This window comes from Winogradskyella ludwigii (assembly GCF_013403985.1).
GTDB lineage: Bacteria > Bacteroidota > Bacteroidia > Flavobacteriales > Flavobacteriaceae > Winogradskyella > Winogradskyella ludwigii.
In genome coordinates this window covers 1-57,671 of sequence record NZ_JABFDF010000007.1, presented here as the reverse complement: position 1 = coordinate 57,671, position 57,671 = coordinate 1, and the positions used below count along the sequence as shown (strand labels likewise).

General features: G+C 33.0%; 48 protein-coding genes (1 of these 48 running past the window's edge). 26 read left to right on the top strand and 22 right to left on the bottom strand.

Annotated features, from left to right (window positions below):
* From HM981_RS15475 to HM981_RS15440, 8 genes are all read left to right on the top strand, one after another.
* Nucleotides 1-35: the 3' end of a hotdog fold thioesterase gene (locus tag HM981_RS15475; RefSeq protein ID WP_179339714.1), read on the top strand. The gene continues 370 nt to the left of window position 1, outside the view; 35 of the gene's 405 nt are visible here — the last part of the coding sequence; the start codon falls outside the window, past its left edge; its stop codon occupies nt 33-35.
* A 20-nt stretch (nt 36-55) separates the two neighbouring features.
* A complete protein-coding gene (gene ypfJ / locus HM981_RS15470) occupies nt 56-916 on the top strand; it encodes a KPN_02809 family neutral zinc metallopeptidase (protein WP_179339713.1) in 861 nt (286 codons plus the stop codon).
* Between the two features lie 131 nt (nt 917-1,047).
* On the top strand, nt 1,048-2,256 hold the full coding sequence (pcaF, locus tag HM981_RS15465; protein ID WP_179339712.1) for a 3-oxoadipyl-CoA thiolase: 1,209 nt from the start codon (nt 1,048-1,050) through the stop codon (nt 2,254-2,256).
* A gap of 35 nt (nt 2,257-2,291) precedes the next feature.
* Nucleotides 2,292-2,612: a GIY-YIG nuclease family protein gene (locus HM981_RS15460; protein WP_179339711.1), complete on the top strand. Its 321-nt coding sequence runs from the start codon at nt 2,292-2,294 to the stop codon at nt 2,610-2,612.
* 28 nt (nt 2,613-2,640) lie between these two features.
* Nucleotides 2,641-5,142 (top strand): phenylacetic acid degradation bifunctional protein PaaZ, encoded by a 2,502-nt coding sequence (paaZ, locus tag HM981_RS15455; RefSeq protein WP_179339710.1) that lies wholly within the window; start codon nt 2,641-2,643, stop codon nt 5,140-5,142.
* Nucleotides 5,143-5,230: 88 nt separating this feature from the next.
* Nucleotides 5,231-5,542: a GIY-YIG nuclease family protein gene (locus tag HM981_RS15450; protein ID WP_178985807.1), complete on the top strand. Its 312-nt coding sequence runs from the start codon at nt 5,231-5,233 to the stop codon at nt 5,540-5,542.
* Nucleotides 5,543-5,586: 44 nt separating this feature from the next.
* Complete coding sequence (locus HM981_RS15445) at nt 5,587-6,339, top strand: enoyl-CoA hydratase/isomerase family protein (RefSeq protein WP_179339709.1); 753 nt, start codon at nt 5,587-5,589, stop codon at nt 6,337-6,339.
* An 84-nt stretch (nt 6,340-6,423) separates the two neighbouring features.
* The gene (locus tag HM981_RS15440) at nt 6,424-7,023 is read left to right on the top strand and encodes an acyltransferase (protein ID WP_179339708.1); all 600 of its coding nucleotides are present in this window, start codon (nt 6,424-6,426) and stop codon (nt 7,021-7,023) included.
* A gap of 76 nt (nt 7,024-7,099) precedes the next feature.
* On the opposite strand, the gene HM981_RS15435 is transcribed toward HM981_RS15440, so the two are convergent.
* Nucleotides 7,100-7,576: an Lrp/AsnC family transcriptional regulator gene (locus tag HM981_RS15435; RefSeq protein ID WP_173586553.1), complete on the bottom strand. Its 477-nt coding sequence runs from the start codon at nt 7,574-7,576 to the stop codon at nt 7,100-7,102.
* Between the two features lie 201 nt (nt 7,577-7,777).
* Between HM981_RS15435 and HM981_RS15430 the strand changes: the two genes are divergently transcribed.
* The 3 genes from HM981_RS15430 to HM981_RS15420 all read left to right on the top strand — a co-directional run bounded on the left by HM981_RS15430 (nt 7,778) and on the right by HM981_RS15420 (nt 12,541).
* Entirely contained in the window at nt 7,778-9,046 is a 1,269-nt protein-coding gene (locus HM981_RS15430; protein ID WP_246286328.1) for a dihydrolipoamide acetyltransferase family protein, read from the top strand.
* Nucleotides 9,047-9,133: 87 nt separating this feature from the next.
* On the top strand, nt 9,134-10,201 hold the full coding sequence (locus tag HM981_RS15425; RefSeq protein WP_179339707.1) for a branched-chain amino acid aminotransferase: 1,068 nt from the start codon (nt 9,134-9,136) through the stop codon (nt 10,199-10,201).
* Between the two features lie 252 nt (nt 10,202-10,453).
* Complete coding sequence (locus HM981_RS15420; protein WP_179339706.1) at nt 10,454-12,541, top strand: alpha-ketoacid dehydrogenase subunit alpha/beta; 2,088 nt, start codon at nt 10,454-10,456, stop codon at nt 12,539-12,541.
* A 1-nt stretch (nt 12,542) separates the two neighbouring features.
* On the opposite strand, the gene HM981_RS15415 is transcribed toward HM981_RS15420, so the two are convergent.
* From HM981_RS15415 to HM981_RS15380, 8 genes are all read right to left on the bottom strand, one after another.
* Nucleotides 12,543-13,238: a HesA/MoeB/ThiF family protein gene (locus HM981_RS15415; protein ID WP_179339705.1), complete on the bottom strand. Its 696-nt coding sequence runs from the start codon at nt 13,236-13,238 to the stop codon at nt 12,543-12,545.
* A complete protein-coding gene (locus tag HM981_RS15410) occupies nt 13,238-15,817 on the bottom strand; it encodes a DUF4132 domain-containing protein (protein WP_179339704.1) in 2,580 nt (859 codons plus the stop codon). Before HM981_RS15410 ends, HM981_RS15415 begins: the two co-directional genes overlap by 1 nt.
* An 11-nt stretch (nt 15,818-15,828) precedes the next feature.
* A complete protein-coding gene (locus tag HM981_RS15405; protein ID WP_178985800.1) occupies nt 15,829-16,212 on the bottom strand; it encodes a hypothetical protein in 384 nt (127 codons plus the stop codon).
* A 186-nt stretch (nt 16,213-16,398) separates the two neighbouring features.
* Nucleotides 16,399-16,590 (bottom strand): cold-shock protein, encoded by a 192-nt coding sequence (locus HM981_RS15400; protein ID WP_179339703.1) that lies wholly within the window; start codon nt 16,588-16,590, stop codon nt 16,399-16,401.
* Between the two features lie 121 nt (nt 16,591-16,711).
* Nucleotides 16,712-18,613, bottom strand: a complete 1,902-nt coding sequence (locus HM981_RS15395) for a SulP family inorganic anion transporter (RefSeq protein WP_179339702.1) — start codon at nt 18,611-18,613, stop codon at nt 16,712-16,714.
* Nucleotides 18,614-18,734: 121 nt separating this feature from the next.
* Complete coding sequence (locus HM981_RS15390; protein WP_179339701.1) at nt 18,735-19,286, bottom strand: DUF4136 domain-containing protein; 552 nt, start codon at nt 19,284-19,286, stop codon at nt 18,735-18,737.
* A gap of 17 nt (nt 19,287-19,303) precedes the next feature.
* Complete coding sequence (locus tag HM981_RS15385; RefSeq protein ID WP_179339700.1) at nt 19,304-21,304, bottom strand: urocanate hydratase; 2,001 nt, start codon at nt 21,302-21,304, stop codon at nt 19,304-19,306.
* On the bottom strand, nt 21,304-21,465 hold the full coding sequence (locus tag HM981_RS15380; RefSeq protein ID WP_179339699.1) for a DUF5522 domain-containing protein: 162 nt from the start codon (nt 21,463-21,465) through the stop codon (nt 21,304-21,306). Before HM981_RS15380 ends, HM981_RS15385 begins: the two co-directional genes overlap by 1 nt.
* Before the next feature lie 212 nt (nt 21,466-21,677).
* On the opposite strand from HM981_RS15380, the gene HM981_RS15375 reads away from it, so the two are divergent.
* Genes HM981_RS15375 through hemL form a run of 4 tightly spaced genes read left to right on the top strand, consistent with a single transcriptional unit; the run spans nt 21,678 to nt 25,096 of the window.
* On the top strand, nt 21,678-22,007 hold the full coding sequence (locus HM981_RS15375) for a hypothetical protein (protein WP_179339698.1): 330 nt from the start codon (nt 21,678-21,680) through the stop codon (nt 22,005-22,007).
* 59 nt (nt 22,008-22,066) lie between these two features.
* Nucleotides 22,067-22,969 (top strand): 1-aminocyclopropane-1-carboxylate deaminase/D-cysteine desulfhydrase, encoded by a 903-nt coding sequence (locus tag HM981_RS15370; RefSeq protein ID WP_394351716.1) that lies wholly within the window; start codon nt 22,067-22,069, stop codon nt 22,967-22,969.
* Nucleotides 22,970-22,972: 3 nt separating this feature from the next.
* A complete protein-coding gene (locus HM981_RS15365) occupies nt 22,973-23,806 on the top strand; it encodes a glucosaminidase domain-containing protein (protein ID WP_179339696.1) in 834 nt (277 codons plus the stop codon).
* Between the two features lie 3 nt (nt 23,807-23,809).
* A complete protein-coding gene (hemL, locus tag HM981_RS15360) occupies nt 23,810-25,096 on the top strand; it encodes a glutamate-1-semialdehyde 2,1-aminomutase (protein ID WP_179339695.1) in 1,287 nt (428 codons plus the stop codon).
* A gap of 88 nt (nt 25,097-25,184) precedes the next feature.
* Here the strand turns inward: hemL and HM981_RS15355 are convergent, their stop codons facing one another.
* The 3 genes from HM981_RS15355 to HM981_RS15345 form a co-directional block, all read right to left on the bottom strand.
* Nucleotides 25,185-25,517 (bottom strand): hypothetical protein, encoded by a 333-nt coding sequence (locus tag HM981_RS15355; RefSeq protein WP_179339694.1) that lies wholly within the window; start codon nt 25,515-25,517, stop codon nt 25,185-25,187.
* 108 nt (nt 25,518-25,625) lie between these two features.
* A complete protein-coding gene (locus tag HM981_RS15350) occupies nt 25,626-26,084 on the bottom strand; it encodes a hypothetical protein (RefSeq protein WP_179339693.1) in 459 nt (152 codons plus the stop codon).
* Between the two features lie 91 nt (nt 26,085-26,175).
* Complete coding sequence (locus HM981_RS15345; protein ID WP_179339692.1) at nt 26,176-27,672, bottom strand: hypothetical protein; 1,497 nt, start codon at nt 27,670-27,672, stop codon at nt 26,176-26,178.
* A gap of 150 nt (nt 27,673-27,822) precedes the next feature.
* Between HM981_RS15345 and yiaA the strand changes: the two genes are divergently transcribed.
* Together yiaA and HM981_RS15335 are read left to right on the top strand one after the other, a co-directional pair.
* Nucleotides 27,823-28,314, top strand: a complete 492-nt coding sequence (gene yiaA, locus HM981_RS15340; protein WP_179339691.1) for an inner membrane protein YiaA — start codon at nt 27,823-27,825, stop codon at nt 28,312-28,314.
* 163 nt (nt 28,315-28,477) lie between these two features.
* Entirely contained in the window at nt 28,478-29,299 is an 822-nt protein-coding gene (locus HM981_RS15335; RefSeq protein ID WP_179339690.1) for an alpha/beta hydrolase, read from the top strand.
* A gap of 567 nt (nt 29,300-29,866) precedes the next feature.
* On the opposite strand, the gene HM981_RS15330 is transcribed toward HM981_RS15335, so the two are convergent.
* The 6 genes from HM981_RS15330 to HM981_RS15305 all read right to left on the bottom strand — a co-directional run bounded on the left by HM981_RS15330 (nt 29,867) and on the right by HM981_RS15305 (nt 39,150).
* Nucleotides 29,867-32,356 carry a zinc-dependent metalloprotease gene (locus HM981_RS15330; RefSeq protein ID WP_317167183.1) on the bottom strand — a complete coding sequence of 830 codons (2,490 nt, stop codon included), beginning with the start codon at nt 32,354-32,356 and terminating at the stop codon, nt 29,867-29,869.
* Nucleotides 32,357-32,451: 95 nt separating this feature from the next.
* Nucleotides 32,452-33,984, bottom strand: a complete 1,533-nt coding sequence (locus tag HM981_RS17515; RefSeq protein WP_246286312.1) for a hypothetical protein — start codon at nt 33,982-33,984, stop codon at nt 32,452-32,454.
* A gap of 107 nt (nt 33,985-34,091) precedes the next feature.
* Entirely contained in the window at nt 34,092-35,201 is a 1,110-nt protein-coding gene (locus tag HM981_RS15320) for an META domain-containing protein (protein ID WP_179339689.1), read from the bottom strand.
* 121 nt (nt 35,202-35,322) lie between these two features.
* Nucleotides 35,323-37,011, bottom strand: a complete 1,689-nt coding sequence (lysS, locus tag HM981_RS15315) for a lysine--tRNA ligase (RefSeq protein ID WP_179339688.1) — start codon at nt 37,009-37,011, stop codon at nt 35,323-35,325.
* Between the two features lie 84 nt (nt 37,012-37,095).
* A complete protein-coding gene (locus HM981_RS15310) occupies nt 37,096-37,986 on the bottom strand; it encodes a thioredoxin family protein (protein ID WP_179339687.1) in 891 nt (296 codons plus the stop codon).
* A 108-nt stretch (nt 37,987-38,094) separates the two neighbouring features.
* Nucleotides 38,095-39,150, bottom strand: a complete 1,056-nt coding sequence (locus HM981_RS15305) for a response regulator transcription factor (RefSeq protein WP_246286308.1) — start codon at nt 39,148-39,150, stop codon at nt 38,095-38,097.
* A gap of 110 nt (nt 39,151-39,260) precedes the next feature.
* Here HM981_RS15305 and HM981_RS15300 point away from each other — a divergent pair, with 110 nt between their 5' ends.
* From HM981_RS15300 to lipB, 3 genes are read left to right on the top strand one after another with little or no spacing between them, the layout of a single operon-like run.
* Nucleotides 39,261-39,419, top strand: a complete 159-nt coding sequence (locus tag HM981_RS15300; protein ID WP_179339686.1) for a YqaE/Pmp3 family membrane protein — start codon at nt 39,261-39,263, stop codon at nt 39,417-39,419.
* A 40-nt stretch (nt 39,420-39,459) separates the two neighbouring features.
* Nucleotides 39,460-40,224, top strand: coding sequence for a hypothetical protein (locus tag HM981_RS15295; protein WP_179339685.1), 765 nt, complete (start codon nt 39,460-39,462; stop codon nt 40,222-40,224).
* Between the two features lie 12 nt (nt 40,225-40,236).
* Nucleotides 40,237-40,938, top strand: a complete 702-nt coding sequence (gene lipB, locus HM981_RS15290) for a lipoyl(octanoyl) transferase LipB (RefSeq protein ID WP_179339684.1) — start codon at nt 40,237-40,239, stop codon at nt 40,936-40,938.
* A gap of 19 nt (nt 40,939-40,957) precedes the next feature.
* On the opposite strand, the gene HM981_RS15285 is transcribed toward lipB, so the two are convergent.
* From HM981_RS15285 to HM981_RS15270, 4 genes are all read right to left on the bottom strand, one after another.
* Nucleotides 40,958-41,698 (bottom strand): YoaK family protein, encoded by a 741-nt coding sequence (locus HM981_RS15285; RefSeq protein WP_179339683.1) that lies wholly within the window; start codon nt 41,696-41,698, stop codon nt 40,958-40,960.
* A 73-nt stretch (nt 41,699-41,771) separates the two neighbouring features.
* Entirely contained in the window at nt 41,772-42,821 is a 1,050-nt protein-coding gene (locus HM981_RS15280; protein WP_179339682.1) for a nucleoid-associated protein, read from the bottom strand.
* An 88-nt stretch (nt 42,822-42,909) separates the two neighbouring features.
* Nucleotides 42,910-45,270 carry a ribonuclease HII gene (locus tag HM981_RS15275; protein ID WP_179339681.1) on the bottom strand — a complete coding sequence of 787 codons (2,361 nt, stop codon included), beginning with the start codon at nt 45,268-45,270 and terminating at the stop codon, nt 42,910-42,912.
* A gap of 181 nt (nt 45,271-45,451) precedes the next feature.
* Nucleotides 45,452-46,039 carry a ribonuclease HII gene (locus tag HM981_RS15270; protein WP_179339680.1) on the bottom strand — a complete coding sequence of 196 codons (588 nt, stop codon included), beginning with the start codon at nt 46,037-46,039 and terminating at the stop codon, nt 45,452-45,454.
* Nucleotides 46,040-46,253: 214 nt separating this feature from the next.
* Here HM981_RS15270 and HM981_RS15265 point away from each other — a divergent pair, with 214 nt between their 5' ends.
* From HM981_RS15265 to HM981_RS15240, 6 genes are all read left to right on the top strand, one after another.
* A complete protein-coding gene (locus HM981_RS15265; RefSeq protein WP_179339679.1) occupies nt 46,254-49,373 on the top strand; it encodes a SusC/RagA family TonB-linked outer membrane protein in 3,120 nt (1,039 codons plus the stop codon).
* A 12-nt stretch (nt 49,374-49,385) separates the two neighbouring features.
* The gene (locus HM981_RS15260) at nt 49,386-50,810 is read left to right on the top strand and encodes a RagB/SusD family nutrient uptake outer membrane protein (protein ID WP_179339678.1); all 1,425 of its coding nucleotides are present in this window, start codon (nt 49,386-49,388) and stop codon (nt 50,808-50,810) included.
* A 20-nt stretch (nt 50,811-50,830) separates the two neighbouring features.
* On the top strand, nt 50,831-51,574 hold the full coding sequence (locus HM981_RS15255; RefSeq protein WP_179339677.1) for a hypothetical protein: 744 nt from the start codon (nt 50,831-50,833) through the stop codon (nt 51,572-51,574).
* Nucleotides 51,575-51,595: 21 nt separating this feature from the next.
* Nucleotides 51,596-52,453, top strand: coding sequence for a hypothetical protein (locus HM981_RS15250; protein ID WP_179339676.1), 858 nt, complete (start codon nt 51,596-51,598; stop codon nt 52,451-52,453).
* A gap of 176 nt (nt 52,454-52,629) precedes the next feature.
* The gene (locus tag HM981_RS15245; protein WP_179339675.1) at nt 52,630-54,900 is read left to right on the top strand and encodes a zinc-dependent metalloprotease; all 2,271 of its coding nucleotides are present in this window, start codon (nt 52,630-52,632) and stop codon (nt 54,898-54,900) included.
* Between the two features lie 371 nt (nt 54,901-55,271).
* Entirely contained in the window at nt 55,272-57,140 is a 1,869-nt protein-coding gene (locus tag HM981_RS15240) for a putative porin (protein ID WP_246286306.1), read from the top strand.
* Nucleotides 57,141-57,671: the final 531 nt, after the last annotated feature.

Here is a 57,671-nt window from a genome sequence, read left to right as displayed (position 1 = left end):
GTGTCGTTTATAGAACTCAAAAGGATTGGGAATAAAATAGTAAAAATATAAAATTATGAAATGGAAAGGTAGACGACAAAGCGGGAATCTTGAAGACCAACGCGGCATGGGAACTAAAGGTAAAGTTGCAGCTGGTGGTGGAGTTATTGCTGTAGTTGTAATTTTATTGCAACTTTTTGGAGGTGAAACTGGTCAGCAAATAGCTCCAATTATAGAGCAGGTAGCTAATAGTCAAACCACTCAGCAAGTAGAACAAAGAGATTTAACCAGTGAAGAGCTTGAAATGGGCGATTTTATGGCAACTGTTTTGGCCGACACCGAAGATGTGTGGAACCAAATATTTAGAGACTACAATCTAGGGGATTATAAAGAACCAAAAATGGTATTATTCACAGATGCGGTTTCTACAGCTTGCGGTAGTGCAACTTCAGCTTCTGGACCTTTTTACTGTCCTGGCGATCAAAAATTATATATGGATTTAGCTTTTTTTGACGAACTAAAAACACGTTTCGGAGCTAAAGGTGGCGATTTTGCAATAGCTTACGTTACAGCGCATGAAGTAGGGCATCATATCCAAACCATTCTTGGAACATCTAATAAAGTAAGACAATTACAAAGCCAAACCAACCAAACAGGAGCTAATAAATTATCGGTAGCACAAGAATTACAAGCCGATTTTTACGCAGGAGTTTGGGCACATCATAATAAAAAATATTTACAAGCAGGAGATATTGAGGAGGCTATGAGCGCTGCCAATGCTGTTGGTGACGATGCCATACAAAAAAGAAGTACTGGAAGTGTAAATTCAGATAGTTTTACACATGGTACGTCTCAACAACGTATGGAGTGGTTTATGAAAGGCTACAACACAGGAGATATTAGAAATGGAGATACATTTTCTGCACTTTTAGATTAACCAATTCCTCCTAAAACAAGACAATCTATTGTTTATAACAATTTGTCATTCCTGCGTAGGCAGGAATCCACAATAAGAGTAAAAAATATTAATTTGAAATAGAAGAATCAATTTCAATATCAATTTCAAAAATGAAAGAAGCATACATAATAGACGGCATTAGAACACCAATAGGAAACTACAAAGGAACTTTATCTGCTGTTCGTACAGACGATTTAGGAGCATTAGTAATTTCAGAAATCGTAAAACGTAATCCAAACATTCCTAAGGAAGCTTACGACGATGTTATCATGGGATGCGCCAATCAAGCAGGAGAAGACAATCGTAATGTAGCGCGTATGTCATCACTTTTAGCAGGATTACCATTCACAGTTCCTGGTGAAACCGTAAACCGTTTATGTAGCTCAGGATTATCCGCAATCATTCACGCAAACAGAGCTATAAAAGCAGGAGATGGAGACGTTTTTATTTCAGGAGGCGTCGAGAACATGACGCGAGGACCATACGTAATGGCAAAACCATCAACTGCATTTGGAGGTGATTCTAAAATGTACGATTCCACTTTCGGATGGCGTTTTATCAACCCTAAAATGCAAAAATTATACGGCACAGACGGCATGGGAATGACGGCAGAAAACTTAGTAGAAAAATATAATATCTCTCGCGAAGACCAAGATAAATTCGCACTTTGGAGTCAGCAAAAAGCAACCAAAGCACAAGGAAATGGTCGACTAGCAAAAGAAATAGTTACTGTAGAAATTCCACAACGTAAAAAAGATCCCATTCAATTTTCAAAAGATGAGTTTATAAAACCAAGCTCTTCCTTAGAAGTTTTAGGAAAACTAAGAGCAGCATTTAAAAAAGAAGGAGGAAGCGTAACCGCAGGAAATTCTTCAGGATTAAATGATGGTGCAGCAGCAACCATTATTGCGAGTGAAGATGCAGTAATAAAATACAATCTAAAGCCATTAGCAAGAATTGTAAGTTCTGCAGTGGTTGGTGTCGAGCCGCGACTAATGGGAATTGGTCCTGTGCAAGCTTCCAATAAAGCATTAGCAAAAGTAGGATTGACCATGGACGATATGGATATCATCGAGCTTAACGAAGCCTTTGCTGCACAAGCTTTGGCTTGCATTCGTGCTTGGGGATTAGCCGATAACGATCCAAGAATAAACCCAAATGGAGGCGCTATTGCTATCGGTCATCCGCTTGGCGTTACAGGAGCAAGAGTTGCGTATTCTGCAGCACTTGAATTAAATGAAACCAACAAACGTTACGCTTTGGTGACAATGTGTATAGGAGTTGGTCAAGGGTATGCAGCAATTATTGAAAGAGTCTAATTCCTGCGCAGGCAGGAATCTCATAATAAAAAAGAATGAAACATTGGTACGTCTACATAATGGCAAGTAAACCAAACGGAGTAATTTATATTGGTGTAACAGATAACATTGAAGAAAGAGTAAGAGAACATAAGAATAAGATTTATCCAAAATCTTTCACAGCAAAATATAATTGTGAAAGTCTTGTTTATTTTGAAGAGTTTGAAAACGGAGAAAATGCATCAGTTAGAGAACGGCAATTCAAGAAATGGAAAAGAGATTGGAAAATCAAATTGATTGAGGAAATGAATCCAAGTTGGTCAGATATAAGTGCTAATTGGAATTTAGATAATAGAGAGTTTAGAATTAACAAATAAAAGATACCTGCCTTCGCAGGCATTTGATATGAATAAAATCCAACATTACGTTCAAGGACAATGGACAACAGGTAAAGAAGAAGGAATACCAATCTTAGACGCTATAACTGGCGAAGCCTTTACAAGCATTGCTATCGAAGGATTAGATGTTCCTGAAATTCTTAACTACGGAAGAACAAAAGGAGGAGAGGTTCTTCGAAAAATGACATTCCAAGAACGTGGAAACATGCTAAAAAAACTAGCATTATATCTTACCAAAAGAAAAAATGCGTTTTACGAATTAAGTTACAGAACAGGAGCAACCAAAGTAGATAGTTGGATTGACATCGAAGGTGGTTTTGGTAACCTGTTTGCTAATGCTTCGTTACGTAAATTGTTTCCAAATCAGCCATATCATGTAGAAGGCGATGCTGTCGATTTATCTCGTGGCGGACGTTTTATGGCACATCATATTATGGTGCCCAAAAAAGGAGTTGCAGTGCATATTAATGCATTCAATTTCCCTGTTTGGGGAATGTTAGAAAAGTGCGCAGTAAACTGGATGGCTGGAGTGCCAGCAGTAGTTTTACCAGCACCTTCATCTTCTTATTTAGCAGAGGCTGTAGCAAGAGAAATAATAGCCTCAGGTATTTTACCAGAAGGCGCATTACAAATCATAAACGGAACGGTTAAAAATATTCTAGACACTGTAGAGTCTCAAGATGTTCTAACATTTACGGGTTCTGCAAAAGTAGGTCGCTTATTAAAAGCACATCCACAATTAATACAAGAATCTGTGCCATTTACAATGGAAGCCGATTCTTTAAACGCATCAATCTTAGGAGAAGATGCCGTTCCAGGAACACCAGAATTCGACTTGTTTATTAAAGAAGTCCGAAAAGAAATGACGGTTAAAGCAGGACAAAAATGTACTGCAATACGTAGAATTATTGTTCCGCAAAATTTAGTGGAAGATGTGCAATCTGCCTTGTCAAAAGCATTAGATAAAGTAACTATTGGAGATCCAAGACTTAAAGAAGTTAGAATGGGATCTTTAGTAAGTAATCAACAAGTGCAAGCAGTTAGAGACTCAGTAAATGATTTATCTAAAGAAGCACAAATCGTTTATGGAAGTTTAGATGAAATAAATACCATTGGAGCAGATGCTAAAAAAGGCGCTTTTATTAGCCCGATTTTATTACGTTCTGATCATCCTTTTGAAAATACAATAATTCACGAACGTGAAGCATTTGGTCCAGTAAGTACCATAATGCCTTATAAAAATTTAGATGAAGCCATTACTTTGGCACAAATGGGTAAAGGATCTTTGGTGTCTTCAATTGCCACAAATGACGATAAGATAGCAAAAGAGTATGTGATAAATGCAGCATCTCATCATGGTCGTATAATGGTGGTTAATCGTGATATGGCTAAAGAAAGTACTGGTCATGGTTCACCATTACCATATTTAGTTCATGGTGGTCCAGGACGTGCTGGAGGAGGAGAAGAAATGGGAGGCATGCGTGGTATAAAACATTATTTGCAACGTACTGCCATTCAAGGTTCGCCAACCACTATTACTGAGATTACGGGTATTTACCAGCAAAACGCGAAATATAAGGAAGCAGAACAGCATCCATTTAAATACCATTGGGAAGACATCCAACCAGGAATGTCTATGAAAACCCATAACAGAACATTTACAGATACAGACATCATAAATTTTTCAAATCTAACTTGGGATCATTTCTATGCGCATACAGATATTACATCTTTAGACGGAAGTATTTTTGAACAAAGAACTGCACATGGTTATTTTATTATTTCAGCTGCAGCAGGATTATTTGTATATCCAAATAAAGGACCAGTTTCAGCAAATTACGGATTAGAAGAATGTAGATTTTTACGTCCATTATATCACAACGATACGATTTATGTAAGACTTACATGTAAGCAAAAAGTAGATAGAGATGTCGCTTCAGCGGAACATCCAAGCGGAATTGTAAAATGGTATGCAGAAATTTTTGATGCTAATACCGATGAGAAAGTAGCATTCGCAACAGTCTTAACTATGGTTCAGAAAAAGCAAGAAGTTTTAACGGAAATGACTGAGGATAAAATCAACGAATGTCTTTATGCATTAAAAGAAGATGCAAAACCTAAATGGGGAATTATGACACCTCAGCATATGATTGAGCATTTAGAATACACTTATAAAATTGCTTCTGGAGAAATTCAAGATTTTGAAATAGCAACACCAGAAAAAATTCTAGAGAAAGTACATAATAGTTTATGGAATTATGATAAATTCCCAAAGAACTCTCAATTTCCTCAGTTAGAAAAAGACACTTTAGATACATTAAAGCATTCCGATTTAGCTACAGCTATTGAAAAGTTTAAAGCACAAAGAGAAAAGTATTTAGCGTATTTTAAAGAAAATCCTGAGGCTAAATTAAAGAATTTAGTATTCGGAGAATTGAATAAATACGAATCGTATTTGTTAGAAAGAAAACATTTAAATCATCATTTTGAACAATTTGGATTACTATAATTATTAATAGAAAGTCACTGCGCACGTGTTGCGCAGTCGCATTAATGTTAACGGAAAACTTTAATGCATTCGCTTAAATTGAAACGTAATGTCTAAAAAGTATTATACATACATTCTAACACATGAAAGAAATCACATCTTTTATGTTGGTGTAACAAATAATATGGAACGAAGAATGAGTGAACATAAGGCAGCAACTTTTGGAACTCATGTTGGACATTATAATATTAAAAAATTAGTTTATTTTGAAGAGCATTCTGATATCAGAATTGCAATTCGAAGAGAAAAGACCATTAAGAAATGGAAAAAAGAATGGAAGAAGAATCAAATAACGGAAATGAATCCTGAGTGGATTGATTTGAGTTTAGGCTGGGATCTTTCCAAATATATTAAGAACTAAAATAATACGAATGCGCAACAAGTGCGCATTGACATACTAAGAAAATGAACACACCATACGTAAAACTAGAAATCAAAAATGAAGTAGGCTACATAGAATTCTTTCATCCTGCTCACAATTCTCTTCCGGGAGATGTATTAGCAAAATTAGCAAACACAATTACTGAAGCAGGCGAAAATGATGCTATAAAGGTAATCGTCCTTAAAAGTGGAGGAGATAGAACCTTTTGTGCAGGAGCAAGCTTCGAGGAGTTAATAAATATCAACGATGCTGCAACAGGAAAAGTGTTTTTTGCTGGATTTGCAAACGTAATTAATGCGATGCGTAAATGTCCAAAATTTATTATCGGACGTATTCAAGGGAAAACTGTTGGTGGAGGCGTTGGTTTAGCAGCAGCAACCGATTATTGTATGGCAACAAAGTTCGCTTCCATTAAACTAAGTGAGTTAAATATAGGAATCGGACCTTTTGTAGTTGGACCAGCAATAGAGCGTAAAATGGGCTTAAGCGCCATGTCTCAAATTGCAATAGATGCCAACACATTTTACACACCAGAGTTTGCAAAGCAGAAAGGATTATATACGCATATTTTCGATACCACAGAAGCATTAGACGAAGCCGTAAAAACAACAGCAGAACATTTATGTACTTACAATACAGAAGCCATGTTAGAAATGAAAAAAGTATTCTGGCAAGGAACTAATGATTGGGATGTGCTTCTTGCAGAACGTGCAGCAACAAGTGGAAAACTAGTTTTGAGTGAGTTCACTAAAGAAAAATTAAAAGGATTTAAATAAAAATTTCATTGCGAGGACGAAAAACGTGGTAATCTCTTGATGTGATTCTTCGCTTCGCTCTGAATGATAAACTCGACAAAAAAGATGGCAATTTATTCATTCAAAGGTTACACACCAGTAGTACATAAATCAAGTTTCGTACATCCATTAGCAGCAGTAACAGGAAACGTCATCATTGGCAAAAACTGTTATATTGGTCCAGGAGCAGCTATTCGTGGAGATTGGGGACAAATTATTTTAGAAGATGGTGTTAACGTGCAAGAGAATTGTACGGTTCACATGTTTCCTGGGAAATCAATCACCTTAAAAGAAAGCGCACATGTTGGTCATGGTGCTATTATCCATGGGGCTAATTTGGGTAAGAATTGTTTAATAGGAATGAATACGGTTATCATGGACGATGCTGAGATTGGTGATGAATGTATTATCGGAGCCATGTCTTTTGTAAAAGCTGAAACTAAAATTCCATACCGAAGTTTAGTGGTTGGGAATCCTGCAAAAATAATAAGAGGAATTACAGACGAAATGATTGCTTGGAAAACAAAAGGCACACAATTATACCAACAATTACCTGCGGATTGTCACGAAAGTTTAAAAGAAGTTGAACCACTTCGAGAAGTGCCAGAAAACATGAAAATGCAAGAAGATGTTTATAAAACACTTCGAGAGACTTTTAAAAAGTAAAGTAAGGTAACGTCACTTCGAGTGATTCCGATTTTTTATCGGAATTGTATCGAGAAGTTTTTAATCTATTTGTTACTTACAAAATCCGACTCAAATCAATTTCATTAGTTTCTTTACTCGTAGACAAAGCAATCAAACTTTGTACATTCCCTAAATATGGAAGAAGCGTTAATTTTGAAATGATAAACGTTTCATAAGCTTCAATATCCTCTACAACTAGTTTTAATAAATAGTCAAAATTTCCACTGACGCGATGGCATTCTACAACTTCCGGAAAGTTGTTGATTTCCTTTACAAATTTTTCTAAATAACTTCGCGTATGACCTTGCAAAGTGATTCCTATAAAAACGGTCAACTTTAAACCTATTTTCTTATTGTTTAAAACAGCGACATATTTTTCAATATACCCTTCCTTTTCCAATTTTTTTATACGTTCAAATATTGGTGAAGTGCTCATACCTAGTTCTTCTGCTATACTTTTTGTTGTTCGATTGCTATTCTTTTGTAGTATAGCTAACAGTTGTGTGTCTATTTTATCGAGTGTATGTGGCATGAGAAAATTAGTTGCTTTAAAGCGGTAAATTTAATGATTAAAAGTCTAATAATCTGTAATGGTGTTTATTTTAAGAATAATATCCTTTTTAATGGTAAATTAAAAGATTTTAACAATTGTATAATTCAATATGCATTATCTTTAATTCTTATATTTCTAAACTACGATAACTTGAAGAATTTCGAATTAAAGATGCCTAAAATGGGCGAAAGTATAACCGAAGGCACCATTATCAATTGGTTAATTTCTGAAGGAGACTCTTTCGAAGAAGGAGATATTATACTAGAAGTAGCAACAGATAAAGTAGATAACGAAGTGCCAGCACCAGCAGCAGGAACTTTAATTAAAACCATGTTTCAAGCTAAAGATGTTGTTCCGGTTGGAGAAGTTATGGCTATTCTTGAAGTTTCAGAACATGCTAGGTCTTCTAAAAAAGATAATGTCTCGTCGAGCGCAGTCGAGACGTCTCAAAAGAAGGAAAAAGTACCAAAAAGACTAAAACAAGTTGAACAAGCTTCAACTTCATTTTCAGCTTCAAACGCAAACACCTTCTTTTCGCCATTAATCATCAAAATAGCAAAAGAACATCACATCAGTTTTGAAGAATTAGCACGAATTCCTGCAACAGGAAATGAAGGCAGACTTCGTAAAAGCGATGTGTTTCAATATATAGATGAAGGACGACCATATAAATTCGCACAACCAGTAGCCGAAAAAGATCCAACAGCCTATAGAATTCCACAATTAAACTTCGATAAAGGCAAAGGAAAAGTGATCGAAATGGACAGAATGCGCCAAATGATTGCAGATCACATGGTGTATTCAAAACATACATCGCCTCATGTTACTGCTTATGTAGAAGCAGACATGACGAATATGGTAAACTGGAGAAACGCAAACAAAGTTACCTTTCAAGAAAAGCATGGAGAGCGTTTAACCTTCACACCATTATTTGTAGAAGCTGTAGCGAAAGCAGTAAAAGATTTCCCGAATATTAATGCTTCTGTCGATGGTAATAACATTATTGTAAAAGAAGATATTAATATTGGTATGGCAACAGCATTACCAAGTGGAAACTTAATAGTACCTGTAGTAAAAAATGCAGATACTAAAAATTTAAAAGAGATTGCTAGTAACGTAAACGAATTAGCAGGAAAAGCTAGAGAAAACAAACTAGCAGGAGACGATATAAAAGGCAGCACCTTCACAATTTCTAACGTAGGAACTTTTGGGAGCGTTATGGGAACACCAATTATTAATCAACCAGAAGTTGCCATTTTAGCATTAGGAATAATCAAAAAACGACCAGAAGTTATCACTACTGAGAAAGGAGATGAAATAGCTATTCGTAGCATGATGTACTTATCGCTCTCTTTCGATCATCGCGTAGTAGACGGATTCTTAGGAGGAAGTTTTGTAAGAAGAGTAGCAGATTATTTCGAACAATTTGATACTAATAGAGAAATATAAATCATTTGTCATTCCTGCGAAGGCAGGAATCCACTATGAAATAATAAATTAAATAGGTTCCTGCCTACGCAGGAATGACAGCAAATTATGAGCCACAACATATCTATACAAAAAGTAACCGAATCTAAAGTCTCAAACATAGACTTCAACAACATACCATTAGGCACCACATTCACAGACCACATGTTTATTTGTGATTATAACAATGGCGTATGGGAAAATCCGCGAATAGAACCAATGGGAATGATTCCTACGCATCCAGCAGCCATGGCTTTACATTACGGACAAGCCATTTTCGAAGGTATGAAAGCCACTGTAGATGCCAATGGAAACCCAATGCTTTTCAGGCCATCAAAAAATGCAGAACGGTTAAATTTTAGTGCAGACCGAATGGGAATGCCTCATTTTCCAGAAGATTTATTTGTAGAAGGCTTAAAACAACTAGTTGCAATAGAACAAAATTGGATTCCACCAATGGACGGAAGCGCACTCTATTTAAGACCTTTCATGTATGCAGACGAAGCCTTTATTGGTATGCGAGCAGCAACACATTACAAGTTTATAATCATGGCATCACCAGCTGGTCCATTTTTCACTAAACGTATAAAATTGTGGGCAGAAAATAAATATATACGTGCAGCCTCAGGCGGAACAGGAGAAGCTAAAGCTGCTGGAAATTACGCAGCAGCCATTCGTCCAACAGAATTAGCAAAAGCCAAAGGGTACGACCAAGTATTGTGGTTAGACGCTGTAGAACACAACTATATCCAAGAAGTAGGCACCATGAATATTTTCTTTAAAGTCAACGGAAAATTCATCACACCAAAACGCGATGGTTCCATTCTAGATGGCATTACTAGAATGAGCGTTATAGATATTTTAAGAGACAAAGGTTACGAGGTTACAGAACGCGCTATAACCATTCAAGAAATCCGAGATGCTTCAATTGATGGTACACTAGAAGAAGCCTTCGGAACAGGAACAGCCGTTGGTATTGCTTACATTCAAGAAATTGCAATGGGCGAAACAATAATTCATGTATCAGATAAAAGTCCAGTAGGTTTAGAAGTTAACAATACTCTAAACGCTATCAAAATAGGTAAAATTGAAGACAAATTTAATTGGATGATTAAAATTGAAAACCAATTAGCTTAGAGTAATTTGGGCGTTACCACAAGGGTCGCGCTTTCACTACTCGCTCTTTTTGCAGAAAAAGCAGAAAGGAGCTCAAACAAACCGTTCAATCGCTAACGCAGAGATTACCGATTTGTCATTCAGAGCAAAGTGAAGAATCTCAGTGAAAATCTGAGTAATAGTTAAATTTAAGGTTTGTCATTCCTGCGAAGGCAGGAATCCAATATATTAGAGAATTTAAAATAGATTCCTGTCTACGCAGGAATGACAATTATGAAAAAAGAAACACTAAAAAAAGGATTTTCAAAACTCTGCACAGCAAAAGCAATGGCAGAATTATACGAAGCTAATTTTAAACAAGTTTCAAAATACGTACACGCAACATCTCGTGGACACGAAGCCATTCAAATTGCATTAGGTTTACAATTATTACCGCAAGATTATGCATTTCCGTACTATAGAGACGATGCTATGTTATTATCGTTTGGTTTAGAGCCTTACGATTTAATGTTGCAATTATTAGCAAAAAAAGACGATCCGTTTTCTGGAGGAAGAACCTATTATTCACATCCAAGTTTAAAGGACGACGATAAGCCAAAAATTCCACACCAATCTTCTGCAACGGGAATGCAAACCATTCCAGCAACAGGAGTTGCCATGGGAATGCAGTATAAAGAATTACAAGGTTTAGACGATTATAGTTTAGAATCTGACCCTGTCAGTTCGAGCGCAGTCGAGAACGCTCTAAAACCAATAACCGTTTGTAGTTTAGGAGACGCCTCAGTAACCGAAGGAGAAATAGCAGAAGCGTTTCAAATGGCAGCTTTAAAGCAAATGCCAATCTTATATTTAGTACAAGATAATGGTTGGGATATTAGTGCCAATGCAGCAGAAACGAGAGCGCAAAATGCTTTTGAATATGCAGCAGGATTTAAAGGTTTAGACGCGATATCAATAGATGGCGCCAACTTTACAGAAAGCTACGAAGCCTTAGAAAAAGTAATAGAAACTATTCGTACAGAACGCAGACCATTTTTAGTACACGCAAAAGTTCCGTTGTTAAATCACCATACTTCAGGTGTAAGAATGGAATGGTATCGAGACGATTTAGATGAAGCACGTTCTCGCGATCCTTATCCAGTTATAAAACAACAATTGCTAGATGCTGGATTTTCAGAACAAGACGTTTTAGACATTGAAAATTCAGCGAAAACGAAAGTACAATCCGATTTTGAAAGAGCTTTAAAAGCCGAAGATCCAAAACCTGAGGATTTATTTACTAACGACTTTGTACCTACACCAATTACGGAAGAAGAAGGAATACGTTCACCAGAAGGTGCTGAAAAAGTAGTGATGGTAGATTGTGCACTTTTCGCTGTAGAAGAATTAATGAAAAAGCATAAAGAATGTTTGCTTTACGGTCAAGATGTTGGTGGAAGACTTGGTGGTGTTTTTAGAGAAGCAGCAACATTAGCACAAAAATTTGGAGACGACCGAGTGTTTAATACACCAATACAAGAAGCCTTTATTGTCGGTTCTACAGTTGGAATGAGTGCAGTTGGATTAAAACCAATTGTTGAGGTTCAGTTTGCCGATTATATTTGGCCTGGCTTAAATCAATTATTCACAGAAGTTAGTAGAAGTTGTTATTTATCTAACGGTAAATGGCCAGTGTCTATGATTCTTAGAGTGCCAATTGGTGCTTATGGCAGTGGAGGACCTTATCATTCGTCTTCAGTTGAATCTGTAATTACAAATATTCGTGGTATTAAAATAGCGTATCCAAGTAATGGAGCCGATTTAAAAGGGTTGATGAAAGCGGCTTATTACGATCCTAATCCAGTTGTAATTTTAGAACACAAAGGGTTGTATTGGTCTAAAGTGCCAGGAACGCAAGGTGCAACATCTGTTGAGCCAAGTGAAGATTATGTATTGCCTTTTGGTAAAGCATGGGTTTTACAAGAAATCTGGAAACAAGAAAATGTAGAAACATTAACTGTTGTGACGTACGGAATGGGAGTGCATTGGGCAATGAATGCATCGGAAGAATTAGAGATGCAAGACCAAATTGAAGTCATTGATTTACGTACGTTATTTCCTTTAGACGAAGACACCATTATGAAATCGGTTAAGAAAACAGGAAAGTGTTTAGTGGTAACCGAAGAACCTTCAAATAATAGTTTCGCAAGAGCCTTATCTGGTAAAATTCAAGAAGAATGCTTTAAATATTTAGATGCACCAGTAATGACTATTGGTAGCGAGAATATGCCAGCAATACCATTAAATTCAACTTTAGAGCAAACTATGATTCCTTCAACAGTTAAAGTGAAAGCTAAAATTAAAGACTTGTTGAATTATTGATTTATTCCAACTTTAAAATTCTACTTTTATTTGAAAGTGTATTGATGCACAACAGTTGATTGTTTAAGACATTATTTTCATTACAAATAATTTTATAGCATTCTATTACTTGATGATTCGCAACGGTTTGAACTACAAATGGGAGAACACCAGAGGCTTCACAGTTTTCAACTTTTAATAATGAATTAATATTTTGGAATATATGGTGAAAGGGTCTACTGTTTTTATAGTTAAAAACACCGACTTGACCTTCGAATCCTTGGACTCCACCAAAAATCATCGGTTTATTAATAGATTCACAAGTTTTACTAATAGCGTAACGTGCTATATAATTGTCTGTGCAATCAACAATAATATCAGCACTCTTTAAAATGTTAATTCCGTTTTGAGTTGTTATATAATCTTGAATGCATGTGATGTTGAGATCATCAAATATCTCTAATAAAGCATCTTTAGCTGTTTGGACTTTTGATGCTCCAATATGAGACTTCGTAAATAGAATTTGTCGCGCAACATTAGACCGTTCTATATGGTCATTATCAGCTAGTACTAAATTTTGGATTCCTAATCGGGTTAATCCCATAGCAACAGAACAACCTAATCCACCAAGTCCTACAATAGCAATTCTAGAATTTTTTAGCTGATGCATTTTTTCTTTTCCTATACATTTTTCATGTACTTCAAAAAATAAGGTCATTAGCTTCTTTTAATTTGACTTAAAATCGTTGTGTCTGTAATTTTATTGTCTTCAGCTAGAAGAAAAGCCTTGCTTAAAACAATAGATAAACCTTTATCACCTTCAAAAGGAATAAATAATTTGTCGGTTGATTTGTTAGGTGATCTAGAAGGTACAATACATAAATATTGATCGTTAGGCTCCATCAAGATATTCCCACTACCAATATGTATTTTGTAGGTTCTTATAGTTCCTTGAACAGTTAAAAACTTGCCATCAATAGTAGCTTTGTCTTTAATTTTACTTAGCCTTGGTAGTAATCTTTCAAGAATAGATTTTCGGGTTTTTGCAATTTCTGTTAAATCCCCAAATGAATAGGATGTCCAATAATCTCTATGCGTTTGTCTATCTCCATTATTATCTTGCCATTCTGGGTCATTTCCGACACTACATACTCCAACAAACAAATCGACATCGCGCATAATTTCCGAAAAAACAATTTTTGGAACATCAATTAGATTCATGACATGGCCATCAGCATTTTTAAACTTTACTTGATCTGTGGCAACATATAGCCAAATTCCAGCATCGTTATAAGCATCGTGGTCATTGAGTTCATCAATCCAATATTCCGCAGTTATTTGGTGTTCAGGTAAATATTTTGAACACAATTCGTCATCACGCCCATCATCATAAGCTCCCATTAATGAATATTTCCAACCACGAAGTCCCGCAAGGGCATTAAATTGGTGTTGTTTTAAAATATGAGCCGCCATTCTGTTAGAATAGGTTTGCGTATTAATTTCTGCGTCTGTTAAAATATAAAGCTCACGAAAAGCTTGCTTAATAGGTTGTTTTAATTCTAAGTCTATAATTCTGTCTCGCCAAGCTACAATTTCTTTTTCAGTAGCAAATACAGGGTGCCATAGTTGCACTGTACACGTATCATCAATCCAATCAATAATTTCACCATGAGCATTTTGCCATGTATTATCTATCCATAAAACAGAAGTAGATTGGGTTTCATTTTTAATTGTCCAAATAAGTTTTGTTGCAATAGGATTGACTAAACCATGATTTAAATAATACTTTTTAAAAGAAGGAAAATCCCAACTTCTATTGAGAATAAATTGATTATCAATTCTTTGTTTTTGAGCTGAATATACCTTTTGGATTTCTTTGATTTCCTTACGTAATTCTTTAAGTTGATTGCTTAGCTTTGTAGAGTTTTTAACAGTTGATGGTACAGATTTCATACTCTTACCATCTGGTTTTATCCATTGTTGGTTGACCTTGCTTTCTGTGATAGAAATATTGAGACTATAGTCTTCAAACAAAACAGATTTAATTCCACCTTCTAATTGAAAATCGGGAACAGCCATTTCCTTAAGTTCTTCAACCGAAACGTTGTATTTTTTTGCACCTTCCACAAGATATTTGTCTATGCTCTTTTTAACGTTATTTTGTTTTAGTTTTAATTTTATTCGAGATAAAGCACCTAATCCATCTTTTCCTCTCATGTTACCCATTACGTAAATGCATGCGTTACCTATAGCTGCTGCTGCTGGACCAACTCCTGGCATTTTGGTATACGATTTTTCAAGGAGTTTACTTAATATATGTAATGTTTCTTTATCAGAAAAAGGGGACATTGTCCAGATAATGCCTTTAATGAATTGTTTGCTCGGATCACATAAATATTGCTTATACTCTCTTACTTCATTTGAATATGTATAAGTCTCTGTTTTTTCTGAAATAGGATGACTTACAGCAATGGAAAGAATCTCTTGAGCAATTTTTCGATACTTATTTTTTCCAATAGCATTTATTAACTTTTCTGTTTGTGCTTGAAATTTTTTAGAAGGTTTAGAGCTTGTAGCATCATAGGTTAAGAATAATAATTGATGAAGTTCATTTACATTTTCACCACTATGATTAACAATCGCGTTTACTTCGTTTCCAATATCATTTGTTTTTAATATAAACGGGACAAATTCTCCGTCGACTTGTACTATTTTACTCAATTTTGAAACTGATTTCTTAAGATCACTTCCCCAATAACTAGTGGTGGTATCGGTAAAACTATTCCATTCCAACATGCTTTTAATAAAGTTAGATAATTCATCCGATAGTCCTTCTTTTTTAATAGTGCGCTCAATTTGTTGAATAGCGTAGTTTGTTGGAAAATCACTTAGAGAAAAACCATAGGCGTTTCTATTTAAAGCTATAATTTTTTCATTGACTAATTCAAATAAACTTATCCATTCTTTCTCGGTATAATCAAGATTTCTGCGCATTAATCCATTTAATATTGCAAATGCAGTCAAGCGATACCTATAGATATCATTGTCTCTCTTTTTTACTGATTTTTGTTGATTTTCAAATTCTTTATTGAGGATTTCTTCAATGTAATTGACACTATCTAGAATATATTGTTTTTGGTAGGTCTTAGATTCTTTTTTTAAATTCTCATATTCGGAATTTCCAGAAAGATCATTAGAGCTGTACACATAATTTACTGTAGAATTTATTTTAGTAATAATGTCATCAACATAATTAAATTCTGATGGCGTTATTTTTTTCTTGAAGATATTAAACATGTCTGTTAGATTTATCCACCAACTAAAGGTGTTAATTTAATGAATGATACGGTTGTAGATTTATCGACAAGTACTTTTTGATTTACATTTTCTACTTGTTGGTCATCTACTATTAAAATAAAGGCATTAGTATTAAAAGCATCTAAAGCAATATATAGTTGTTTTTCAGTATCTATGGATTGGGTCTTTTTATTATTTAATTTGGATTCTAGTTTACTTGGTGTAACTAAGCCATTTTTATAGGATTCTACATTGTTCTCATACCGTGTAATCTCCAATTCTATTCTAGCTTTTATAAGTTCAGAAACTGTAATATATTCTTCATTAAATTTAAGTGTTATCTCATTTAAAATATCACCTGCAGCACTTTCATCTTGAATTGTTATTGTATTCATAAAAAGGAAATTTATTTGAGAAGTAAGTTATTAAATTTATAATAGAGGTCTATCTTTTTTAGATTAAATTTTAATAGATAGATTTTTATAATTAATTGAAGAGTTTGAATTTCAGTATTAAGCATAAAAAAGCCTATCTAAAAGACAGGCTCTGTTTTTTTCTTAAAAAGATTGAAAGGTATATAATTATATAACTTTTACGTTCACTGCGTTTAATCCTTTTTTTCCTTCTGCTAAATCGAATTCTACATTATCACCTTCTCTAATCTCATCGACTAAACCAGAAATATGTACAAAATGCTCTTTACCGTTTCCTTCTTCTGTTATGAATCCAAAACCTTTAGAGTCATTAAAAAATTTTACTGTACCAGTACTCATATTAAAATATATTAAATTAAGCCACAAATATAAGGTAATTAATTGAATTTCAATTAATTTAACGCAGTTATTTTTTTTGTCTGTAACTGTCTCTTTTATTAATATTTATAAGCTTTGGGTTTTAAACGTTGTACTCCGATAAAGGTCTTGTGAATTTTTCAGGGTTAGCTGCTAAATGGTATCGAGGGTCGTCAATAGCTTCAACAATTACATCTTTAAATTTAGGATTTGCTTTGTAGAGTAATATCTTACAATCTTCACTTAAATGTTTAAGTCTAATTGTTTTTCCTTCAGCTTGATATTTTTCAACAAGAATAAAAATCGCTTCTATAGCAGAATGATCTGAAACACGCGCTTCAACAAAATCAATTTCTACATGATCTGGATCATTTTTAATATCAAATTTCTCATTAAAAGCAGTAATACTTCCGAAGAATAATGGACCCCAAATTTCATATGTTTTTGTGCCATCGGTTTGAATGCGTTTACGTGCTCTAATTTTCTTAGCGTTTTCCCAAGCAAATGATAATGCTGAAATAATAACACCAACAAATACAGCAATCGCTAAATCGAAAATAACTGTTACAACTGATACAATAACAAGGACCACAGCATCAGACATTGGGATTTTTTTCATGATTCGTAAACTAGACCAAGCAAAAGTTTCTATAACCATCATGAACATTACACCAACTAAAGCCGCAATTGGTACTTGCTCAATATATTTATCTGCAAATAAGATAAAAGTAAGCAATGTAATTGCCATCATGACTCCAGATAAGCGACCGCGACCACCAGCATTAATATTAATTACGGTTTGACCAATCATTCCACAACCACCAGTTCCTCCAAAAATTCCACTAATCATGTTTCCAGAACCTTGAGCGATACATTCTCTGTTTCCATCTCCTCGTGAATCTGTTAATTCGTCTACAAGATTCATAGTCATTAATGTTTCTATTAGGCCTACTGAAGCAGCTAAAAATGCATAAGGCGCAATAAATTTCAATGTGTCTAAATTAAAGGGTAAATGGCTCCAAAGCTCGGCTAGGTTGAGTTTACTAGATAATTCATCAAATCCATTTAAACCAGCGCCTCCACCATCTCTAATAAAGTCTCCCACATTAATAGATTGTAGACCACCAAATATAGAAATTAAAGTCACTATTAAAATGGCTGTTAATGCAGCAGGCATTTTTTTAGTTAATTTAGGTAAACCCCAAATAATAAGCATCGTTAGTAAAACCAAGCCTATCATTACATAAAGTTTTTGACCTTCCATTATGGATTTTACAACACCACTATCTTTCACAGAGTAGAAGCCATTGTCTTGAAAATTGAAAACCACTTTTTGGGTATTTACATCGAAAACTTGATTGTTCGACATAATAAAAACTTCTTCTCCTGTATTGATATTGGTTATAGATTCTCCTTTTATTGAAAATAATTCGGTATCAGAAATTAAATCCCTGACCGTATTGTCGCTGACATTGTAAACTAATTCTTTAGATTCTGTATTACGCATGTTTTGTCCAAAGACATCCTTGTTGTTTTCCTTAAACATACCAAGTTGTGCCATGAAAATCACAATAGCTAAACCGTTTACAAATCCCATCATTACAGGGTGTGGAATTAAACGCACAAATTTACCAAGCTTTAAAATACCTGCTAATATTTGAATAATTCCCATTAATACAACAGCCGCTAATAAGTAAAAATAGCCCATGTTTTCTACAGGAGTATCAAACAACAAACCTTTAGCATGGCCTTCTTGAATCATGTGAACAAAGATTACAGCAACGGCGCCTGCAGCACCAGATATTAAACCTGGTCGTCCTCCAAAAAGTGCAGAAATAATCCCGATTATAAATGCTCCAAAAAGCGCTACAATAGGACTAATTTGTGCAACAAAGGCAAAGGCGACAACCTCTGGAATCATAGCTAAGGATACAGTTATACCTGCAAGGATGTCATTCTTAGGGTTTTTGGTGAAGCTTTTTATCGTGTTTTGCCCGAATTTCATAGTTTATACTTTTAAAAGTCGGCAAAGATAGATTATTTAGATTTAAGGAGTAATACTGCCTGCCTATAAAACAAAAAAGCACCAGTATTAACTGGTGCTTTTTTGTTTTATAAATTTTGTTTTATTTTTTGTCTGGTGGAAATAGCATCAACATTTCTGAAACAAATTCTTTAATACGAGCTTCTTTTTTATCTGCATTATTAGCATTAAGGTTTCCAGTCCCTGAACCTTGCCATATTAATTCCTTCTTTTTTGTATCAATTAGATCTATAAATAGCATGCCTTCTGTAGTTGTAGAAATTTGGTTGTTATTCCAACCAGATCTCCAACCCCAGCCACCATAACCACCCCAACCCCAAGCTCCGTTGCCCCAAGCATTGTTGTAAACATCAACACGTTGGTTGGATTTAGTGAATATACTCACTAACATATCAGGATTTTCGGATTTTGTATAGCCTTTAGCCATAAGTTCTGCTTCAATAGCTCTCAGAATTCTACGTTTATCAATATCATTGATTTCTGCTTTGTCAATACCAGGTTTAAAAAAGGCGAAGGTTTTGTAATTGTCAAAATTTGCTTCTCTATCATAATCAGCAGCAACTCTTACTGAGCTGCAAGATGCTAATCCTATTAATAGTAGAAACATTGGAGTAAATTTCAATAGCTTTTTCATAATGGCTTTTTTTTTAATTATACGTTATCTAATAAATTATCATCAACGAAATTAGGTAAGGTTATTTTTAAGTTTGGTTCAGATTCCATAGCTCGCTTTATTGCAAAAACGGCACCTTCATTTCTAGCCCAGCTTCGTCTTGAGATGCCATTGTTAACATCCCAAAATAGCATTTGTTTTAAACGTTTTGATGCTTCCTTACTACCATCAAGAACCATACCAAATCCACCATTAATCACTTCTCCCCAGCCAACGCCACCTCCGTTATGGATACTCACCCAAGTGGCTCCTCTAAAGCTGTCTCCAATAACATTTTGAATGGCCATATCTGCTGTAAATCGAGAACCATCATATATATTACTTGTTTCTCTGTATGGTGAATCTGTTCCTGATACATCATGATGATCTCTTCCTAGAATAATAGTTTCTATGTCACCATTTTTTATGGCTTGGTTAAATGCTTCGGCAATTTTCATTCGTCCTTCGGCATCTGCATATAATATTCTAGCTTGGGAGCCTACTACAAGTTTATTGTCTTGTGCTCCTTTTATCCATTGGATATTATCGGCCATTTGTTGCTGAATTTCATTTGGAGAATTTTTCTTAATCTCTTCTAAAATTTCACAAGCAATAGCATCTGTTTTTGCTAAATCTTCAGGTTTACCAGAAGCACAAACCCAGCGGAAAGGTCCAAATCCATAATCAAAACACATTGGACCCATGATATCTTGAACATAACTTGAATATCTAAAATCAATACCATTGTCTGCCATAATATCTGCACCTGCACGAGCGGCTTCTAATAAAAAAGCATTTCCATAATCGAAGAAATAGGTGCCTTTTGCGGTGTGCTTGTTTATGGCCTTGGCGTGACGACGTAAAGTTTCTTGAACTTTTTCTTTAAACATTTCAGGTTCATTAGCCATCATAATATTAGCATCTTCAAATGAAATATCTACAGGATAATAACCTCCAGCCCAAGGGTTATGGAGTGATGTTTGATCACTTCCTAAATCGATATGAATATTAGCTTCGTCAAATTTTTCCCAAACGTCTACTATGTTTCCGAGATAGGCGATGGAAATAGTTTCTTTTTCAGTTTTAGCTTTACTAACACGATTGACTAATTCGTTTAAATCTGATATTTTTTCATCTATCCAACCTTGATCTAATCTTACTTGCGTGATTTTAGGATTTACTTCAGCACAAACGGTAATACAACCTGCAATGTTTCCTGCTTTTGGTTGTGCTCCAGACATGCCACCTAATCCAGAAGTAACAAATAAATTCCCTTTAGGTTCTTTTTTGATTTTTCTAAAACCATTAAGAACAGTGATCGTGGTGCCATGAACAATACCTTGAGGTCCAATGTACATGTAGCTTCCTGCAGTCATTTGGCCATATTGAGTAACGCCTAAGGCATTAAATTTTTCCCAATCATCGGGTTTGGAGTAATTGGGAATCATCATACCATTAGTCACAACAACTCTTGGAGCTTCTTGGTGAGAAGGGAATAATCCCATTGGGTGGCCCGAATACATGACTAAGGTTTGTTCGTCATTCATTTCGGCTAAATACTTCATGGTTAATCGGTATTGAGCCCAATTTGAAAATACTCCACCATTACCACCATAAGTTATTAATTCGTGAGGATGCTGTGCCACAGCATAATCTAAATTATTCTGAATCATTAACATAATGGCAGCAGCTTGATTTGATTTTGCTGGATATTCAGAAATTGGCCTGGCGTACATTTTATAATCTGGTCTTAAACGGTGCATGTAGATTCGGCCGTAAGTATCAAGCTCGTTTTTAAACTCAGGTAACAAGGTTTTATGATCTTTTTTATCAAAATAGCGTAAGGCGTTTCTAAGCGCTAGTTTTTCTTCTTCTGTAGACAGAATAGCTTTGCGTTTTGGTGCATGATTGATTGAAACATCATAAGGCTTTGGTTCTGGTAATATATTTGGAATGCCTTCTAATATGTGTTCTTTGAATGAGAGATCTGTAGTATGCATTACTTTTTTTTTAATGTATTTTTATTGAAGCCGTAAGGACAATGTCTGCAACCGCTTTGGCAACAATAGCCACGTTTTAAATGATATTGTTCGGTAAAACAACGATAACCTTCTGGTGTGAGATAGTAGTCTCCGTCTTCAATTGGGACGTGTTTTTTCATAGTTAATACCAAATAAACTTCAAAATGATAGGTTAAATTCGTTTCTATTTCCTTTATATTTCAATTTAAAATAGAACCGTAACCAATGCTATGCTTATATTTTCAATTTAATTTAAAGAAAATATATTCCAAATTTACCTTCAATAATTTTAAAATTCATTTGGTATAACAAAGATAACGTAATTTGGTTTGATTTTTGAAACGAATAAAACATGATAGTAATTTCAAAATATATAGTACCAAAAGGTTATTTAGGGATAACTATATTTCCGTTTATGTTCTTAACTGCAAAAGCTTTAAAAGAAAATATAGTACTCATTAATCATGAAAAAATTCACTTAAGGCAACAATTAGAATTACTAATTATTCCATTTTTCATTATTTATGTTTTTGAATTTTTATTACGATTAATACAATATAGAAATTGGCATTTGGCATATAGAAATATTTCTTTTGAACGTGAGGCTTATAAAAATGAAACCAACCTAGATTATTTGAAAATGAGGCCAGTATTTAGTGCCTTCAAATTTTTTAGAAAATAATTTTTGCTATTTTTTATATCGCATCAACTAACTTTGTTTTTGTAAAACGATAGAATTTGATAAACAGTAGCACTCACAACCAGAATTTAGTTCTTTCGGATAATTCAATTACACTTTCAATTAAGCGTGAAGATTTAATCCATCCCTTTATTTCTGGGAATAAATACAGAAAACTTAAATATAATATTCAGGAAGCGCAATCATTAAAATTAAAATCCTTGTTAACATTTGGTGGTGCGTTTTCAAATCATATTGCAGCTGTGGCCTACGCAGGAAAGACTTATGGTTTTAAAACTATAGGTGTGATAAGAGGAGATGAACTTAGGGAAAAGAAGGATTTAAATCCAACTTTAGAATTTGCAAAATCCTGTGGTATGGAATTTAAATTTGTAACTAGAGAAGCTTATAGAAATAAAAACAATACCGATTATATAACTAGTCTAAGAAACCAATTCGGGAATTTTTATTTAATTCCAGAAGGAGGAACAAATGAATTGGCAGTTAAAGGTTGTGAAGAGATTTTAGCTGAGCAAGATGAGCAATTTGATTATATCTGTTGCAGCGTTGGAACTGGTGGAACCATTTCAGGAATTATAAATTCAGTAAAAACACATCAGAAGGTATTAGGTTTTCCTGCATTAAAAGGTGATTTTTTACAACAAGATATTCGTAAATTTGCAAATCAAGAAAATTGGGAGTTAATAACAGACTATCATTTTGGTGGTTATGGTAAAATAAAACCTGAATTGATAACGTTTGTCAATACGTTTAAGAATGATTATAATATTCCGTTAGACCCAATATATACAGGTAAAATGATGTTTGGATTATTTCATTTAATTGAACAAGGTTTTTTTGCGAAGGATTCAAAAATTTTAGCCATTCATACAGGTGGCTTACAGGGGATTGCAGGTGTTAATAGTGTGTTGAAGCGCAAGAATTTACCTTTAATTGAAATTTAAAATATGAAAATTAGATATATAATTGTATTAGTTCTTTTAACAGCAATGAGTTGTGGTTCTAAAAAAGGTATTGTAACCAAAAGGAAGAAGAGCAGTACAACTAAAACCGTTGTTGTTAAAAATAGAGAGGTCGTTAAAGCACCTACGGTAGTTACTAAACCTGTTATAAAAGCTAATGACACTAGGAGTACTGTAGATATTTATATTGATCTTTATTCTGGGATTGCTCAAAATAATATGCGTACTCATAAAATTCCAGCGAGTATTACTTTGGCTCAAGGAATCTTAGAATCTGGCTCAGGGAGTGGTCGTTTAGCAGTCAAAGCAAACAATCATTTTGGAATTAAATGTCATGGTTGGACAGGAGCGAAAATTTACCATGATGATGATCGTTCACAAGAATGCTTTAGAAAATATACAAAAGCCGAGATGTCTTATGAAGATCATTCTAAATTTTTAACAGGAAGAGGGCGTTACGCTAGTTTATTCGATTTAAAACCTGATGATTACAAAGGTTGGGCTAAAGGCTTAAGAGCAGCAGGTTATGCAACCGATAGAAAATATCCTCAAAAATTAATCAGTTTAATTGAGCGTTATGAGCTTAATAAATTTGATGAAGAAGTCCTTAGTGGAACGACAACGAAATCAACTCGAAAATCTACTACGATCATAGAAGGTAGAAAGAAAGCTAATTCAAAAAAACATGTAGTATCTAAAGGGGATACTTTGTATTCGCTTTCAAGATTATATAAAATTTCTGTTGAAGCTATAAAGGCTCAAAACAAATTAAAATCAAACGACCTAACTATAGGTCAAGAACTTATTATTCCAAATTAATTTATGTTATATCAAAGAAGTAGTGCTTTATTTAAAGCAGCTCAAGAAGTTATTCCAGGTGGTGTTAATTCTCCAGTTAGGGCGTTTAGTGCGGTAGGAGGTACGCCTATTTTTGCTAAATCTGCAAAAGGAGCTTATGTATATGATGAAGATGGAAATCGATTTATCGATTATATAAATTCTTGGGGACCAATGTTGCTTGGTCATGCTTTTCCGCCTGTTGTAGAGGCTGTGATTGAAAAAGCAAAATTAGGAACGTCTTTTGGTATGCCAACTGCTATTGAAACTGAAATCGCAGAATTAGCGGTTTCTATGGTTCCAAATATTGATAAAATTCGTTTCGTAAATTCTGGTACAGAAGCTTGTATGAGCGCGATTAGACTAGCTAGAGGTTTTACTAAAAAAGATAAAATTATAAAATTTGCAGGTTGTTATCATGGTCATAGCGATTCGTTTTTAATAGCTGCAGGTAGTGGTGCCATAACTTTTGGTACGCCAAATAGTCCAGGTGTTACAGAAGGTACAGCCAAAGACACGTTGCTTGCTAAATATAATGATATTGACAATGTGAAAGCTCTTGTTGAAGCTAATAAAAATTCAATAGCAGCAATTATTGTCGAGCCGGTTGCAGGTAACATGGGTTGTATTCCTCCTGTAGAGGGCTTTTTAGAAGGTTTGAGAGCAGTTTGTGACGCTAATGATATCTTATTGATTTTTGATGAGGTAATGACAGGTTTTAGATTGGCTAAAGGTGGAGTACAAGAACTGAAAAGTGTAAATGCAGATATTGTTTGTTTTGGTAAAGTAGTTGGTGGTGGATTGCCTGTTGGTGCTTTTGCTGCTAGAAATGAAATTATGAATCATTTAGCTCCTTTAGGGCCCGTATATCAAGCAGGAACCTTAAGTGGGAATCCATTAGCAATGGCCGCAGGATTAGCAATGCTAAAAGCAATACAAGCAGATAAAGGTTTAATAAATAGGTTAGAAGAAAAGACGAAATATCTTCATGTTGGTATTTCGGAAGCGCTTAATAAGAATAATGTTACGCATACGATAAACCGAATTGGTTCTATGATATCAGTTCATTTTGCAGAAGATGCTGTTGTAGATTTTGACTCAGCAGCCAAAGGAAATAATGAGACCTTTAAAAAATTCTTTCATGGGATGTTAAATGAAGGCATATATATCGCTCCAAGTGCTTTTGAGACTTGGTTTATAACAGATGCTCTAACTTATGAAGATTTAAATAGTACGATTGCAGCTGTAGAGCAAATTGCAAAAACATTGTAATTCAAAAGCTATAGCGCTCTTGTCTTAGTTAAGCCTAAACATTTAAGTATAAAAAAAGCCTCGCACAATTTGCGAGGCTTTTTTTTAGTTATCTATTTGTTTGCTCTTTATAAAGCTCATATTGTTCTCTAGATAAAATTTCTTTTATTTTATCATCTAGTGCATTCGCTGCTTTTAGACTCTTTTCTTTGCTTAAAGGGTCATCTGTAAGCGTCGCATTTTGTTTTCCAAATACTTGAAAAGCTTTATACATTTGTTGACTCTGATCTTTACTGATTTTTAAGTATTTGGATAAAGCTTTAGTCTTACTAGCAGCCTTAGCATTTATTTCTGTCGTCGTAGTTGTCGATTGTGCTGTTACTGATTCAGTACCAAGAACCATTATAAAAGCGAACAAGCAAAGCGTAATTACCTTTTTCATTTTGGATTATTTAATTAAATTGGTGACTAAAGTAATAATTTTATTTAATAAAATAAAAAAGTATCGCTAATGCGATACTTTTTATAGTAATAAAGATTTGATATTATTTTATCTATTTTGATTTTCTTTTTCTTTTTTACCACGTTTATCCTTTCTTTTATGCTCTCTAGGCTTCATTTTTTCGAACTGAGAATATTGTTCAGAAGTTAAGATTGTTTTCATTTCTCGTTTCATTTCAATCTGTTGATCTAATCTGTTATTTTGCATTTTAAGAAATTCTTCCTTTGATGGTTTTTCTCTTTTTTCACCATCAGCGCGTTTATGTGATTTTCTATAGCTTTGCTTAGTTGTTTCTTGAGTTAAAAATAAGTTTTGAACTTTTTGTTGTTGCCCATCCGTTAAATCTAATTTTAAAGTCATTCTTTTTGCTTTTAAGGTAGCAATGTCACTAGGTGTCATTTCTTCTCTTAATTCAGATTTATCTTTTCTGTCTTTTTTCTGCTTTCTTTCTTGAGCCATGCCATTTAAGGTAAAAAGAGCTATAGCAATTACTAATAATTTTTTCATGTCTTTTATGTTTTATGTTATACTGTTTAGACCTAAGACTAACGGTTAAGTTTAACTAAGGTTTGATTTTTAACACGTATTTTAACATTTCCTATCTTTTTATGAGCCTAAGCGTTGTTTGGTATAAGTTTCCTTTTTCAACTTTGTTCTTTAGCCAAGCATAAGAACTTATAACAAAAATGTCTTCCTCATTTACTGAAGTCCATTTAAAGGAGATCTCTAGTTTGTTTTTAAATTCTTCGGTTATAATACTTTCTGGTTTTATGTAATACTGTTCTGCAAACTTTAAAAAAATAAGAATTCGTTCTTGTTCAATTTGGTTAAGATAAATGGTGTAACGCCTTCTAAAACTCTTAAGTCTTGAAAAAAATAAATCGTCTTCTTGTAATTCTATATACAATAATAGTTCTGCAATATTCTTTTTAATCACCCAATCGATGCCTGCTTTTTCTATGTACCATTGATCTGTATGGTAGAATTTTGCAGAAATCGATTTTGCTTTAAAAAACTCTTCTTTTTGAAAATAAAACATAAAACACGATAAGCGTAAGTTTAATAGTGTTTCTAAATCGTCATGTTTTTTATTCATAATGCTTTCAATAAGTTTTATGGCTTTGTTTTGATTGTTGCTATAATTAAGGTTTAGTGCTTCAACCAAGGTTTTCTTTAGAATGAAATTATTGTAGTAAGTACTGCGTTTTATGGTCATCAATTGATCCATTTCACTGATGTAGTGTAGGGATGCTTCAAATTTTTTATTTCTAAAAAGGGTGTTGGCAATGATGTAAGCAATCTCTATTTGGTAATACAATTGTTTTTCAGTGTCTTTTTTTGTTTTTAAAATGGCATAACTCTTAAGTACGAAATCTTCAATCTTATAGTACTTAGAGGTTGCTAATGCTGAAATGTTGGCAATAGCTAAAATTTGATATAAAGATTTAAATGAAAGAGATGCGTTTAATTCAATATTATGAGTTTTTAGTATGTTTTCGAGTTCAGATTCAAAATCGATAACAATGCCCTCGTAGTTTACTTTATGTAAAACAGATTTTAGCTTAGCATACACTATATTGAGTTGGTCTTCTAGTTGGTGCTTTTTCTGATTCTCTTTTTGTTTAATAATTAGTTCTTCTAAATCTATTTTAGGGTAGTTAGAGGCATACTGAATCTTTGTATGGTATACCTCGTTGAGTATAGCAAATAACAAATGCTCATCTGCTAGGCGTTCTGCCTTGTCTAAAATTTTATAAGCTATGTTATAATTGTTTTGGAGTAAAAAAGTACGTGATGCTAAAATGTATTTAACAATTTGCATGTCTATAGAATTTTCATCTTCGAGATTTTTATTGGCTGTAAAATCAATTAAGGATTGGAATAAACGTTTTCTAAGTGCATGATAAGCATTGCTTTTTTCTACATTATAAAGATTAAAGCATATTGATTTAGAGTTCTCATTAGAATTTGCGAGTAACTTAAATAATTTAATGTTTTTAGTGTCCTTGCGTTTGTTTTTTTGTTGTAGGTAATTCACAAATTTCTGATAATCTTCAGCAGCTAGCGTATCAATTATAGATTTCAATTCTATCATTTAATCGTCATTAATATATTTATTAAGTCTTTAAATCTAATGAAATTTAAATAAAGTGATAAAATATATCGTCAGTTTTGTTTTAATTGTGATTTTATAGCTCTTCCCTTTTGTTCGAGATTTGCCTCATAATCATTAAAACAAAACATTATGAATTATCAAACAACAGTTTCATTAAAAGAGGAAGAAAAAGCAAAGACAAAAAAGAAAGAAAAGAAAGTCTATAATAGCAAACCAACACCTGCATTTATAGGTGCTTCATGGTCTGCTTTACTTCTTGGTATGGTGTCGTACTGTGTTGGCTTATGGAATGCAGATATGATGCTAAATGAAAAAGGTTATTATTTTACAATTTTACTTTTTGGATTGTTCTCAGTAATATCTGTGCAAAAAGCAGTTAGAGATAAGCTCGAAAATATCCAAGTCACCGAAATGTACTTTGGAATCAGTTGGTTTACATCTATTGCAGCTATAGTTTTATTAACTATTGGACTTTGGAATGCCGATTTAGAGCTTAGTGAAAAAGGATTCTATGCCATGTCATTTACCTTAAGTTTATTTTCGGCAATCGCAGTACAAAAAAACACAAGAGATGTCGCTTATATTAATAACGAATTAGAAACAAACGAAGACGAAGATTAGTTTTGATGATAGGTTAGTTAGTAACCCAAAACCTCATAGCGTTAGTTTATGCTATGAGGTTTTTAAAATCATTTAGTATTTAGAGTCATCAGTTTGTTATTTTTAACCTTTCTATTTCAAAAGATTATATATATAATTTTTAGTATTAAATGTTAATAAACAAATGGCATACACCATTAAATTAAAATTTAAAAAACGACTTAAAAAGTTCATAATTGTACTCATTGGCATATTTGTTATGATAGGATCTGCACTTTATTTTTTTCAAGAAAAGTTCTTATTTTTCCCTAGTACTTTAGAGGAAAATTTTCAATATCAGTTTCAACATAATTTTGAAGAGTTATTTCTCAAAACAGATGAGAATACCGTAATAAACGCACTTCATTTTAAAATGGAAAATCCAAAAGGAGTTATTCTCTATTTTCATGGAAATGCTGGAGATCTAAGTCGTTGGGGAACTATTGCGGAATATTTTGTGTCTCAGCAATACGACGTACTTATTATGGATTACAGAACCTTTGGGAAAAGCAGAGGGAAGTTAAGTGAAGAAGGAATGTATAGTGATGCTCAGTATTGTTATGATTATCTTTTAAAACAATATTCTGAAAATGAAATTACTTTATATGGAAGATCTTTAGGGACAGGAATTGCATCATACTTAGCTTCAAAAAACAAACCAAAGCAGCTCATTTTAGAAACTCCTTATTATAGTATTTTGGATGTAGCAAAAGGTAGGTTTCCAATGTTGCCTGTAAAGCAATTGTTGAATTATCATTTTCCAACGTATCAATTTTTACCAAAAGCAACGTGTCCAATTATAATTATTCACGGAACAGAAGATAGCGTTGTGCCTTTTGTTTCAGCTAAAAAACTTTCAGAATTAAATATTGAAAATTTAAACTTTATTACTGTTAAAGGTGGTAAACATAATAATCTTATTGAGTTTGAAGATTATAGAAATGTAATTCAAGAGCGATTAAAGTAATGTGTTTTTAATATTAAGCCACTCTTATAAATCAGATATAGAATAGGTAATCCTGATGCGACTACCAATACTAAAATTAGTATTGATAATTTAAAACCTATAAACGGAATTTTATTAACATCTGAAAGCAATGTTGTTTTTTGAAATAAGTAATAACAATTTGAAGCAGATAAGGAAATAACAAAAGCGATTAGGACATATTTTGTTAATGGATAATGTGGATTGATATTCGTTTTGTGAAATAATAAAAGTACAATTACACAACTGATAACGACTGCAAAAATTAGCGTATTAAATAGCTCCTTTTTATCTTTAGTATTGCTGCTAAATCGCTTTTGCGTACGTAAACAATCGGAGCAATAATTAAGGTTGTTGTAAATACACGTGTGGCACATACCTCGTTTACAACCTTCACATTTTTTTTGTAAAAATAAGTTAGGATGTGTATGGCAGAAGTATAGTGCTTTTTGATTGTGGTCGCTCATTGGCACTAATATATAGTTTTCTGAATAAAAAAAAGGCTTCAATTTAAATTGAAGCCTTTTTTATAATGTATTTTAATTAAAATTATTTAGGATCTAAAATAAGATTAATACGCTCAATTGCATCTGCAATATGGATTCTACTTATAGAATCTCCACCACGTGCAGAACGTAATTGGCTACGTAATGATTTTAACTCTGCTCTTACAACCGCTCTAATATCAGATTGGCTTGTGTTAACAGGAGTCACTTTAACATAAGGACTAGATCTTCTTCCTGCAGTTTGGTTTTTTGCAGTCATTAAATACTCTAACCTATCAATATGTGCACGTTGTAAATTACGTCTGTAAGTATCTATTTTCTTACCTGTACGTAATTCACTCCAAACACCTTTACGTAAATCGCTCATCATATCAGTTAACGCATAAGCATTACTGTCATACGTATTTGCTTCAATTAGACGCTGCATTTTACCTAAACTCATAATATTGTTTAGTGTTCTAGCTTGCAATCCTCTTACACGCTCTACAGAACCTGTAAACTCAATACGATCAAAAATGTTTTTATCAATTAACCAATCTGGAGTTTCAAATAAGTTGGCTTGAATAAAAGCCATTGCTTTCTTCTGGTGATCTTTAGGTACAGCTGTATAAACAGCACCTTCTTGGTCAGCAGCTTTGTAGTTTTCATAAACACCACCGATATTATTAGAAACATGTCCCATATAACGGTTAAACTGAGAAACAACATGACCATACATTTCATCTAAATCATCATAACCTTCACCAGCTTCTGTAGTCCATTCAATTAAGTTTGGTACAATACGCTTTAAGTTTTTAATACCATAATCACTTGCTAACATAGCATCATCACCTAAATCTTCAGTTTGAGAACTTGGATCAACGACATCACCAGCTTGTTGATGTCCAAAACGGTACATTGGGTCACCAGCATGTTTCATAATCCACTCATTAAGAATTGATTTTTCTTCTTCAGCCGTTTTGTCTAAAATAGGTCTGTAACCCCAAGAAATAGCATACTTGTCATAAGTTCCGATATCTGGCATTAAAGCCACACCTTCATCACCTGGTTGTGCGATATAGTTAAAACGTGCATAATCCATAATAGATGGTGCAGTTCCGTAAACTTTAGTGAATTCGGCATCACGTAATTTTTCTACAGGATAAGCAACACTAGATCCCATGTTATGTGGTAAACCTAATGTATGTCCAACTTCATGAGAAGATACGAAACGAATTAAACGTCCCATTACTTCATCTTTAAATTGTGGACTCTGAGCCTCAGGATTAATCGCTGCAGTTTGTACAAAGAACCAACCACGTAGTAAAGACATTACATTATGATACCAGTTAATATCACTTTCTAATATTTCACCAGTTCTTGGGTCACTCACGTGAGGTCCATTGGCATTTGGAATAGGCGAGGCTAAATAACGTACTACAGAGTAGCGTGCATCTTCTGGGCTCCATTCTGGATCTTCTTCAACTGTTGGTGGCTCTTTAGCAATTATAGCGTCTTTGAAACCTGCAGCTTCAAAAGCAACTTGCCAATCTTCAATACCTTGTTTAATATATTTTTTCCATTGTTCTGGCGTTGCTCTATCAACGTAATACACAATTTGTTTTTTAGGTACTACTAATTCACCACGCTTAAATTTCTCAATGTCTTCATCTTTAACTTCTAATCTCCAACGATCTAAGAATTCTAAAGATTTACTTTTTTGATCACTTAAACCGTAATCTGTCTGGTTACTTGTAAACCATCCTACACGTTCATCAAAATAACGACGTTTCATTGGAACGCTTGGTAACAAGATCATAGAATTGTTAATTTCTAAAGATATTGCACCTGTATTAGAATTTGATGGTGGTGCTCCTGAAGCATACGTTTTTACTGTACGCGATTCAATATTTGTTGGGTAAGATTTGATACTTTCAATATATGAAAGTTGGCCATCTAAACGTGAAATTTTATATTGTTGTCTACTTCTTTGCGGAAACCCTAAAGGCTTAACATCTTTAGAGAATAAATCTGTAACATCAATAACAGTATTTGTAGAGTCTTTGCTGAACGCTTTAATTGGGAAACTTGCAATTACAGGCTCAAAATTAGAGTTTTCAACAGCCTCATGTACTGGTAAAGAATCTGCAGCAACTACTTGGTGAGATACCATACGTAATAATACTTTTTTGTCTTTCTTTTCCCAGCGAAGTACTTGTTCACTCAATTTTCCACCACCAAAACCAAGTCCGGATGCTGTTTTAGAAATACGAGTTACCATTAACATTTGTCTGTTAAAAAGCGAATCTGGTATTTCGTAATAAAATTTATCATCTACAGTGTGCACTGTAAATAATCCTGCATCACTTTTAGCGTCTTTAGTAATAACTTTACTATACGGTTGTGGATCGTTTTTACCAGGTTTTTTACCTGATGGTTTTGCCATCGCTGTGGCATCTTTTTTAGATTTACTTGCTTTTTTTGCAGTAGAACATGAAAATGCAAGAAAAGCCGAAACTACAAAGAGTAGTTTGATTGATACGTTTTTCAAAATTGTCGGTTTTTTTAAAATTTTGTTGAAAATACGTATTCTATTAAGACACTGTTGATTTTAAAACCGAATTTAGTATTTCTTTAACGTGATTTTAACTATAGTGTGTTTAAGTAATCTTGAATTAATTGTGCACCCTCTATATGCTGCATTGAAGTTCCAATGAAAGGCATGCTTAGGCCATCTAAGTAAAATGATATTCTATACTCAATACTAAAACTGAGGGCTACAATATCTGTTTGATCCAAAGGAGTTTCAAAAGCTAAATTTAAAGTCGTTTCGTCATCACAGTGACCTCCAGGAACGTGGCAATGTGCACAATTAATATCCATATACGCTCTTGCTCTATCTTCTAACCTTTCATTAGTGTCTTCCCAGTCTGGAAGAACTGTAATAGAATTACTGTCTGTGACACCTGTTAATTGTGAGTTAGCTATAAATTGTTCTAATTGGTTTACTCCATTTAAACGAAAATTCATAGATCTTAATTTTGGGCCTATTGGAGTAATATTATCGTTATTACTGTGACAAGTAAAGCAATCTGTGTTAGAAGGGATTTTGTAAGTTGTTGAGTTAGTTACGCCATCTACATCTATCCATGAGATAGGTAATGTGCTTCCTGCTGTGTCTAAGACAGCATCCGTTTGATCTGCATTCCATGTGTAATCTCCTGTTTCCCAAACACCATTAATTTTTATTAAAATACGTGTTTCAATAATAGTTCTACCTAAGGATAAATCGCGTTCATCAAAATTGTAAAAGAACGTTTTTGCAATAACAGTGTTATCTGGGAAAATAGGTAATCCATCTCCATCAAATTCCATACTTGTTCCTTCTGGTAAGGCTATAATTCGTTGTTTATGTGCGTAATCTGAAAATAATGTGGTATTTAAATCATATTTAAAAGCTAATGGAGTTATTTCTAAATCTTCAAGATCATTAACAAATAAATTCATTTCAGATAAAGTAGGTTTGAATTCTGTTGCAACATTTGGTTGTAATGTTGTAAAGCTATATACATCTGTGTAGACGCTCTCAAAGTTTGTGCTGCACGTAGATTTAATATAAACATCATAAGTGGTGTTTCCTAATAATTCTGTAAGCTCAGCATCTGTATCAGATTCAGAAATTGTTGTTCCGTTACCTAAGCTAAATCCAGAAACACCATATTCTAAAGTGTGTTGCGCTAAAGCGTCAGTTGTTTCCCAAGTGATTATTGTAGAATTATGAGTTATAGAACTTGACGATACGTTAGTTATAGGATTGCAAATTGGATTTGGTGACGTTGTAAAACTGAAAGTATCAGTTTGTGCACTGATATTTGTAGAACTACATGACGTTTGTATATAAACATCGTAAGTGGTATTTGCTTGTAATGCGGTAAGTGTAGCATCTGTGTCAGTTGCCGAAACTATAGTTCCGCTACCTATTGTAAATCCAGAAAGACCATATTCTAAAGTGTGTTGACCTGAACTGTTAGTTGTGTTCCACGTTATTATTGCAGAATTATTAGTTATTGAATTTGATGATATATTAGTTGCGGTATCGCAAACAGCAGCAACGTCATCGTCATTATTACAAGAAAAAATAATACATGCGAAAGCGAATAATAAGTAGGTCTTTTTTAACATTAGATGTGATTTTCTGATTGATAGCAAGTTGCTAATGTAATAAAATTAATTTTTAACAAAAAAATAAACTGATGGTTAGCTTATTTGTTGAATATTATAATTAGCACTTATCGTTTCAAAAATTTAAAGCTTTCGGTTTGATTTTGTGAATTCATAATCTTTAAAACATAACTGCCTGAAGCTAAAATATCAATTTCAATGTTATTGGATCCATCTATGTAAGCGGAAGTAATTAGCCTGCCTGAAATATCATAAATAGAGTATGGATTGTTAACTAAAGGAGTGACGGAAATGAGTTGTAATCTATGATTAGATATATCCGTTATTAGTTTGGTTTTTTTCGCGGTAAAACTATTAATAGACAGGGCTTGCCTACCGTAATTAAGTTCTACCTCATTGCCATTATATATGGTTAGCATAGCATCAGAACCGCTTCCTGCAATTTCAAATGTGTATATGTCTTCATTAAGGTTGAAAAAATTCATGTATGACGTTTCAAAAATCGCTTGGTCTGCAATGTCACAGAAACTTAGTGTCCAACCTATATCTCTAATTATAAAAGAATTTGGTTGTACTGGATTGTCATACATACCGTTGAATCCATTACAAGTGGAGCTGCCATAAAAATTACTTTGGCCATTAGTAATATCGTCAGAAAAGAGTATACTTAAGTTAGGGTTAAAAGTATTCTCAAGTAAAATATCAAATTCCCAAATAGAATGAATAAACCATTCTCCGCTTAGTACGTTTGAAGGTGCGTCTTCACGGCCTAAGTTTATGACATCTCCTTGGTTGTTGGTAAAACTTAAATTGTGTAAATCATTAGTAAATGAATACGTTAAATTTCCAGGTTCTTGTAAAATTGAAAAGTAGGAGTTCTCAAAGTCAGTTTCCTCAGTTGTAGTACATGAGTTGTCTGTAGTTTCAAAATAAGGAATAAGACTTATAGCATTATTTTGTTCGCTCTCAAAGTACGAAGTAAAAGAGTTACAAATGCCATTGCCGTATATATAACGTCCCCAATATTGGTCTAAAGGTGCACTGCTAAATGAATTGTGAAATTCAATATTTGGCGGTGTTGTAACCGTTGAAGGTAAACTAATGATGTTTCCATTTGATTCTAGAGAAATTACATTCCAATTACCTATGAAGTTCTGTGAATTTATGACTATTGTAAAGCATAAAAGTATGATTAAGGTTGCGTAGCTTTGTTTCATAGAATGAGCGTTTTATAAAGGTTTTAATTATTAGTAACGCTCTAATATATAGTTTTTAAACTAAAAAAAAAGGAACTACCTCTCGGCAATTCCTTTTTTATAAATTTATGTTAGAAGGTTTTTAAACAAGCTCTACAAATAAACCGTCATCAGTTTTTTCAACCTTTGTTAGTCCATGTTTACTCAAGCCTTTTAAACCTTTGTCCCAACCTTTATTACTTAAGCCAGATTTTGATTTAAGAACGTTTAAATCCATGCGCTTTTCAGATTTTAAAACCTCTAAAATTGCTTTTTCATTATCACTAAGATCTACCTTTTTCTTCTCTGGTCGCATTTGAGGGAAGAATAAAACCTCTTGGATACTTTGGTTATTAGTTAAGAACATTATTAAGCGGTCCATACCAATTCCCATTCCAGATGTTGGAGGCATTCCGTATTCTAGCGCACGTAAAAAATCATGATCTATAAATTCAGTCGCTTCGTCATCACCTTTTTGTGCTAGTTTTAATTGGTGCTCAAAACGTTCGCGCTGATCAATTGGGTCATTAAGTTCAGAATAGGCATTAGCAACTTCCTTACCACAAACCATAAGTTCAAAACGCTCAGTTAATTCAGGATTTTCTCTATGCTCTTTACATAAAGGGCTCATTTCTTTAGGATAATCTGTAATAAATGTTGGTTGAATATAATTCCCTTCACATTTCTCACCAAAAATCTCATCAATCAGCTTTCCTTTACCCATGGTTTCATCAACCTCAATATGCATACCTTTTGCTGCAGCTCTAATTTCGTCTTCAGATTTGTTGTAAATATCAAAACCTGTAAATTCTAAAATAGAATCGCGCATGGTAATACGCTTATATGGTGCTTTAAAGTTTATTTTATGTTCTCCAAAAGTAGCCTCTGAAGTTCCGTTTACAGCAATAGCACAATGTTCTAATAATTTCTCACAGAAATCCATCATCCAATTGTAATCTTTGTACGATACATAGATTTCCATGGCTGTAAATTCAGGATTGTGAGTTCTGTCCATTCCTTCATTTCTGAAGTTTTTAGAAAACTCATAGACACCATCAAAACCACCAACGATTAAACGTTTTAGATATAATTCGTTAGCAATTCGCATGTATAATGGAATGTCTAAACTATTGTGATGCGTCATAAAAGGACGTGCAGCAGCGCCTCCAGGAATCGGTTGTAAAACCGGAGTTTCAACTTCGAAATAACCAGAGTCATTAAAGAAAGATCGCATGGCGTTAAACAATTTTGTACGCTTTATAAATACTTCCTTAACATGCGGATTTACTACTAAATCTGCATAACGTTGTCTGTAACGCATTTCAGGATCTGTAAACGCATCATACGTTTTACCATCTTTTTGTTTTGGTATAGGTAATGGCTTTAAAGCTTTACTCAATAATTTGAAATTCTTTACCATTACGGTTTTTTCGCCAACTTGCGTTGTGAAAAGAGTCCCTTCTATACCAACAAAATCACCTAAGTCTAATAATTTCTTAAAGACATCGTTGTATAAGGTTTTGTCTTCACCTTCACAGATTTCATCTCTATTAAAATACACTTGAATACGACCTTCACTGTCTTGCAATTGTGCAAAAGACGCTTTTCCCTGAATGTTAATAGCCATTAAACGACCAGCAATAATCACCTGTTTACCGTCTTCAAAATCAGCTTTAATCTGTTTGGAAGTATGATTAACCGGAAATAAATCCGCTGGATAAGGGTTGATCCCTAAAGCTCTAAGCTTTTCTAACTTTTGGCGTCTTACCAATTCTTGTTCTGAAAGTTGCATTCTTATTTATTTTTATAGGCTTATTTGTTTTTTAAATAAGCAGACACAAAATTACACTTTTTACAAAAATTAGAGAACACCTTTTTAGTTTGATTTAACAACCTTTAAATTTTCTTTTAAATCTTCGTTATCTGGATGCTTCTTTATGGCGTCTTCAAGCACTTTTATAGCCTCGGTTTTATTACCGGAAATGCCAAGTGTATTCGCTAAACTCATAAATGTTCTTGGTTGATTTGGGAATAACTGTGTATTTAAAGTAAATACTTCAATAGCATCATTTATGCGGTCTGTACCAAAGAGAATATGACCATAAGTATTTAATCCAGACATGTTTGGTACTTTTCCTTCAAACTGTTTAAGTAACTTTTTTTGTTTTCGTTTTAAACCTTTAGAGCCTTTTTTACTAAGAATATGGTCGACAGTTGTTACAACTTGATAGTTTGATTTGTAATCGTTTATGGTAATGATATTCTGTATGTCTTCTTCGAAAGTATCAATAGGATGCTCAACAATTCTATTCACTTCTTTTTCGTTTTTATAAAAAATAACGGTTGGTACTCTGTGAATATTAAGACCAGCTTCTTCATGTTGTGGACTTTGTTTGTACATACCTGCTTTTCTACTCACAGCAACAACGGTTAATTGTTCCATAGGAAAATTGCATGCTTCTAAAACTTTGTAGAGTCTCGGGACTTCCTGTTTGCTGTCTCCACACCAAGTTCCCATAAAAAGAGTAATCTTATATTTTTTTAATTCTGAAGAGATAGAGTTAATTAATTCTGAATTAGGTTCATAATCATCATGGTTTGCAGTAAACCACGATGTGTAATTTTCGCCTTCTAATCCGGATTTGTCAATTTTTCCGAGTAAAAAAGGAGTTTCGCCTTCTTCAATGATTTCTTGATTGAGGTGTTGTGCATGAATTTGAAATGCAAATACTAATGCCATTAAGAGTGTTGAAATGTTTGTTTTCATATTGATAATTTGTTAGATTAATATGAAAGCAAACATCAATGATAAAGATGTGAATTTTGAAAATGTAAGGTTGGAAATTGGTACTAGTACCTAGGTTGAATTTTGTAACTATTTGATAAATAGTGATTTTGCGTCGTCTCGAGATTGCACGTTTAATTTCTTGTAGATGTTATTGGTGTGCGATTTTACGGTGCTCACACTTAGAAAAAGTGATTCTGCAATGTCTTTATTTGTTTTATCTTGAAGAATATGATCTAAAACCACTTGTTCTTGCTTAGATAATTTGGCTTTTAAATCTTCAATTTTAGATTGGTTTTGTTTCCAAAAGCGATACAAGAAAAATAAATTCAGAATAACAGATATTGCTAAAATAGCGTAGAGTAGAGCACTCCATTTAGACTTGGTTTGTGCTGTAGATGCTGCTAGCATGTAACGGTCAGCTTTTAACTCGTTTGTATATTGTTTGGTATAAGGAGCATTTGGATAAGTTGTTTCTAATCGTGTTTGTAAATTTGTGTAATAACTGTTATGTTTTAAATCTTCGACATAATAATTATGCAAATCACTGCTTCTTTCGGATAAATAGGAATAAATATAAAGTTCTGCAATGGGCTCATTTAGAGCTTCACCAAAATATTGAAGCGTTTTAAACCACTTTTTATTATTCAATTTACGGTTGGCTTCACTTCTAAATTCTCCATAAGCAAAACGCATATCGTTTTTTAGAGAATCGATTTTTACAAAAGCATTGGCTTTAGGATTGTTAGATTCTACGCGGCAAAACACTTGGTTACCAAATGAAAAAGGAAGCTTAAGTGTGTCTGTGTTCTTAGCAATAAATAACAATTCTTCGCTGTCGTTACAATGCCCATTAAAGTGATTGGCACCTTGTAAACTAGCGATACAATTGTCTATATGTATTCTGTATATACGGTTTTCTACATCGAGCATATCGCCTTTAAACTCAAAGTGTCCAGTCTCGTCGGCTGATGTTTTAGCGATAATTTGTTCAGAATAAACACCAGACATTTTCCGGTAATCTTCAACAACAGAAAGGTAAACAGGATTTTGCCATTCGTCTGGGTTAATATAACCTGAGAATGAATATTGCCCATGACAGAGGCCATAAAAAGCTAAGAAGATCAAAAGAAATTTTAATCGCATAAAACGAAACTACATAATTTTATTCTCATTTCAATGTGTTCAATTAACAATAAGTGTAACATTTAGAGAAGAAATGCGTCATATAAACACATCAAATCATCAAACGAATTATGAGTATCTGGCGCGTTATCCTTTCTATTATTTGTCCACCTTTAGCAGTTCTTGATAAAGGTTGTGGTTCTATCTTAATTACTTTTCTCTTAACGCTATGTGGCTGGGTTCCTGGCGTCATTGCAGCATTGGTTATTCTTAACAATCCTGAGCGATAAAAACCTTACCTTTGTGGTCTAAAATATTTAAAATTTTACAATGAAAAGGTTGTTTACAATACTTGCTTGTGTGTCATTAATGATGGTTACAAGTTGTCAGTTTTCTGAAAATATTTACGTCAATGAAAATGGTAGTGGTACAGTAAAGTTCTCAATGGATGCATCAGAAATGATGGATGTGTTAGGACAACTAGGTGAGAATGCTTCAGATAAAATGAGTAAAGCTGTAGATTCTACAATCGTTTTTAAGGACTTTTTGGTAGAATATAAAGATAGTATTTCTAATTTGTCTTTAGAGGAACAGGAAAAGATTAAAGCTATGGAGGATTATAAACTTCACATGGTTATGGATCCTGATAAGAGAAAGATGTTTTTTAATATTGAAACAGATTTTGACAATGCCAGCGAGTTGCGTGATATGTATAAAGCAATGAATAATTTTAATAGTTTAAAAGGAGGTGAAACTGCTAGTGATAATTTGCCTTTAAGTCCATTTTCTAGTATGGGAAATGAAGGCTCTACTTTGGTTAGTTACTCATATAATGGTACCGTTTTTAAAAGAAATGTTGCAATTATTGATAAGGAAAAGCATCAACAATCTTTAGATAGTATAGATAAATCGGCTTTGATGTTGGGATCTTCGAAGTATATAATTAATTACCATTTTCCTAAACCTGTAAAGTCCTTTTCAAAACAAGGAGCCATGTATAGTGAAGATAGAAAAACGGTTACCTATGAAGTTGGCTTTATAGACATGCTTAAGGATCCTGAAATATTAAATATTGAAGTTATCTTAGAGGATTAAAAAATTATTATTTTGAATAAAACGATACAACTTCAGGATTTAGGAACTAAAGATTTTAAAGAAACTTGGGATTACCAAGAAACACTCTTTAAAGCCGTTTTAGAGACTAAGATAAAGAATAGAAGGGAAGATGCTGGTTTAGTTACCGATAACCATTTTCTATTTGTAGAACATCCACATGTTTATACATTAGGCAAAAGTGGAGATTTATCTAATTTGTTACTTTCTGAAGTTCAATTAGCAGAGAAAGGAGCAACCTTTTATAAAATAAATAGAGGTGGAGATATTACCTATCATGGTCCTGGACAGATAGTCGGTTATCCTATTTTAGATTTAGATAATTTCTTTACTGATATTCATAAATACTTACGTTTTTTAGAGGAAGTAATTATTCTTACGTTAGCCGAGTACGGCTTAAAAACAGAACGTAGTCCTGGTGAAACAGGTGTTTGGTTAGATGTTGGTACTCCGTTTGCTCGTAAAATTTGCGCATTAGGAGTGAGAGCAAGCCGTTGGGTTACCATGCACGGATTTGCGTTAAATGTGAATGCCGATTTAGGGTATTTTGACAATATTATTCCATGTGGTATTCGTGGAAAAGCGGTAACAACGTTAAATAATGAATTGGGAGTTGATAAGGTTGATGAGGAAGAGGTGAAGACTAAGATTTTGAAACATTTTAGTGTGCTTTTTGAGGCTTCTTTTACCAAATAAAAATACACTGAGACTTTATTTAATTCTTCTTTCGTTGATTATATTTCCTTTTTGTTCTGATTAGTTTGTATCTAAAATCGTCATAAAATAAACTGATTAATAAGATTGCTGCACCAAAAAGGAGTGTATTTAATTTGAAATTTAATCTTGAATAAAGGAATCCTCCAATAATTCCTCCAAGAAAAAAGAAGCATATAATAAAAACTCGAAGTTTAATTGTAGATTTTATTTTGGATCTATGTTGTTGGTATTCAGAGAAAAATAGTTGGGACAATTCAATACCTAAATCTGTAAATAATCCTGTGAGATGTGTCGTTCTTACCACAGCGTTCGAAATTTTTGTTACAAAAGAATTTTGTAGTCCCATAGAGAATAGAAGTGCACAAACGATAACGTCTGAGTGTTCTATTTTTTGAATATGACTAATAAGCGCAATGGTTATTAGAATCACACACTCAAGTAGAGTAGGTATTACAAATACATTTAGTTTCCTGTTACCTCTAAATTTTTCAATTAGAAAACTCGATGAAAACGAGCCAAATAAGAAAGAAAAAATATAAAGAAAGTATATAGTGCCTTTCCAAAATTGAAAATTAGCAACATCACTTATAAAAAGTGCAAAATGTCCTGTAACGTTAGTTGTTAATTGGCCAAGGGATAAGAAGCCTGAAACATTTACAATGCCTGCGACAAAAGATAATATAGTAGCAATACGCAGATTGTGTATCAGTGTTCTACTTGTACCTTGATGTCTAAACATGTTGTTTTTATTTAATTCCTATGTTCAAATTACATTTACTTTAATTCAATGTCAACTATTGAGAGCTTTTAAACTAGGTTTCATCATTAAAGAACACCTTATAAAAGTGCATTTTCTTTTCTTCATCATAGCCGCGTTCTAAATATTCTGCGGAAGCATCTGGAGCATCAACATCTAATTTAATTTGAATATTTGTGTCTAGTTTTATTTCGGTTTTAATTTTCTGTTTTTGCTTTTTTAAAGCAATTTCAGAAACGTCAAACTGGTTTCTAATGAGTACTTTATTGTCTGTTTCGTAGACTTTTTTGTAATCCTCAAAGAGTTGAATTTTATCTTCTTCCTCAAAAACTTCTTCTTTAAAGGTATCAATATTTACAATTTCATTTTCTTTAAAGAAATCTACCGTTTTAGCTAGGAAATTGCTTTGTTCTTGTCCGCCATAGTTAGGATGCAAAACTTCTTTAGAAAACTCTCTACACATTTCAATACAATTCTTGGTGTGTTGATTGCTATCGTCTGGATATCTAATGTTTAAAAAGCTTTTTATCCAATACTGTGTATCGTAGGTATTATTATCTACGCTGAGTACAATTTTCCCTTCCATATCAGCAGTATTTAAGATTAAACAGCCTTTATCTACTTTCTTTGCTTGAATACCTTTTTGAACTAATATATCGTAGTTTTTGTCTTCTAAATAGGTCTGAAAAAACTCTGTTTTATTTTCAATTTTAAAGATGCCAATGGCATCTGTGAAAAAGTCTTCATATTGTACGTTTTCAAAATGACAAATAAGGACATCTCCTGTCTTAATCTGAGCAGAATTACTTTGTTCAAATAGGTGCGTAACTATGTGTTTTGAAGTGTCTACAAAATCTGCATCTTCTTTAAATAACTGTTCACTGTAGGTGTTAATTTCATTGAGTCCAATGTCGCTATGATGATGAAAACGATAAGTCTCTGCGGCACTCACAAAAGGCTTTAAAAGGTATGGCAACATTAAGTGATATGTGGCTTCATCAAAATCTACAATGGCATCTGAAAATGCATTTTTGGTACCATTAAATTTATTTCCAACTTTGTGAATTATACAGCTTTTTATTGAGGCTTTTTGTCTTTTGATCATGATAGAAATTGACGTTAAATTTTAATATACAATACTACAAAACGATAAGCTTATTTTAAGTGATATCGCCTTTTAAATAGTGTTGGTTTTAGTGTAATTTATAAACTATTATTGTTTTGTCATCACTTTGCGTAATAAGCTCTAAACCGCTTTCGTTGTCTAATTTCTCTAGAGTAGCACTTGCAGTTCCAAACACGGGAAAATTAGGGATTGATTTGGCTTGGCTGTCAAAGAGATAGACTTTTTTAGCTTGTAAATCTGTAGTAGTAACGTATATTTTGTCGTTTAGATAGAAAATTCTGGGTTCTGTGTATTCTCCGTAATCCAAATCAATAGTTCTAGATTTAATAATTAATCTATTTTCTCTAAGTGAAACTAACGTTTTACTCGTTGTAGTAATTTTATGTTTCTCTGTAAGATTTAGATCCTTTGTGCTAACTTTTCCTCGTGTGTCAACTTGTATTAACTGCCCAAGAGTATTTGATGTTGTAAATTTATTTTGGTATAAATACAGCTCATTATTTGAAAAACTGATTTTATCTTTGACGTTAATTCTAACATCACCTTGTCTGTTTAGAATCTTTATGTTTTCACCTGCGGCAAAAACAATATAATCTTTTGTTCCAACTCTAAAGTGCTTAGGTTGTGTAACGATGTTAGAGCCATTACTTTTATATTTAAAGCCACCAACAGTTTGCCCTTTGGTAGTATACATTAAGAGGTTTTTGCCTTGTGTAACCAATAATCTATATTCTTTTCGTTTATCATAATCAAACACAGCAAGTGGTTGCGTAATGGCATCATTGAATTTTATAGGAAAATGAGAGACATCTTTACCGTTTCTATCTAGCACATAAAGTCTATTAGATGTTGTAAAAGCCAATTGTAATCTTCCATTTTTATACATGTCAATTTGCTCTACTTGTCCTAAAATTTCTCCTTGTAGTTGTTTTTTCCAGAGTATACTCCCAGAGCTAGAGATAAGATACAATGTGTTGTTTACGTCTTGTGCTACAATATCATGTGATTTTGAAACATGATTTTTAACAACTTGCGGAGCAATTAAGGATGGAGCATCGAGGGCTGTGGTAAATGCTTCTGCTACAGAATTAGAAACGGCTCTTTTTTTGAATTTCTGAATAATTCCGTTGATATGTGTGTAATTGTCTTCGTATATAAACTGAACAGCATTGGCGTTGTAGCCGGTCATTGTTTTTCCTAAAACGGTTGAGAGTTGCTCAGCATTTTTGAAAATGAATAATGAAGCCTCGTCGCTTAGTTCGTTACTGATGCTTTTAAAAGCGTTAGAATTAGCAAGCGTATTGCTATTTAATGCATCTGTTAAAACAGATTTTAAGGTTTCAATAGAACTTGAAAATAAAATAAAATCTTCAAATACGGAAAAATAATTAGCATCTTCAAAACTAATAAATGGCATTAAATTAGATTGAAAGAAGTCTGGTTTTTGAAACTCATAAATGTCAATGTCTCTAAAAGTTTCGGATATAGACTTCTCTTCAATAGATTCTAAAATTAAATTTGGATCTAATGAATGAAGGACTAAAACATTATCGATTAAAGCAATCTCGTTGGTGAAATTTAAAAAGGTATCAGAAGCCTCTAATTCGTCATTTATCTGAGTCTTATTTTTACTAAATAAAGAAAAATTATCGTAACCTATACTAATTAAAGAGCCTGTGTTGTGTGGAGCAATTGAAGGTGTATTTGTTTTCTGAGGAATTGTATTTTTAAAACGATCAAGACTATAAGCTATAGAGTCTTTAGATTTAGAGATGCCGTTGTAACTTATAAAGTTATCTGTATGTGTTAAATCTAAAACGGCAAAATTAGAATCGTCTTTATTGCCAATTTTAGTGAACAATAGTTTAGAGTAATTGGAGTCATCTAATTTAAAAACTATGGAAGCGATTGATTTTTGATCTGTAGTTTCAATTAATTTGCTAAGCTCTATGTTTTCATTTTCAGAATTTAAACTTTTTAAAAGTTCAAGGTTATTGGATCCCGCAAAAGAGGTACCAATAATTTTATGATAAATAGTTGTGGTGTCAATTTGGGTCTTTTCAATTTTAGAATTCTGTAAAGTTTCAGAGATTCTATTGGGTATTGAATCTATATCAAATAATCTATCGTCATTTTTAGTAAGAATTAAGTAATCAGAATAGGTTGTGTCCGTAAAAGAGAGATAGACTTGATTTGTGGTGTTCAGTGTTTTAAGAATGCGAGTAGAATTCTTTACATCTTCATGATATACTGAAGAAAGAATGTCATTGTTTTCTAGACTATTAATAAAATCACTAAGCTCATTTATTTGAATAACAGTAGATGTTTCGCTCGGAATGAATTGGTAGGCTTGTTTTGTCTTGTTGTAATCTTTTTGGCATGCTAATACAAGCGTGAGTAAAATTATTAAAAAACCAAGTCGCTTCATTTAATTTGAAATTTTAGATTACAAATATAAAAAGTTAAACCTACTTTGATTTTAAAATGGTGTATTAATCCTTCTAAATAGTTTTACCTGGAGGTGTTTGTGATTTTTGCGTATGGCTTATTTTTTTATTCCAACTCAATACGAAAAAACAATATTAATAAAATTGTAACAGAGCTAATTTCTATTCTTCAGGTAATAGCCTAAACGATTTTCTGTGGTACTTAGTAACACCAAACTCTTTAATTGCTTCTCTATGTTGTTTTGTTGGATACCCTTTGTTTTGTTTCCAATTGTACATTGGGAATTCTTCATGAATAGTTTCCATGAATTTATCTCTGTAAGTTTTTGCTAGTATAGAAGCTGCAGCAATGCTTAGATATTTACTATCGCCTTTTATTATTGTCTCATGAGGAATCGTATGGTAAGGTTTAAACCTGTTTCCATCTACAATTATATATTCAGGAATAGGATTTAATGTTGAAATAGCACCATGCATGGCTTTTATGGATGCATTTAAAATATTAATAGTGTCAATTTCAGATTCAAAAATATGCTGAACACCAAAAGAAACGCTCTGGTGTTCTATTATAGGCTTTAAAATATTTCTGTTTTTCTCTGAAAGTTGTTTAGAGTCATTTAGTAATTTATTTTTAAAAGTCAATGGTAAAATAACTGCAGCTGCTGTTACAGGACCAGCTAAACAACCTCTACCTGCCTCATCTGTACCACATTCCAAATTATAAGTCGAAAATTGAATTTTTAATGCCAAAATGTTAATTTTTGAACAAAGTTAAAATTTTAACGCAACCCTTATGCATTTTTTGCATCTAACTATTGAGTTATGGTAGAAAAACATTAAAAAAAAATCAATTAAGACTTATTGCGAAATATGTAAAAGGATTAACATTTTTTTGGCAAAAATGCTTGGTTATTTAATATTTAATTAAGATGTTTGCAATTAGACTAACTCAAATAATTGTTTTATGAAATTAAAATTAACATGGTTATTAACGCTATTTATGGCGTTCGTGATGCAGTTTTCTTTTGCACAAGAGAAAACTATCACAGGTACAGTTACAACAGCATCGGATGGTTTACCCCTTCCTGGCGCTAGTGTAATTGTAAAAGGGACCTCTAGAGGTCAACAAACAGATTTTGATGGTAAGTATACTATTAAAGTCAATCAAGGAGATGTTTTAATCGTCTCTTACGTTGGGATGGAGCCTGGCCAAATTACAGTAGGTGCTGGAAGTTCTTATGATATTACGCTTAAGGATGCTAGTTCTCTTGATGAGGTTGTTATTACAGGTTATAAAGGAGCTACTAATAGTTCTAAGATAGCGTCGGCTTTATCAACAGTAAGTGCAGAGTCTATTGAGTCTGTTCCAATTACTTCTTTAGATCAAATGCTTCAAGGTCAAGCAGCGGGTGTAAGTGTAAATACTGGATCGGGTCAGCCTGGGCAAAGTGCTACAATTATCATTCGTGGTAGAAATTCTCTTAATGGAGATACTGAGCCACTTTTTATTATTGATGGTGTGCCAGTTGATCAAGATAATTTCCGTAGTCTTAATCAAAATGACATCGCTACAATGTCTGTGTTAAAAGATGCTGCAGCAACTGCTATTTATGGAAATAGAGGTGCAGGTGGTGTAATACTTGTTACAACTAAAACTGGTAAAAAAGGATCAGGTGTTCAAGTAAAGTATAGATCATTATATGGTGTTTCAGATGCTCCTGACGCGAAATTTGACGTTATGAGTTCTTCTCAGTTTTTGAATTTTCAAAAATATATGCTTCCTGGTGATCAGCTAGGTGATGCTTTATCAGATCAGGAGATATCAGCGATATCTTTACAGGCTAATACTAATTGGGCAGATATATTATTACGTCAAGGTCGTACTGATTCTCATGAAATTTCTATAACTACTGGTGGTGAAAATAGTTCATCATTTTCTTCTGTTCAGTATTTTAAGCAAGAAGGTACTACTATTGGTAGTGATTTAAAACGTTTTTCTTTTAGAAATAACTTTAATGCAAATTCTGCAGATAATAAGTTAAACTTTTCTACAAGTTTAACTGCAAACTATTCAGTTAGTAGTTTTGTGGTAGATGCGGTTAGGGATACTAACACAGGTGGTCAATTAGATAATCCTTTTATTGTTCCTTACATTGGTTTACCTTATTTATCTCCATATAATCCAGATGGTTCTATAAATATTTGGGGTACAGGTCCTACTGGGACTGGTGGTTCTGGGGCTTATTTAGCAGATGGAACTATTGATTATGATAATGTTGATGGTTTTAGAAATACGCCATTTATCGCATTAAATACAGCTGCTTTAGGTACAGATCAAGAATCTGAAATTAAAGTAGTAGGTAGAATTGCAGCAGATTATAATTTTGCTAAAAATTTAACTTTCGGAACTTCTTTTGGTATAGATTACACTAATGAAGAACGTTTAACAATAAATCCTCCAGGAAGTATTAGAAGTTTTAGAACACCATCTGATGGTTCTGAGCAAAAGGGATCTCAATATGAGCAATATTACAGAGATGCAAATTTTATTACAAACGCTTATTTACGTTATGATAATAACTTAACTGAAAAATTAAACCTTAATGCGGCAGTTTTTGCTGAGTATAACTATTCTAATACGCAATTTGGATTTTTTGAAGCTTTTGGTTTAAACCCGGTATTGCCAGGTTCTGGTTCAGGTTTCTCTAGTGGTTCTACTACAGAAGGAGACGATAATGATGTATACAATTATATTCCTACTGTAGGTTCTATTGAATCTGAATTAGCGTTGGGTTCTGTGTTTGCAACTGTAGATTTAGATTATGACTCACGTTTTGGTTTATCTGGTTCTATTAGAAATGATGCTACTTCTCGTTTTGTAGAAAATAGAGATGGTATCTTTTGGTCTGTAGCAGGTCGTTGGAATATTGATAACGAGAGTTTCATGGAAGATGTTGATTGGCTTTCTATTTTGAAATTACGTGTTAGTTATGGTGTTGTAGGTAACCAAGGTGTTGGTACACGTTATCAAGGATATCAAACAGTTAGTGCTGGTTCTGGATATCAGTTAACTAATTCTTACCAATTAGGTACACTAATTGATCCAAATATTAAATGGGAAACATCTAATCAGTTTAACGTTGGTTTAAGTTTTGGTTTATGGAATAGCAGACTGTCAGGTGAGTTAGATCTTTATAGAAACTTAACTACTGATTTATATGCTGGTAAGTTATTATCTACAGCTGGTACAGGGTCTTCTTCTGTTACTACTAACGTTGCAGATATGAGTAATAAGGGTGTTGATTTTCAAATCTCTTATGATTTGTTAAGAAAGTCTTCAACTAACAATTGGTCTATTACTTTAAATGCAAATGCTAACTATAATAAGAATTTAGTTGAAAAATTACCTGGTGGTTTCGCAACTGGTTTAGAGGGTACTACTAGACTTAGAATCGCTGAAGGACATGCAGCAAATACATGGTTTATGGTAAGATGGGCAGGTGTTAATCCAGCAAATGGTGAGCCGCTTTATCTTGATATTAACGGTGATATTACAAATGAATATAATCCTGATGATGCAGTTTATTTAGATAAAAACTTTGACCCTACTTATACTGGTGGTTTTGGTGCTGATATATCATATAAAGGATTTTCATTAAATGCATTGTTTTCTTTTCAGGCAGATGGTTGGAAAAACAACAGTTCTCAAGCACTTATTGAAGATACTAGTTTAGGTGCAAACTTAAATTTATCAACAACTGTATTAGACGCTTGGACTACTCCAGGACAAATAACGGATATTCCTGCATTAGAGTACGGTGGTTTACGTGCTGTTGCTGGTGATAGATATTTAGAAGATGCTTCTTTCTTAAGACTAAGAAATGTTGCTTTATCATATAACGTAGATAAAAAGGTGTTAGATAAAATGAATTTATTTAACGGTATTCGCATATTTGTACAAGGAACAAACTTGTTTACTTGGACTAAATATACTGGATTCGATCCTGAAGGAACTGTACCTTCTTCATTCTTTGAATATCCTGTTGCTCAGACGTATAGTTTAGGATTTGATTTAACTTTTTAATAAAAAATAGAAATGAAAAAATATTTAATAATATTGCCCTTATTTGTTGCAACGGTATTCCTAAGTTGTAGCGATCAATTAGATAGGCTTCCAGTAGATAGTTTAGTGGAAGAAACGGCTTATAATACAGTAGAGGATCTTCAATTTGGTCTTAACGGTGTTATTGGTAGTCTTAGTTATAATTATATCATTGGATTTAATTCTATTTTCACCGACAACACAAGATTAGGTGTAGATAATGGTGGTCAAGATATTGGATTCAATCAACAAATTCTAAATGCAGATACTGGTGGTTTCTCTTTTGGAGGTGGAACGCTTTGGAATGGTAGATACGCGATGATTAATGATATGAATAGATTGCTTACTGCAAGTTCTTCTATCTCACCAGATCCTGCGGATGTTGATACTTATAATAATATATTGGCACAAACTTATGCTTTTAGAGCATTAGCACATTATGAGTTGTTATTATATTATGGTTTTGATATGACAGATGATTCTGCATTAGGTGTTCCTTATGTTGATTATGTTTCAGCAGATGCAACTCCAGGTAGAAATACTGTAGGTGAAGTATTAACAGGGATCCAATCAGATTTAGATGAAGCTTTAGCTTTATTTCCTGCAGGAACTACTGATATTAATTTTGCTACACCGGATTTTGTTACTTTTTTAAGAGCAAGAATTGCTTTAGAAACAGGTGATAATACAGGCGCAATTGCTTATAGTAATTCTTTAATTGCAGATTATCCATTAGCAAGCTTTAGTCAGTATTTTGCAATGTTTAATGAAGATGCAGATAAAACAGAAGTTGTTTTCAATTTTGACAATGTTCAAGATTTTGATTATGGTATCAATTTTTTCTGGAATTTCTCAGGTCAAGGACCAAAGTTTGAGATTTCTAGAGAGTTATTTGATCTCTATACAGATGATGATATTAGAAAAACAGTTGTTCTTGATGACGCTGGTGATGATGCTTCTGATTTATTAGTAGTAGGAAAATATCCAATTAATTCAAATACATTGGCTATTAATGATTTCAAAGCTATGAGAATTTCTGAAATCTATTTAATTAGAGCAGAAGCTTATGCAAAGTCTACTCAGTTTGATTTGGCAGCAGCAGATGTATTAGCGGTTCAAACTGCAAGACATATTAGTACACCAGATGCTGTTGAGTATAATTCTTTACTTGAAGCTATCGAAGGAATTATAGCAGAAAGAAGATTAGAATTAGCTTTTGAAGGTCATAGGTATACAGATATTAAGAGAGTTCGTTCTATTACAGGTGACGGAATTGAAAGATTGGAAGATTTAGGTGATTGTGGTGGTTCAGTTCCATGTTCATTACCTTCTACTTCTCCTAAATTTATTCTTCCAATACCTTCAGGAGAAATTAATGGTAACACGGTAATCGCTGAGCAACAAGCTCCAGGTTATTAAAAAAAAAAATAATTGAAATTATGAAAAATTTATTTAAAATATTCTTTGTGTTCTTGATGGTTGCATCTTGTGAAGATACAGAACGAGTTACTTTCGATGGATCTACAGCAGTTGGATTTTCGGAATCTATTATAGAATTGAGTGTCCCTGTTGGTGGTGTTACTTCCACTGTTGGTCTTGTATCTACTACAATTTCAAGTGAGGTTAGAACTTTCGATGTTACTGTTGAGGATTCAACAGTAGAGTCTAGTGAGTATGTTATTGGTTCTGCTACTATTCCAGCTAATTCTTATGAAGGTACGTTAGACGTAACTTTGAACTATGATGGTTTAGAAGATTTTGTTCTTAATTCATTAACGTTATCTATTGATGTACCTGGTAGTGCTTTTCCTCCAGTGACATTTAGCTTTTTAAAAGAGTATGACATTACTACATTTGTTTGTGGTGATCTTAAACTTAATATTGTAGCAGATAATTATACGTCTGAGACTACTTGGGAGGTTGCAGATTCTTCTGGAAGTATTGTGGCGTCAGGAGGACCTTACGATGATAGTATTGCTGGAACTGAATTAATCTCTAATATTTCTTTAGCAGCAGGTGATTATACATTTACTATATATGATTCATATGGTGATGGTTTATTTGATGGAACCAACACAGGAACGTACAATTTATATTGTGCAGCACAAACTGTGGTTTCTTATGCTAGTGGTAGTGGTAATTTTGGAGCTTCTGAGTCAACTGATTTTACTATCGTAGAATAATAAATATATAAAACATATCTTATGAAAAAAATATTAAAATTAATACCAATCTTGTTTCTTGTTTTAACATTTAGTTGTGAGCAAGATGATGATAATTCAAGATTTTACAATGACCCTACAAGTGGATGGGTTGAATTTGCTACACCTAGTAGTGGTACAACTGTTTCTCCGTTTGCAGAATCGTTATCGTTACCTGTGAGTTTAAGAGTACCTGTTTATGAAGGTGGCTTAAACGTAACTTATAGTTTAGTTGCTGTTGAGGGAGATTTTACTAGTATTGTAGGTACTTTAAGTACTGATACTTTATCATTTTCTTCTGATGTATCACCTGGCGCAGATGGTACACCTAGCGTACAGAATATTGTAATAGGATTTGAGAATTTAGATTTAGTTACTGAACCTATAGTTTTTGATGTAGTTTTAACTGCTGTTGATGTTGATGGTGTTACAATAGGTGTAGATGATGATAGTATCACGTCTTATAGAGTTTCAACTCCATGTCCTGTAGTTACTGCAGATAGCTATAATGTTGATGTAACTGGTCCAAATGGTGCAACACCTTCACATACTGTAGCGTTAACTCCTACAGGTGTTGCTAATCAGTTTTCTGTAACTTCTACTTGGGGTCCAGAATTTGTAGCTGAAGTAGCTGGTCAACCTGCTTTAGCAGGGCAGTACCTTTATTCTGCTACTATATCTATTAATGACGATTTAACTGTTAGCGTTGTTTCTACTGATTCTACAGTAGGAGGTGATGGATCTGCGGAAACTGATGGTTATGGTACTTATGATAGTTGTAATGACGTATTCTTAATTACCTTAACACAAGGTCTATTTACTACAGATTTTACAGTAGATCTTACGATGACAGCTTTATAAAATTATTTTGTATATATAAAAAGCCCGCGTTAGCGGGCTTTTTTATTTTATAAAAGGATTTATACTTTTTGTAATGTAAATTCAAAATATCTATTGTAATATTATTTATTATAACTATTTTTGATTATTGAGTGATATAAAATACCCTCAGAATCCTTACACCTAAATTTTAAATTATGAAACAAAAATTATTTTCTCTCCTAATATTTATTTCCGTTATTTCTCAGAGTGTTTACGCTCAAAAAGAGAACCCTATTTGGAATGAAGTTACTAATCTATCGTCGGATTTAGATACTTGGAAAAGAAGCGCACTACCTGATTCTTATATTACATACCAATTAGATTTTGATTTACTCATTAGTAAATTAGCTAATGCACCAATGAGATCAGAAGCTAAGAATGTAAATGGAGTCTTCGTTGATTTACCACTTAATAATAAATTACAAAAGTTTGAAGTTTATGATGCACCAGTTTTGGCTTCTGATTTACAAGATAGACTTTCTAATGTTCATTCTTATATAGGTAGGTCAGTAGATAATAAAAACATCTTGATAAGATTTAGTGTATCACTAAAAGGTTTCAATGCTATTATATTAAATGATGAATTAGGAACTCAATACATTGATTCTTATACTAAGAATAATCAGTATTGTATTTTGTATTTCAAAAAAGACTTATCTTCTAATGAAGAAATTGTTTGTTTAAATGAAAGTGAAGAGGCGGCACATACTAGCTTCGATAGTAGCTCAAGTTCTGCTACAGATAGAAATGTAGATGATGGGCAGTTAAGAGAATTTCGTTTAGCTCTAGCTTGTACCCAAGAATACGCAACTTATCATTTATTTCAATTAGGGCTTTCTAGTGCTAGTGATACTGTAAAGAAAGATGCTATTTTAAATGTTATGAATGATGTAATGACTAGAGTTAATGCTGTATATGAAAATGAATTATCGGTTACTATGACAATAGTTAATGATAATAGTAATGTTGTTTTTTTACAAGACAGTTTCTTATCTAATAATGATATTAGTGAATTGATTGATCAATCTCAAACTTGGATTGATATCTTTTTAGGTTCAGAGAATTATGATATTGGACACATGTTAAGTACTTCAGGTAGTGGTTTAGCACAGTTATATTCACCTTGTACTAATAATAAAGCAAGAGCTGTGAGTGGTGGTTTGTCAAGTATTCCAGAAGGTACAGTTTTCGAAAACACAATGATGCATGAAATGGGGCACCAATTTGGAGCTTTTCACACGTATAATTCAACGAGTTGTGCAAGTGCAGCTACTTCAAACTCTGCATATGAGCCAGGTGGTGGAACTACGATTATGTCTTACGCAGGTATTTGTGGATCAAGTTCTAACATACAATCAGAGGCTGATAATTATTTTCATCAAAATAGTATAGATCAAATGTGGGGTAATATTACTAATGGCAATAGTACATGTGGTAATCAATCAAGTACTGGTAATACTGCGCCTGTAGCTAATGCTGGTGGTAATTATACAATACCAATAGGAACTCCATATAGATTAGCTGGAGTAGCAACGGATATTGATGGTTTAGAATCTTTAACGTATTGTTGGGAGGAGTACGATTTAGGAGCTAGTGTAGCAGCACCAAATTTTTTAACATCTACTGGTCCTATCGTTAGATCTTTTCCTCCATCAAGTAATAGCACAAGATATATTCCAAAACTTGAAGACTATGTGAGTAGTGTTAATTCTTCAACTACTTGGGAGAAATTAGTTTTAATTAATAGAGATGTTAATTATTCTCTTTTAGTTAGAGATAATGATATTTCTGGTGGTCAAGTGGGCTTAGATTTTATGACAGTTACAGTTAGTGATTCAAGTGGTGCATTTACAGTATCATCTCAAAACACTACAGGTTTATCTTATACAGGTTCTACGATTCAAACGGTGACATGGAATGTTGGAAATACTAACGTTGCTCCTATAAATAGTAATATTGTAAATATACTGTTGTCTACTGATGGCGGATTAAATTTTGACACAGTTTTATTATCAAATACGCCTAACGATGGTGTTGAGGATATTACTTTGCCAAATGTTGATGCCGCTTCATGTAGGTTCATGGTAGAATCAGCAGATAATATATTCTATAATTTAAACACGAAAAATTTCGCTATTGAAATGAATTTGAGTGTTGATGATAATATTTTAGCTAACAGTTTAAATGTATATCCAAACCCAAGTAAAGGGGAATTTACAATTAGTTTTGATTCAGTTCTTAATAATAGTTCTGTTAAAATAGATGTTTATGATATTAGTGGACGTTCAGTTTACAAAAATATTTTTGTAAATGAATCGGCTCAATTCAATGAGACTATAAATCTAAATTCTGTAGCTTCTGGAGTATATATAGCAAATATTTCAAATGGAAATAATATAACTACTGCTAAGATTATTATTGAATAAGTTATTTTATTTCTTATTCAATACTTATAATTAATCAAAATTTTAAAGCCTGAACAATAGTATTATTGTTCAGGCTTTAATTTATATAATATTTTATTGATGCATTGTGAGCATACATTGTAGTTTATTGCTTTCTGATATTTTATAACAATTAGTTTTAATGCATTAACATATCAGTACCTAATATTGCAGTTATTATTTATTTGTGTTAAGTAAAATGTATTTTCTATGCATAAACAATAATTTATGTTTTTCTTTGTTTGAAAACTATATCATATTAAATGGACATCAAATATTCATATTCATATTTACTTTTACTTTGCATATTTACCACAAGTCTTACTGCTCAAACTAAACTCAAAAGTGGAAAGATGGGGAGTGTACAAGATACGTCTGCCGTCAAAATATCTAAAGGTTTTAAAGATACTGCAACAATAGACATGTATCTACAATTTAAAAACATAGTAGATACGGTTCAAGTTGATACAACATTGACGCTTAAAAAAGAATACAAATTTAATTACCTACAACAAGACAATTTCAATTTAATCTCTTTTGCTAATATTGGTCAAACATATAATACACTAAGTTTTAATAGTTGGGATTCTAATACAAGTCCACTGTTTGGTGCTAGAGCGCGCCATTTTAATTATTTTGAACATGATGATATTAATTACTATGAGGTTCCGACACCTTGGACACGCTTAACATATAAGACCGCTTTTGAACAAGGCCAACTATTAGATGCTTTTTTTACAGTAAATCTATCCCGACAATTTAATTTTTCTATTGCATATAAAGGACTAAGGTCTCTGGGGAATTATCAAAATGTATTAACCAGTTCTGGTAATTTCAGGTTTGGCTCAAATTACAACTCAAAGAATAAAAAATATAACGCTAAAGGTTATATCGTTATGCAAGATCTTCTTAATCAAGAAAACGGTGGCCTAGAAACCGACGATCTTGATAATTTCACTTCTGGAGATGAAGAGTTTTTAGACAGATCCGTATTTGATCCTGCTTTTGAAGATGCTGAAAATATTTTAGAAGGTAAGCGCTTTTATTTGGAGCAGTCTTATGCATTATTACAAAATAAAGATTCTATAAGTAATAATAGTATTACGTTAGTCAATAAAATTTCATTTGAAGATAAGTATTACCAATACAGTCAAACAACAGCTGCTACTAGTTTTTTTGGTGAAGCTTTTACAACTAGCATTAATGATAAAGTAAAATTAGAAAACTTTAAAACATCACTGGGACTTCAGTATAGTAATAATATAATTGGGGATGTAGAGTTTGCTATAAATTATTCAGATATTAATTACGGTTATAATAGTCTTATATTATTTCCAACTGAAACCATAACAAATAGAATTCAGTCCAATTTTTTAGGATTGGAAGGAGTCTATTCAAAAACATACAAAGGATTCAATATTTCTGGTAAAGGAGGATTAAATCTGTCCGATACATTCGTTGGAAGTTATTTAGATGGCTCTATAAGTCTTAATTTAAATGATGATATAAAGGTCTCTGGTGGGATTTCAATTAATTCTAGACTTGCTAATTATAATTATCTATTATATCAAAGTGATTACCTTAATTATAACTGGTATAATTTTGATGATTTTAAAAACGTTAATACGCAACAGGTAAAATTCAATTTTCAATCTAAGAAATTGTTTAACGTAAACCTAGATCTTTCCAATATAGATAATTACACTTATTTCAATTTAGAAGAAACACTTGATGGTGTTAATATTATTAAACCCAAACAATACAATAAGCCAATTCAATATTTGAGGCTTAAGCTTCAAAAGGAAATCAAAGTAGGAAATTTTGCATTAGACAACTCTATTATGTATCAAAATGTTGTAAGTGATGAAGATGTGCTTAATGTACCAGCTCTCATTACGCGTAATACTCTGTATTACTCTAATCAGATATTTAAAAAGTCCATGACCCTACAGACAGGAGTAACCTTTAATTACTTCTCTAAATATAACATGAATGGTTATGATCCATTGTTAGCTGAGTTTTACACCCAAAATGAAACTAAACTAGGAGGGTTCCCTAGGTTAGATTTCTTTATTAATGCTAAGGTTAGGCAAACGCGTATCTTTTTTAAAGCAGAACACTTCAATTCATCCTTTACAGGATACGATTATTTTTCAGCACCTAATAATCCTTACAGAGACTTTACTATTAGATTTGGGTTAGTTTGGGATTTCTTTTTATAGCGTTTCACTTTTGTTTTAAATTAACAAAAGAGTCGCGTCATCCGCTATATCTTTTTAGTTGGATTATAATTTGAGATTATTTTAGTAATACTATTGTCTTTATATATAGTATTAAGTAATCAAAACTCAAAAAAGGATGCCGCTGCTACCGCTAACGCGAGTATTTGTTATGGTTCAGGCTTATCATAATATAGCGTTTATCTTTTAGTATAGGGTATAAGAGGCTATGAACTATTTGGATTTGAGAAAATTTTAGGGTTTAAAATATTGGTTTCAAGAGTTTTGAGAATTATATTAAAATAAAGTGCTATAAAGTAGTGTTAGTTTCTAAAAGGGTTTTATATTTGCACCCCGAAACAAAAACGAAAGTTTAAGTTTCATACGTTCCTTGCCAAGAGAAATTGAGTTAGAAAAAGAAATTAAATTTTTCTAAAATTAAGTTTGGTGGTTACGGAAAAGGGTTTTATATTTGCACCCGCTTAGCGCAACAACGTTAAGAGAAAGTAAAGAAAAGTTCATTAACATATTGAA

Bases quoted from the DNA above. Each gene is read 5' to 3' on its own strand.
- ypfJ (WP_179339713.1), top strand. From the start codon at position 56: ATGAAATGGAAAGGTAGACGACAAAGCGGGAATCTTGAAGACCAACGC.
- pcaF (WP_179339712.1), top strand. From the start codon at position 1,048: ATGAAAGAAGCATACATAATAGACGGCATTAGAACACCAATAGGAAAC.
- HM981_RS15460 (WP_179339711.1), top strand. From the start codon at position 2,292: ATGAAACATTGGTACGTCTACATAATGGCAAGTAAACCAAACGGAGTA.
- paaZ (WP_179339710.1), top strand. From the start codon at position 2,641: ATGAATAAAATCCAACATTACGTTCAAGGACAATGGACAACAGGTAAA.
- HM981_RS15450 (WP_178985807.1), top strand. From the start codon at position 5,231: ATGTCTAAAAAGTATTATACATACATTCTAACACATGAAAGAAATCAC.
- HM981_RS15445 (WP_179339709.1), top strand. From the start codon at position 5,587: ATGAACACACCATACGTAAAACTAGAAATCAAAAATGAAGTAGGCTAC.
- HM981_RS15440 (WP_179339708.1), top strand. From the start codon at position 6,424: ATGGCAATTTATTCATTCAAAGGTTACACACCAGTAGTACATAAATCA.
- HM981_RS15435 (WP_173586553.1), bottom strand. From the start codon at position 7,576: ATGCCACATACACTCGATAAAATAGACACACAACTGTTAGCTATACTA.
- HM981_RS15430 (WP_246286328.1), top strand. From the start codon at position 7,778: ATGGGCGAAAGTATAACCGAAGGCACCATTATCAATTGGTTAATTTCT.
- HM981_RS15425 (WP_179339707.1), top strand. From the start codon at position 9,134: ATGAGCCACAACATATCTATACAAAAAGTAACCGAATCTAAAGTCTCA.
- HM981_RS15420 (WP_179339706.1), top strand. From the start codon at position 10,454: ATGAAAAAAGAAACACTAAAAAAAGGATTTTCAAAACTCTGCACAGCA.
- HM981_RS15415 (WP_179339705.1), bottom strand. From the start codon at position 13,238: ATGACCTTATTTTTTGAAGTACATGAAAAATGTATAGGAAAAGAAAAA.
- HM981_RS15410 (WP_179339704.1), bottom strand. From the start codon at position 15,817: ATGTTTAATATCTTCAAGAAAAAAATAACGCCATCAGAATTTAATTAT.
- HM981_RS15405 (WP_178985800.1), bottom strand. From the start codon at position 16,212: ATGAATACAATAACAATTCAAGATGAAAGTGCTGCAGGTGATATTTTA.
- HM981_RS15400 (WP_179339703.1), bottom strand. From the start codon at position 16,590: ATGAGTACTGGTACAGTAAAATTTTTTAATGACTCTAAAGGTTTTGGA.
- HM981_RS15395 (WP_179339702.1), bottom strand. From the start codon at position 18,613: ATGAAATTCGGGCAAAACACGATAAAAAGCTTCACCAAAAACCCTAAG.
- HM981_RS15390 (WP_179339701.1), bottom strand. From the start codon at position 19,286: ATGAAAAAGCTATTGAAATTTACTCCAATGTTTCTACTATTAATAGGA.
- HM981_RS15385 (WP_179339700.1), bottom strand. From the start codon at position 21,304: ATGCATACTACAGATCTCTCATTCAAAGAACACATATTAGAAGGCATT.
- HM981_RS15380 (WP_179339699.1), bottom strand. From the start codon at position 21,465: ATGAAAAAACACGTCCCAATTGAAGACGGAGACTACTATCTCACACCA.
- HM981_RS15375 (WP_179339698.1), top strand. From the start codon at position 21,678: ATGATAGTAATTTCAAAATATATAGTACCAAAAGGTTATTTAGGGATA.
- HM981_RS15365 (WP_179339696.1), top strand. From the start codon at position 22,973: ATGAAAATTAGATATATAATTGTATTAGTTCTTTTAACAGCAATGAGT.
- hemL (WP_179339695.1), top strand. From the start codon at position 23,810: ATGTTATATCAAAGAAGTAGTGCTTTATTTAAAGCAGCTCAAGAAGTT.
- HM981_RS15355 (WP_179339694.1), bottom strand. From the start codon at position 25,517: ATGAAAAAGGTAATTACGCTTTGCTTGTTCGCTTTTATAATGGTTCTT.
- HM981_RS15350 (WP_179339693.1), bottom strand. From the start codon at position 26,084: ATGAAAAAATTATTAGTAATTGCTATAGCTCTTTTTACCTTAAATGGC.
- HM981_RS15345 (WP_179339692.1), bottom strand. From the start codon at position 27,672: ATGATAGAATTGAAATCTATAATTGATACGCTAGCTGCTGAAGATTAT.
- yiaA (WP_179339691.1), top strand. From the start codon at position 27,823: ATGAATTATCAAACAACAGTTTCATTAAAAGAGGAAGAAAAAGCAAAG.
- HM981_RS15335 (WP_179339690.1), top strand. From the start codon at position 28,478: ATGGCATACACCATTAAATTAAAATTTAAAAAACGACTTAAAAAGTTC.
- HM981_RS17515 (WP_246286312.1), bottom strand. From the start codon at position 33,984: ATGTTAAAAAAGACCTACTTATTATTCGCTTTCGCATGTATTATTTTT.
- HM981_RS15320 (WP_179339689.1), bottom strand. From the start codon at position 35,201: ATGAAACAAAGCTACGCAACCTTAATCATACTTTTATGCTTTACAATA.
- lysS (WP_179339688.1), bottom strand. From the start codon at position 37,011: ATGCAACTTTCAGAACAAGAATTGGTAAGACGCCAAAAGTTAGAAAAG.
- HM981_RS15310 (WP_179339687.1), bottom strand. From the start codon at position 37,986: ATGAAAACAAACATTTCAACACTCTTAATGGCATTAGTATTTGCATTT.
- HM981_RS15305 (WP_246286308.1), bottom strand. From the start codon at position 39,150: ATGCGATTAAAATTTCTTTTGATCTTCTTAGCTTTTTATGGCCTCTGT.
- HM981_RS15300 (WP_179339686.1), top strand. From the start codon at position 39,261: ATGAGTATCTGGCGCGTTATCCTTTCTATTATTTGTCCACCTTTAGCA.
- HM981_RS15295 (WP_179339685.1), top strand. From the start codon at position 39,460: ATGAAAAGGTTGTTTACAATACTTGCTTGTGTGTCATTAATGATGGTT.
- HM981_RS15285 (WP_179339683.1), bottom strand. From the start codon at position 41,698: ATGTTTAGACATCAAGGTACAAGTAGAACACTGATACACAATCTGCGT.
- HM981_RS15280 (WP_179339682.1), bottom strand. From the start codon at position 42,821: ATGATCAAAAGACAAAAAGCCTCAATAAAAAGCTGTATAATTCACAAA.
- HM981_RS15275 (WP_179339681.1), bottom strand. From the start codon at position 45,270: ATGAAGCGACTTGGTTTTTTAATAATTTTACTCACGCTTGTATTAGCA.
- HM981_RS15265 (WP_179339679.1), top strand. From the start codon at position 46,254: ATGAAATTAAAATTAACATGGTTATTAACGCTATTTATGGCGTTCGTG.
- HM981_RS15260 (WP_179339678.1), top strand. From the start codon at position 49,386: ATGAAAAAATATTTAATAATATTGCCCTTATTTGTTGCAACGGTATTC.
- HM981_RS15255 (WP_179339677.1), top strand. From the start codon at position 50,831: ATGAAAAATTTATTTAAAATATTCTTTGTGTTCTTGATGGTTGCATCT.
- HM981_RS15250 (WP_179339676.1), top strand. From the start codon at position 51,596: ATGAAAAAAATATTAAAATTAATACCAATCTTGTTTCTTGTTTTAACA.
- HM981_RS15245 (WP_179339675.1), top strand. From the start codon at position 52,630: ATGAAACAAAAATTATTTTCTCTCCTAATATTTATTTCCGTTATTTCT.
- HM981_RS15240 (WP_246286306.1), top strand. From the start codon at position 55,272: ATGGGGAGTGTACAAGATACGTCTGCCGTCAAAATATCTAAAGGTTTT.